40 protein-coding genes are annotated in these 40396 nt (G+C 74.8%); 23 read left to right on the top strand and 17 right to left on the bottom strand.

Going from position 1 to position 40396, the window contains the following annotated elements; genetic code table 11:
• From DMH08_RS19125 to DMH08_RS19110, 4 genes are all read right to left on the bottom strand, one after another.
• Positions 1 to 716: ABC transporter ATP-binding protein (locus tag DMH08_RS19125; protein WP_148108596.1), on the bottom strand; the 716-nt coding region annotated here is incomplete at its 3' end.
• 8 nt (positions 717 to 724) lie between these two features.
• Positions 725 to 1750, bottom strand: coding sequence for an ABC transporter permease (locus DMH08_RS19120; RefSeq protein ID WP_034516535.1), 1026 nt, complete (start codon positions 1748 to 1750; stop codon positions 725 to 727).
• Positions 1743 to 2699 (bottom strand): ABC transporter permease, encoded by a 957-nt coding sequence (locus DMH08_RS19115; RefSeq protein ID WP_026400957.1) that lies wholly within the window; start codon positions 2697 to 2699, stop codon positions 1743 to 1745. Before DMH08_RS19115 ends, DMH08_RS19120 begins: the two co-directional genes overlap by 8 nt.
• A 16-nt stretch (positions 2700 to 2715) precedes the next feature.
• Positions 2716 to 4326 (bottom strand): ABC transporter substrate-binding protein, encoded by a 1611-nt coding sequence (locus DMH08_RS19110; RefSeq protein ID WP_026400956.1) that lies wholly within the window; start codon positions 4324 to 4326, stop codon positions 2716 to 2718.
• 196 nt (positions 4327 to 4522) lie between these two features.
• Here DMH08_RS19110 and DMH08_RS19105 point away from each other — a divergent pair, with 196 nt between their 5' ends.
• Positions 4523 to 6187, top strand: coding sequence for an AMP-binding protein (locus DMH08_RS19105; protein WP_125616523.1), 1665 nt, complete (start codon positions 4523 to 4525; stop codon positions 6185 to 6187).
• A gap of 48 nt (positions 6188 to 6235) precedes the next feature.
• On the opposite strand, the gene DMH08_RS19100 is transcribed toward DMH08_RS19105, so the two are convergent.
• The 5 genes from DMH08_RS19100 to DMH08_RS19080 form a co-directional block, all read right to left on the bottom strand.
• Positions 6236 to 6718 carry an RICIN domain-containing protein gene (locus DMH08_RS19100; RefSeq protein WP_026400954.1) on the bottom strand — a complete coding sequence of 161 codons (483 nt, stop codon included), beginning with the start codon at positions 6716 to 6718 and terminating at the stop codon, positions 6236 to 6238.
• Between the two features lie 157 nt (positions 6719 to 6875).
• Positions 6876 to 7670, bottom strand: a complete 795-nt coding sequence (locus tag DMH08_RS19095) for an SDR family NAD(P)-dependent oxidoreductase (RefSeq protein ID WP_026400953.1) — start codon at positions 7668 to 7670, stop codon at positions 6876 to 6878.
• Positions 7667 to 8479 (bottom strand): SDR family NAD(P)-dependent oxidoreductase, encoded by an 813-nt coding sequence (locus DMH08_RS19090; RefSeq protein WP_125616520.1) that lies wholly within the window; start codon positions 8477 to 8479, stop codon positions 7667 to 7669. The genes DMH08_RS19095 and DMH08_RS19090 overlap by 4 nt, the downstream gene beginning before the upstream one ends.
• The gene (locus DMH08_RS19085) at positions 8472 to 8714 is read right to left on the bottom strand and encodes a hypothetical protein (RefSeq protein ID WP_026400951.1); all 243 of its coding nucleotides are present in this window, start codon (positions 8712 to 8714) and stop codon (positions 8472 to 8474) included. The genes DMH08_RS19090 and DMH08_RS19085 overlap by 8 nt, the downstream gene beginning before the upstream one ends.
• Positions 8711 to 9871, bottom strand: a complete 1161-nt coding sequence (locus DMH08_RS19080; protein WP_125616517.1) for a Rieske 2Fe-2S domain-containing protein — start codon at positions 9869 to 9871, stop codon at positions 8711 to 8713. Before DMH08_RS19080 ends, DMH08_RS19085 begins: the two co-directional genes overlap by 4 nt.
• A 158-nt stretch (positions 9872 to 10029) precedes the next feature.
• Between DMH08_RS19080 and hsaA the strand changes: the two genes are divergently transcribed.
• From hsaA to DMH08_RS19055, 5 genes are all read left to right on the top strand, one after another.
• On the top strand, positions 10030 to 11196 hold the full coding sequence (hsaA, locus tag DMH08_RS19075; protein ID WP_125616514.1) for a 3-hydroxy-9,10-secoandrosta-1,3,5(10)-triene-9,17-dione monooxygenase oxygenase subunit: 1167 nt from the start codon (positions 10030 to 10032) through the stop codon (positions 11194 to 11196).
• A gap of 49 nt (positions 11197 to 11245) precedes the next feature.
• The gene (locus tag DMH08_RS19070) at positions 11246 to 11404 is read left to right on the top strand and encodes a type II toxin-antitoxin system RelE/ParE family toxin (RefSeq protein WP_125616511.1); all 159 of its coding nucleotides are present in this window, start codon (positions 11246 to 11248) and stop codon (positions 11402 to 11404) included.
• Complete coding sequence (locus DMH08_RS19065; protein WP_026400948.1) at positions 11401 to 11733, top strand: helix-turn-helix domain-containing protein; 333 nt, start codon at positions 11401 to 11403, stop codon at positions 11731 to 11733. Before DMH08_RS19070 ends, DMH08_RS19065 begins: the two co-directional genes overlap by 4 nt.
• Before the next feature lie 135 nt (positions 11734 to 11868).
• On the top strand, positions 11869 to 12111 hold the full coding sequence (locus DMH08_RS19060; protein WP_026400947.1) for a DUF6411 family protein: 243 nt from the start codon (positions 11869 to 11871) through the stop codon (positions 12109 to 12111).
• A gap of 29 nt (positions 12112 to 12140) precedes the next feature.
• The gene (locus tag DMH08_RS19055) at positions 12141 to 13346 is read left to right on the top strand and encodes a phospholipase D-like domain-containing protein (protein ID WP_125616508.1); all 1206 of its coding nucleotides are present in this window, start codon (positions 12141 to 12143) and stop codon (positions 13344 to 13346) included.
• 39 nt (positions 13347 to 13385) lie between these two features.
• Here the strand turns inward: DMH08_RS19055 and DMH08_RS19050 are convergent, their stop codons facing one another.
• Together DMH08_RS19050 and DMH08_RS19045 are read right to left on the bottom strand one after the other, a co-directional pair.
• The gene (locus tag DMH08_RS19050; RefSeq protein ID WP_125616505.1) at positions 13386 to 14564 is read right to left on the bottom strand and encodes an alpha/beta hydrolase family protein; all 1179 of its coding nucleotides are present in this window, start codon (positions 14562 to 14564) and stop codon (positions 13386 to 13388) included.
• 2 nt (positions 14565 to 14566) lie between these two features.
• Positions 14567 to 16084, bottom strand: coding sequence for an FAD-binding protein (locus DMH08_RS19045; RefSeq protein WP_125616502.1), 1518 nt, complete (start codon positions 16082 to 16084; stop codon positions 14567 to 14569).
• Positions 16085 to 16234: 150 nt separating this feature from the next.
• Between DMH08_RS19045 and DMH08_RS19040 the strand changes: the two genes are divergently transcribed.
• The 3 genes from DMH08_RS19040 to DMH08_RS19030 all read left to right on the top strand — a co-directional run bounded on the left by DMH08_RS19040 (position 16235) and on the right by DMH08_RS19030 (position 18466).
• Positions 16235 to 16849 (top strand): TetR family transcriptional regulator, encoded by a 615-nt coding sequence (locus DMH08_RS19040; protein WP_026400943.1) that lies wholly within the window; start codon positions 16235 to 16237, stop codon positions 16847 to 16849.
• A gap of 65 nt (positions 16850 to 16914) precedes the next feature.
• The gene (locus DMH08_RS19035; protein WP_125616499.1) at positions 16915 to 17664 is read left to right on the top strand and encodes an SDR family NAD(P)-dependent oxidoreductase; all 750 of its coding nucleotides are present in this window, start codon (positions 16915 to 16917) and stop codon (positions 17662 to 17664) included.
• Between the two features lie 13 nt (positions 17665 to 17677).
• Positions 17678 to 18466: an SDR family oxidoreductase gene (locus tag DMH08_RS19030; protein ID WP_125616496.1), complete on the top strand. Its 789-nt coding sequence runs from the start codon at positions 17678 to 17680 to the stop codon at positions 18464 to 18466.
• A gap of 55 nt (positions 18467 to 18521) precedes the next feature.
• Here the strand turns inward: DMH08_RS19030 and DMH08_RS19025 are convergent, their stop codons facing one another.
• Complete coding sequence (locus DMH08_RS19025) at positions 18522 to 19445, bottom strand: 3-oxoacyl-ACP reductase (RefSeq protein WP_026400940.1); 924 nt, start codon at positions 19443 to 19445, stop codon at positions 18522 to 18524.
• Between the two features lie 170 nt (positions 19446 to 19615).
• Between DMH08_RS19025 and DMH08_RS19020 the strand changes: the two genes are divergently transcribed.
• From DMH08_RS19020 to DMH08_RS19005, 4 genes are read left to right on the top strand one after another with little or no spacing between them, the layout of a single operon-like run.
• Positions 19616 to 21235, top strand: coding sequence for an acyl-CoA synthetase (locus DMH08_RS19020; protein ID WP_125616492.1), 1620 nt, complete (start codon positions 19616 to 19618; stop codon positions 21233 to 21235).
• The gene (locus DMH08_RS19015) at positions 21228 to 22388 is read left to right on the top strand and encodes a steroid 3-ketoacyl-CoA thiolase (protein WP_125616489.1); all 1161 of its coding nucleotides are present in this window, start codon (positions 21228 to 21230) and stop codon (positions 22386 to 22388) included. The genes DMH08_RS19020 and DMH08_RS19015 overlap by 8 nt, the downstream gene beginning before the upstream one ends.
• Positions 22389 to 22390: 2 nt before the next feature.
• A complete protein-coding gene (locus tag DMH08_RS19010; RefSeq protein ID WP_026400937.1) occupies positions 22391 to 24556 on the top strand; it encodes an acyl-CoA dehydrogenase in 2166 nt (721 codons plus the stop codon).
• Positions 24553 to 25164 (top strand): PaaI family thioesterase, encoded by a 612-nt coding sequence (locus DMH08_RS19005; protein WP_051300181.1) that lies wholly within the window; start codon positions 24553 to 24555, stop codon positions 25162 to 25164. Before DMH08_RS19010 ends, DMH08_RS19005 begins: the two co-directional genes overlap by 4 nt.
• A 12-nt stretch (positions 25165 to 25176) precedes the next feature.
• Here DMH08_RS19005 and DMH08_RS19000 read toward each other — a convergent pair whose 3' ends face one another.
• Positions 25177 to 25935, bottom strand: coding sequence for a class I SAM-dependent methyltransferase (locus DMH08_RS19000; protein WP_199747889.1), 759 nt, complete (start codon positions 25933 to 25935; stop codon positions 25177 to 25179).
• 257 nt (positions 25936 to 26192) lie between these two features.
• Positions 26193 to 26996 carry an alpha/beta hydrolase gene (locus DMH08_RS40210; RefSeq protein ID WP_158642347.1) on the bottom strand — a complete coding sequence of 268 codons (804 nt, stop codon included), beginning with the start codon at positions 26994 to 26996 and terminating at the stop codon, positions 26193 to 26195.
• Positions 26997 to 27368: 372 nt separating this feature from the next.
• On the opposite strand from DMH08_RS40210, the gene DMH08_RS18990 reads away from it, so the two are divergent.
• The 3 genes from DMH08_RS18990 to DMH08_RS18980 all read left to right on the top strand — a co-directional run bounded on the left by DMH08_RS18990 (position 27369) and on the right by DMH08_RS18980 (position 31130).
• Positions 27369 to 28130: a DUF899 family protein gene (locus DMH08_RS18990; protein WP_125616483.1), complete on the top strand. Its 762-nt coding sequence runs from the start codon at positions 27369 to 27371 to the stop codon at positions 28128 to 28130.
• Between the two features lie 236 nt (positions 28131 to 28366).
• Entirely contained in the window at positions 28367 to 30643 is a 2277-nt protein-coding gene (locus tag DMH08_RS18985) for a molybdopterin cofactor-binding domain-containing protein (RefSeq protein WP_125616480.1), read from the top strand.
• A 10-nt stretch (positions 30644 to 30653) separates the two neighbouring features.
• A complete protein-coding gene (locus DMH08_RS18980; protein ID WP_026400932.1) occupies positions 30654 to 31130 on the top strand; it encodes a (2Fe-2S)-binding protein in 477 nt (158 codons plus the stop codon).
• A gap of 15 nt (positions 31131 to 31145) precedes the next feature.
• Here the strand turns inward: DMH08_RS18980 and DMH08_RS18975 are convergent, their stop codons facing one another.
• The gene (locus DMH08_RS18975; protein WP_026400931.1) at positions 31146 to 32060 is read right to left on the bottom strand and encodes a TIGR03854 family LLM class F420-dependent oxidoreductase; all 915 of its coding nucleotides are present in this window, start codon (positions 32058 to 32060) and stop codon (positions 31146 to 31148) included.
• A gap of 249 nt (positions 32061 to 32309) precedes the next feature.
• On the opposite strand from DMH08_RS18975, the gene DMH08_RS18965 reads away from it, so the two are divergent.
• The 4 genes from DMH08_RS18965 to DMH08_RS18950 are packed head-to-tail and all read left to right on the top strand — an operon-like array spanning position 32310 to position 34765.
• Positions 32310 to 32843, top strand: a complete 534-nt coding sequence (locus DMH08_RS18965; protein WP_125616530.1) for a sugar O-acetyltransferase — start codon at positions 32310 to 32312, stop codon at positions 32841 to 32843.
• Positions 32840 to 33364, top strand: a complete 525-nt coding sequence (locus DMH08_RS18960) for a nitroreductase family protein (protein ID WP_125616474.1) — start codon at positions 32840 to 32842, stop codon at positions 33362 to 33364. The genes DMH08_RS18965 and DMH08_RS18960 overlap by 4 nt, the downstream gene beginning before the upstream one ends.
• Positions 33365 to 33416: 52 nt before the next feature.
• A complete protein-coding gene (locus DMH08_RS18955; RefSeq protein ID WP_026400928.1) occupies positions 33417 to 33938 on the top strand; it encodes a MarR family winged helix-turn-helix transcriptional regulator in 522 nt (173 codons plus the stop codon).
• A complete protein-coding gene (locus DMH08_RS18950; RefSeq protein WP_125616471.1) occupies positions 33935 to 34765 on the top strand; it encodes an EamA family transporter in 831 nt (276 codons plus the stop codon). Before DMH08_RS18955 ends, DMH08_RS18950 begins: the two co-directional genes overlap by 4 nt.
• Positions 34766 to 34802: 37 nt before the next feature.
• On the opposite strand, the gene DMH08_RS18945 is transcribed toward DMH08_RS18950, so the two are convergent.
• Complete coding sequence (locus DMH08_RS18945; RefSeq protein ID WP_026400926.1) at positions 34803 to 35381, bottom strand: TetR/AcrR family transcriptional regulator; 579 nt, start codon at positions 35379 to 35381, stop codon at positions 34803 to 34805.
• Positions 35382 to 35473: 92 nt separating this feature from the next.
• On the opposite strand from DMH08_RS18945, the gene DMH08_RS18940 reads away from it, so the two are divergent.
• Together DMH08_RS18940 and DMH08_RS18935 are read left to right on the top strand one after the other, a co-directional pair.
• The gene (locus DMH08_RS18940) at positions 35474 to 36853 is read left to right on the top strand and encodes an MFS transporter (protein WP_026400925.1); all 1380 of its coding nucleotides are present in this window, start codon (positions 35474 to 35476) and stop codon (positions 36851 to 36853) included.
• A 37-nt stretch (positions 36854 to 36890) separates the two neighbouring features.
• Positions 36891 to 38426 (top strand): SMI1/KNR4 family protein, encoded by a 1536-nt coding sequence (locus tag DMH08_RS18935; RefSeq protein ID WP_125616468.1) that lies wholly within the window; start codon positions 36891 to 36893, stop codon positions 38424 to 38426.
• Between the two features lie 51 nt (positions 38427 to 38477).
• On the opposite strand, the gene DMH08_RS18930 is transcribed toward DMH08_RS18935, so the two are convergent.
• On the bottom strand, positions 38478 to 39512 hold the full coding sequence (locus DMH08_RS18930) for a YeiH family protein (protein ID WP_125616465.1): 1035 nt from the start codon (positions 39510 to 39512) through the stop codon (positions 38478 to 38480).
• A 71-nt stretch (positions 39513 to 39583) separates the two neighbouring features.
• Here DMH08_RS18930 and DMH08_RS18925 point away from each other — a divergent pair.
• The coding region (locus DMH08_RS18925) for a LysR substrate-binding domain-containing protein (RefSeq protein ID WP_125616462.1) at positions 39584 to 40396 on the top strand (813 nt) is incomplete at its 3' end.

Below are 40396 nucleotides of genomic sequence, written 5' to 3'. Positions count from 1 at the left end.
GCCACAACCTCGCCGTCGTCGCGGCCCGCGTACATGACGGCGACGCGGTCGGCGCGGCCCGCGACGACGGCGAGGTTGTGGCTGATGAGGACGATCGCGGTGCCGAGTTCGGACTGGAGGCGGCCGAGCAGGTCGAGGATCTGCTTCTGCACGGTGACGTCGAGCGCGGTGGTGGGCTCGTCGGCGATGAGCAGGTCGGGTTCCCCGGCGAGGGCCATCGCGATGACGACGCGCTGCCGCATGCCGCCGGACAGTTCGTGCGGGTACTGGTCGAGGCGGCGGCGCGGCTCGGGGATGCCGACGAGGCGCAGCAGCTCCTCGGCGCGGGCGCGGGCGTCGGCGCGGGAGCGGCCGTGGCGGCGCAGGCTCTCGGTGAGGTGCCGGCCGACCTTCTTGACCGGGTTGAGGGCGGTGCCGGGGTCCTGGAACACCATGCCGACGCGGGACCCCCACAGCGCGCGGCGCTCGGTGGGCGCGAGCGCGTGCACGTCCGTGCCGTCCAGCACGACGCGTCCGGTCACGGTCATGCCGGGGCCGGTGGTGTAGAGGCCCATCACGGTGCGGCCGAGCACCGACTTGCCCGAGCCGGACTCGCCGACGACGCCGAACATCTCGCCGGCGCGGACGGTGAAGGAGACGCCGTCGACGGCCCGGAGCGGGCCGCGCGGGGTGGCGATCTCGGTGTGCAGGTCCTCGACCGTGAGGAGGGGGGTCATCGTGGCTCCTAGAGCTTCGCCTGCCGGGGGTCCCACCGCTTGCGGGCCTTCTCGCCGACGAGGTTGAACGCGAAGACGGTCAGGAAGAGGGTGATGCCGGGGACGAGCACGATGTGCGGGTGGTCGGTGAACGCGTTGTTCTGCTCCCCTTCGGCGATCATGTTGCCCCAGGACGGGGCGGGCGGCTGCACGCCGAGCCCGAGGAAGCTCAGCGACGCCTCCGCGACGATCAGCACCGACACCATGACCATGCCGTAGGACAGCAGCGGCGGGACGACGTTCGGCAGCAGCTCGCGGGTCGCGACGCGCCACCGGGACGCGCCGAGCAGTTCGGCGGCCAGGACGAACTCGCGCTGCGCGAACGCGATGGTGTTCGCCCGCGCCATCCGGATCATGCCGGGGACGGCGAGCAGCGAGAGGGCCATCGCGATGTTCGGCAGGGTCGGTTCGAGGACGGTGCCGAGCGCGATCAGCAGGATCAGCGGCGGCACCGCCAGCAGGGAGTTCGTGAGGACGCCGACGGGCGGGTCGGCGTGCCGCAGGTAGCCCGCGGCGATCCCGACGGCGCCGCCGACGACCGTCCCGATGAGGACGGCGCCGAGCGCGACGACGAGCGACGACCGGGCCCCGTAGACGAGGCGGGCGAGCAGGTCGAGCCCGAAGTTGTTCGTGCCGAGGGGGTGCGCGGTGGACAGGTCGGGGACGGCCATGCCGGGGGAGCCGAGGGTCGCGACGATGTCCCGGTGCTCGCCGAGCGGCAGCAGCGGCGCGAGGACCGCGGCCGTCACCAGGACGGCCAGCCACGCGGTGCACAGCCAGAACAGCAGGTCGAAGCCGGGGCCGAAGAGGGCGCGGCCGGTGCGGTCGAGGCCGGCGTAGGTCGCGGCGAGGCCGGCGAGGACGGCGCCGAGCTGCGGCCATCCGGTGCCGGCGAGCACCGTCACCGACGCGCCCAGGACGGCGAGGCCGGGGACGGCGAGCGCGGCGCCGGTGAGCAGGGAACCGGTCCGGGGGGATTTCGGGGCGTCAGACATGGGCCCGCCTGATTCGTGGGTCGAGGAGTCCGTAGGACGCGTCGATCAGCGCGTTCACCAGTACGTAGAGGAGGGCGATGACCAGCACCGCGCCCTGCACCGTGGGGACGTCCCCGGCGTCGGCCGCGCCGATGATCAGCGAGCCCATCCCGGGCAGCGCGAACAGGTGCTCGACGATCACGGTGCTGCCGACGAGCCTGCCGAGGCTGACGCCGAGCAGCGTGACGAGGGAGAACGACGAGGGGCGCAGCGCGTCCCGCAGCAGCACGTGGACCGGCGGCATGCCCTTGGCGCGGGACGCGAGGATGAAGTCCTCCCGCAGGGTGGCGATGAGGTCGCCGCGCAGGACCCGGGTGAACGTGGCGACCTCGACGAGCGCGATCGTCAGCGCGGGCAGGAACGCGTGGTACAGGTTGTCGCCGATCCCGTCGGACAGCCGCGCCCATTCGAGCCGGGGGAACCAGCCGAGCCGTTCGGCGAACAGCGCGATGAGCAGCATCCCGGCGAGGAAGCTCGGCACCGACAGGATCGCGAACGTGCCCGCGCCGACGAGCCGGTCGACGCGTCCGCCGGCGCGGTACGCCGACCACATGGCGAGCGGCACGGCGACGGCCAGCGCGATGAGCAGCGCGAGGACGGCGAGTTCGAGGCTGACCGGGAGGGCGGCGCCGATGCGTCCGGCGACGTCGTCGTAGGGCGGGACGAACGAGGTGCCGAGGTCGCCGGTGACGGCGTCCCCGACCCAGCGCGCGTACCGGACGGGCAGCGGGTCGGTCAGCCCCATCTCCTCCCGCTGCGCCTGGTACTCGGCGGGCGTGTGGCCCTCGCCGAGGACGGCCACGGCGGGGTCGCCGGGCATCAGGTCGACGAGCGCGAACGCGCCCGTGCTGACGACGAGCAGGACGAGCACGAGCTCGACCAGCCGTCGCACCGCGTCGCGCACGTTCACCTCCGGCACCTCCGGTTCAGTTCCGCGCGAGCCACGCGTCGTCCAGCAGGACCATGCTGTTGACGGTTCCGGTGACGCCGCGCACGCGGTCGGGCCACGCGATCAGCTCGGGCTGCGGCCCGAACACGAGCGCGGGGACGTCCCGGTTCCACCGCTCCTGGATGCGGCCCATCACGGCGCGCTGCGCCTCCTCGCCGTCGGCGCCGCGCAGCTCCTCGATGAGCGCGGACATCTCCGGGGTGGTGGCCATGCCGACGGTGAGGTTGCCTTCGGAGTGCAGGGTGGCGTACATCCGCCCGAACGGGCCGGCCTCGCGCCAGCTGATGCCCCAGCCGGAGACGTCGTAGGTCTTCTTCACCGACACCTTGGTGATCTGGTCGGCGATGGACCGGACGAGGTCGAGTTCGACGTCGAAGCCGACGCTCTCCAGCATCGCCTTCGCGGCGAGGGCGGTGGTGCGGGACGCGGGGTCCTGCGCGTCCAGCCAGGTGACCTTGCCGTCGTAGCCGTCGGCCTTCGCCTCGGCGAGCAGCTCGCGGGCCCGGTCCGGGTCGTAGGGGAGCGGTTCGGCGCCGGTGTGCCAGCGGGAGAACCCGGGGAACAGCGCGTTGCTCGCGAGGCCCGTCCCCGGGTACGCGCGCCGGTAGATCACCTCGGGCTGGATGGCGAGGTGCATGGCCGTGCGGACGCGCGGGTCGGCGCCGGGGTGGCCGGGGGTGGCGTTGATGACGGCGACGTTGCCGAGCGCGACCATGTTGAGGAATCCGGAGTAGCCGGCTTCGAGGGCGTCCCGGACGATGACGGGGTCGCGGAGGAACGCGGCCTGGATGCGCCCGCTGTCGAGGGTGGCGAGGGCGGCGTCGGGGTCGTCGACGTAGACGAGCCGGACGCGGTCGAGGTGCGGGCGGCCGTCCCAGTAGTCGTCCCGGGCCTTGAGGAGCATCTCCTCGTCGGGGGCGTACCGCTCGAACGCGAACGGTCCGGCGCCGACCGGCCGGAACTTCTCGCCGTCGTCGGACGACTCGGCGACGATCATCCCGGGTCCGCCGGCCAGCATGAACGGGAAGGTCGGCCAGGGGTGCGCGAGCTCGAACACCACGGTGCGTTCGTCCGGTGTTCTGACGGCTCGGACGTTCGCCTTCCACAGCGCGGCCTCGTCGGCGCCCTTGCGCACGTACCGCTCGATGCTCCACTTGACGGCGGCCGCGTCGAGTTCGGTGCCGTCCCCGAACGTGACGCCGTCGCGGAGCCGCAGCGTCCAGGCGGTGTCGCCGTCGCCGGATTCGAGGCTTTCGGCGAGCTGCGGGACGACGTCCCCGCTCGCGGGGTCCCAGCGCATCAGGACGTCGTAGATCGCGGCCATCTCGACGCCGCCGGTGGACCCGGCGACGATCGTCTCGGCGGGGTCGAGGAGGCCGGTCTCGGCGTAGGCGGCGAAGGTGAGGGTGCCGCCGTCCACGGGCGTCCCGCCGCGGTCCGGTCCGATCATGCCGACCCGGTACTCGGCGGGCCGGGCCTCCTCGGGGGCCGCGCCGCCGCCGGACTGCCAGGCGCACGCGGTCGCCGCCGTCGCGACGGCGAGGGCCCCGGCGGCGCGCCGGAACCGTCTGCTCGTGGAAGTCTGCACGTTCCTCCCCGTGGCCGCCGCCCGGCCGCGCTTTTCCGCGCGACCGAAACGCCTTCGCAGGTGCGACCGAGATAAACAGCGCAGGCGGCGGAGGGTGCGCCAGGTCCCACTCAGCGGGATCGGGCGGCGCCGCCCGCGGCCGTCCTGCCGGACCCTGCGTAGACGCCCCGGCGCGGCCGGGCGGGTGAGGAGGAGCATGACCGGGGACGGGAGCGCGGGCGGGAGCACGGGCGCGGGCGAGGGCCGGGTGCTGGGCGACGACCGCCCGGCCGACGACCGGACGTTCGCCGCGCTGGTCGCGGCGCGCGGCGAGGACGACCGGACGGGCCTGTCGTTCGAGGACCGCTCGTGGACGTGGCGCGAGGTCGTCGCGGAGGCGCGGCTGCGCGCCGGGCTCGTCCGCGACCTGGCGGGGGCGGGCCCCGGCCCGTGGCATGTCGGGCTGTTCCTGGAGAACGGGCCCGAGCACCTGTTCTGGCTGCTGGGCGCGGCGCTCGCCGGGGTGCCGGTGGTGGAGCTGAACCCGACGCGGCGCGGCGCCGAGCTGGCCCGCGACATCGCGCACACCGACTGCGGCGCCGTCGTCACCGAGACGGCGCGCGCGGCGCTGCTCGACGGGCTGACCGGCGCGGACGTGCCCGTCGTGGTGGTGGACGGCGGCGGCCACGCGGACCGGCTCGCCCGCACGGCCCCGCTCGGCGGCGTCCCGGGCGACGACCCGGCGGCCGTGTTCTGCCTGATCTTCACGTCCGGGACGACGTCCGCGCCGAAGGCCGTCCTGTGCAGCCAGGGGCGGCTCGGGCGCATCGCCGTCCAGCAGGCCGCCCGCCGGAACCTCGGCCGCGACGACGTGTTCTACGTCGCGATGCCGATGTTCCACTCGAACGCGCTGATGGCGGGCGTCGCCCCGGCCGTCGCCACCGGCGGGCGGCTGGTGCTGCGGCGCCGGTTCTCCGCGTCGGGGTTCCTCCCGGACGTCCGCCGGTACGGCGTCACGTTCTTCAACTACGTCGGCAAGCCGCTCAACTACATCCTCGCGACCCCGGAGAAGCCGGACGACGCGGACAACCCGCTGCGCATCGCGTTCGGCAACGAGGCGGCGCAGCACGACATCGAGGCGTTCGCCGCCCGGTTCGGATGCACCGTCATCGACTCCTACGGGTCGAGCGAGGGCGAGATCCGCATCGGCCGCGTCCCCGGGACGCCGCCCGGATCGCTCGGCGTCGCCGAGGAGGGCGTGATCGTCGCCGACCCGGAGACGCTCCGCGAGTGCCCGCCCGCCGAGTTCGACGCGCACGGCCGCCTGGTGAACGCGGACGACGCCGTCGGCGAGATCGTCGACACGCGGGGCGCCGCGCGGTTCGAGGGCTACTACCGGAACCCGGAGGCCACCGCGAAGCGCGTCCGGAACGGCTGGGTGTGGTCGGGCGACCTCGCCTACCGCGACGCCGACGGCTACTGGTACTTCGCCGGGCGCGGCGACGACTGGCTCCGGGTGGACGGCGAGAACTTCGCCGCCGCGCCGCTGGAGCGGCTGCTCGCCCGGTTCGACGCGTTCGCCGACGTCGCGGTGTACGCCGTCCCGGACGAGCGGGTCGGCGACCAGGTGATGGCGGCGGTGACGCTCGCGCCCGGCCGCCGGTTCGACCCGGCGGCGTTCGCCGCGTTCCTGGCGGGGCAGCCCGACCTCGGCACCAAGCAGGCGCCCAGGTACGTGCGCGTCATGGCGGAGCTGCCCCGCACCCCGACGAACAAGGTCGTCAAGCGGCCGCTGCGGGACGCGGCCTGGAACACCGGCGACCCGGTCTACGTGCGCCGGTCGGGCGCGTTCGTCCGGCGGGAGGCGTCCCCGGCCGGGTAGCGGGCCGGGCGCCCGCCGGTCGGGCGCCCGCCGGTCGGTGGCCGGCGGTCAGGAGCCGGCGGGCTCGAACGTCCAGAGCTGGTGGTCGTGGTCGGGCCGCTCGGGCACCAGCTGGGCGTGCTGCTCGCTCTCGTGCCAGGTGAGGAGCTGCCCGTCGCTCGCGAGCGAGATCAGGTAGCGGCCGCCGCCCGCGTGCGTCGCGTACCAGAGCGTCGGCTCCTTCTCGCAGGACCGGACCGCGACGTTGCGCGGCCACACCTTCCGCGGCGAGACGCCCAGGCAGTCGTCCGGGGCCGCGCGGATGATCTGGATGCCGTCCGACATGAGCCGGAACCGCCAGACGGTGCCGCACGGCCCGACCGTGCCGCGGGCGTCGGCCGCCGCCGGGCCGTTCAGGCAGCGGCCGCCGTGGTCGGTCCGGATCCGGTAGTCGCCCGGCGGGTACGGCTCGGCGGACGCGGCGGGGCCCGTCAGGACGAGCGCGGCACCGCCGAGACCGACGGAAAGGGCGGCGGAAAGGGCTGCGGGCATGCGAAAACGCATGGTGACACCTCCGGAATCACATGGATGATCACCATGAATCACATCCCGCGGCGACCCCAAAGTCAACACATAACGTGGTCAACCAATTGCGCTACGTAAACGTCGTGCGCGGGGCGGTGAGCCCTCCGCCGCCCGGCGGCCCGGCCTACTCGCCGGATTCCTTCGGAAGCATCCGCTTCATCGCCTCGTGCGCGCCCGCGACCTTCGCCGAGCGCGGGAACCCGCTGCGCTTCTGCGCCGCCTCGTAGTTGCCGCCCGCGACCCAGACCGGCCCGTCGCCGAGGTGCTCGAGGCCCTCGCGGGCGACGTCGTCCGGTTCGGCGACGTTCAGGCCCGGGATGTCCATGTTGAGGCCCGCGCGCTCCATCGCGGGCGTGCGCGTGACGCCGAGCACCAGCTCCAGGACGTCCACGCCGTGCTCGCGGAGCTCCAGCCACAGGCCCTCGGCGAACACCCGCCCGAACGCCTTGACCGCCGAGTACACGCTGATCTGCGCCTGCCCCATGTACCCGGCGAGCGACCCCACGAGGAGGATGCCGCCGCGCCCGCGCTCCTTCATCGGCGCGGCGAAGTGGCGGGTCAGCGCGAGCTGCGCGGTGATGTTCAGGTCGATGACGCCCTGGAAGCGGTCGAGGTCGCCGGTGACGAACTCGTGCCCGTAGCTGTTCGCGCCCGCGTTGAAGACCAGCAGCCCGACCTCGAGGCCGTCGGTGACCTCCCGGACCGCCTTCAGCGGCTCGGGCGCGACGAGGTCGAGCTCCAGCGTGCGGACCTCCACGCCCTTGGCCCGGACGGACGCGGCCGTCTCGGCGAGCGGGCCGGGCTTGCGGGCGATGAGCACGAGGTTGACCCCCGCGTCGGCCAGCCGGTGCGCGAACGCGGCGCCGACCCCCTCCGAACCGCCCGCGATGACGGCCCACGGCCCGTACTTCTCGATCATCCTTCTCCGTCCAGATCGGGGGTCCAGGAGACCCCGTTGATGTGCGCACCGCCGTCCGCGAACAGCGTGTTGCCGGTCAGGTAGCGGGCGTCCTCGCTCGCCAGGAACAGCGCGACCGGCGCGATGTCGTCCTCCGGGTCGCCGAGCCGGCCCATCGGGTTGGCGGCGTCGGCCGCCGCCTCGATCTCCGGGTGCTCCGCGACCGTCCGGCGGAACGCGGCGCTCTTCGCGCCCGGGCAGACCGCGTTGACGACGACGCCCGTCGGCGCCCACTCGCGCGCCGCGGTCCGGGTCAGCGTCCGGAGCGCCTCCTTGGCGGAGTTGTACTCCAGCGTGCCCATGTGCGCGTTGACGCCGTTGAGCGAGCACATGTTGATAACGCGGCCCCAGCCGCGCGCCCGCATGTGCGGGAACGCGGCCTGCATCGCCCACAGCGGCCCGTAGTAGCCCATCGCGAAACCCCGCGCGAGCTGCTCGTCCGTCTTGTGCTCGACCCGCCCGACCGTGCCCGCGCCCCACGCGTTGTTCACCAGGACGTCCACGGAGCCCCACGTGTCGACGGCCGCCGCGACCATCGCCTCGACCTGCGCCCGCACCGTCACGTCGGTGGGGACGAACCGGGCCTCGGCGCCGAACTCGTCGGCCAGCTCGGCGGCGACCCGCGCACCGGCGGCCGCGTCCAGCTCGGCGACGACGACGCGCGCGCCCTCGGCGGCGAACCGGCGCGCGACGCCCCGGCCGATGCCGTCCCCGGCGCCCGTCACGACCGCGACCCGCCCGGCCAGCCGGCCCGGGGGCGGGTCAGTCATCGAGGACCTCGATGCCGCCGGTGAGCGCCGCCTCCTGGATGGCCGAGCGCAGCGCCGGGCACGTCCCGTGCTCGTCCTCGTCCAGTCCGGTGCACGCGGCCCGCGCCTCGGCCGTCCACTGGATGCTGGTCTGCTCCCAGCTGGACTTGCGGGCCAGCACCTCGCCGGCGCAGCGGCGGCAGCGGACGGGACGCATCGGCGCCCCGTCCAGCCGCTCGTCGGACCGCACCGTCACGCCGTGGCCTCCGCCGCGTCCAGGCGGGCGAGGTTCTCCTCGACCTCCTTCTTCCACGACTCGACCGGCCGGGTGGTGTCGATCTCGTACTCGAACCGGTCGGTCATCTCCGGCTCGACGTCCGCGACGTCCACGTAGAACTGCTGGTACCAGCGGCGGAGCTGGTAGACGGGGCCGTCCTCCTCGCACAGCAGCGGGTTGTCGATGCGGGTCTTGTTCTTCCAGATCTCGACGTCCTGCTGGAAGCCCGCCAGGATGAACGTGGACAGCTTCTCCGCGGTCGCCTCGGCGGCCGCGGGCGGCAGCGCCTCGCTGTGCTGGACGATGATCCCCGAGTGCAGCGAGAACGAGTTCTCGTCGATCGGGTAGTGGCAGTTGATCAGGACGGACTTCAGGTCGTAGCCCTCGTAGTGGTACGTGAGCTCGTCGATCATGAAGGACGGCCCGTGGTAGGTCGCGACCGAGGTGTTGCCGAGCATCCGCGGCCCGCCGCCCCCGCCGCTGCCCTCGCGCTGCCGCCGCGAGTCCTCCCGCGTCACGCCCTTCATGATCTGCGTGGCCGTCTGGCCCTCGAAGATGTTCTTGAAGTACGTCGGGAACGACTGGTGGATGTAGAAGAAGTGCGCCATGTCGACGACGTTGTCGATGACCTCGCGCGCGTTGGTGTGGACGATCTGCTCCGTCCAGCGCCAGTCGGTCCAGTCGTCGCGGGTGGCGCCCTCGATGACGGGGATCGTGACGTCCGCCGGGGGCTGCTTGCCCTCGGGGTCGTTCCAGACGAACAGGAGCTGGTTCTTCTCCATGGTCGGCCAGGCGGCCGTGCGCGCGCGCAGCGGCACCCGACGCGAGTACGGGATGCCCTTGCAGCGGCCGTCGCCGCCCCAGCGCCAGTCGTGGAACGGGCACGCGATCGTGTTGCCCTTGACGGTGCCCTGGGACAGGTCCCCGCCCATGTGCCGGCAGTAGCCGTCCAGCACGTTGATCTTGCCGTCCTCGCCCATGAAGACCACGAGCTTCTGGCCGAACCCGTTGATCGTGTGCGGCTTGCCGTCCTTGAACTTCTCGGCGAGGCCCAGGCAGTGCCATCCTCGGGCGAACCGGCTGGAAATCGCCTCGGCCTCGATGCGGCGGATCGCGTCCGACTCGGCAGCGGTCACGGTGGATCATCCCTTCGGCTATGGACGAGATGGTTCGCACGCTATGTCGCAGGTCACGCCGTCCGGGGCCCGGTCCCGCTGGCCGGGACGCCTCCGCGCGCCCGTCCGGCCCCCGTGGTGTCCTGCACGAACCGGACGAGGAGGACAGGAGCGGGCGGATGAGCAGTGAGGTCCTGGACGCCGTGCGCGGGCTGCTGCCGGGCATCGCCGAGCGGGCCCGGACCGTGGACGAGAAGGGCCGCATCCCCGCCGACACCATCAGGAAGCTGACCGACGCGGGCGTGTTCCGGCTGCTGCAGCCCGCCCGGTACGGCGGCGCCGAGGGCGACCCCGTCGAGTTCTACGCCGCCGTCCGGGAGATCTCCGGCGCCTGCGGCTCCACCGGCTGGGTCGCGGCCGTCCTCGGCGTCCACTCGTGGCACCTCGGCCTGTTCCCCGACGCCGCGCAGCGCGAGGTGTGGGCCGCCGGCCCGGACACCCTCATCGCCTCCTCCTACGCCCCGATCGGCCGGCTCACCCCCGTCGAGGACGGCTTCGAGATCTCGGGCCGGTGGGCGTTCTCGTCCGGCTGCGAGTTCGCGTCCTGGGTGCTGCTCGGCGGGCTCGTCGTCGGCGCCGAGGGCCGCCCCGTCGACTTCATGACCGTCCTGCTGCCCCGCGCCGACTACGAGATCCGCCGGGTCTGGGACTCGATGGGCCTGCGCGGCACCGCCAGCGACGACATCGTCGTCGAGCGCGCGTTCGTCCCGGCGCACCGCGCGATGCGCAACTACGACCAGGCGCGCCTGCGCGCCCCCGGCCGCAAGGTCAACACCGGCCCCCTCTACCGGCTCCCGTTCGGCACGGTCTTCACCACGACGGTCTCGTCCAGCGTCATCGGGATGGCCGCGGGCTGCTACCGCTCGTACGTGGCGCAGATGCGCGACCGGATCCGGCTGAGCCTCGGCGGCGGCCGCTTCGTCGAGGACGAGTTCGCGCAGGTCGCGGTGGCCCGCGCCGCCTCGGAGATCGACGCGGCCGTCCTGCAGACCGAACGCAACATGCGGGACGTGCACGCCCACGCGGTGCGCGGCGAGGAGATCCCGATGGAGCTCCGCCTGCGCGCCCGCCGCGACCAGGTGCGCGGCACCGAGCGCGCCATCGAGGCCATCGACATCCTGTTCAAGACCGCCGGCGGCAACTCGCTGCGCCGCGGCCACGTGATCGAGCGTGCCTGGCGCGACGCCCACGCGGGCAGCGTCCACGTCGCCAACGACGTCGAGCGCGCCCTGTCCATGTACGGCCGCGGCGAGTTCGGCCTCGCCATCGAAGACAACCTCGTCTGACCCGCCGGACCATCGGTAGTCGCGAAGTCACGCTGGGCAACATAACCTTATGGTTATTCTTGTGTGCTTTGACCCCGTACGCGAAGCGATCTTCCTCGTGGCGGGCGACAAGGAGGGCAACTGGGAGAACTGGTACAAAGAGTCCATCCCGCTGGCCGACGAGCGCTTTACGGAGCACCTGATCGCCTTGAAGGAGGAGGACGGATGAGTACGAACTTCAAGAAGTGGTCGGAGGTCAAGGCGGAGGCGGCGGCGCTGGATCCTCGCAGCGAGGAGGAAAGGGCGGCCGGCCGGGCCGCGGCGCGTGCTCGGCGAGAGGCGTACGTTCGCGGCTTCCAGCTTGCCGAGATCCGCAAGGCCGCCGGTGTGACCCAGGCCGAACTGGCCGAGCTGCTCGGTGTGAGCCAGGCCCGGATCTCGAAGATCGAGCACGGCGAGGTGTCGGGGGTCGACGTCGTGCGCGACTACGTCACCGCGCTCGGTGGTCATCTGGACCTGGTGGCCACCCTTGGTGACCGCACCTGGAAGGTCGCCTGACGATCGCGCCGCCGGTCGCCGCGCTCAACGGAGCGTCCCGCCCCTGACCGGTGAGGTCGATCGGGCGGAATGTCTTTGTTTGTCTGGGGTAAAGCGTCGCCAGACGTTGAGGACATCTCCGGAAGGGGCGAGAACATGGCGGTCGTCGCCATCGTGGGCGTGTGCGCGGTGCTGCTGGTGCTGGCGTTCCTGCTGCCGAGGCTGTCGCGGCATCCGCAGCGGGGGACCCAGCGGGCGCTGGGGTTCGGATCGCGGGCGGGGTCCTCGGCGCCGGGTCCGCTCGGGCGCCTGCTGAGCAAGCCGTTCCGGTCCTCGTCGCGGGCCGTCGGCCGCAGCGGGGCCGCGGGGCGCCGGGCCCGGTTCCGCTCACCGTTCTGACCACCGACACCGACGACGCGGGAGGACGCATGACGTCGATCACCCTGGACGGGGCCGCGCCGGGCGGCGCCGGGGAGCCGGACGGCGCGGCGGTGCGGCTGCGGCGGCGGCTGGAGCGGCTGCTCGGGGTCGCCGCGACCGAGGGCAACGCGGTGGAGCCGCTGCGCAACGGCGACGAGATCTTCCCCGCGATGCTGGACGCCATCGCGTCCGCCGAGCACACCGTCGACATGATGACGTACGTGTACTGGCGGGGCGACATCGCGAGCCGGTTCGCCCGCGCGCTGGCGGACCGCGCCCGCGCGGGCGTGCGGGTGCGGCTGCTGCTGGACGGCTTCGGCAGCCACCCGATCGAGAAGGAGCTGCTGGACGCGATGGACGCGGCGGGGGTGACGGTCGCCTGGTTCCGGAGGCCGCCGTACCTGTCGCCGTTCAAGCAGAACCACCGGTGCCACCGCAAGGTCCTGATCGTGGACGAGCACACGGCGTTCACCGGCGGGGTGGGCATCGCCGACGAGTGGAAGGGCGACGCCCGCGACAGCGGCGAGTGGCGCGACACCCACGTGCGGGTGCGCGGCCCCGCCGTGGACGGCATCGCCGCGGGGTTCGCGCAGAACTGGGCCGAGTGCCACGACGAGCTGTTCGACGAGCGCGACCGGTTCCGCCCGCACGAACCCGCGGGGGACGCGGTCGTCCAGGTGGTGCGGGGCTCGGCCAGCATGGGGTGGCAGGACATGCAGACCCTGATCCGGGTGGTGCTGGAGTCGGCGCAGCACCGGCTGCGGCTGGCGACGGCCTACTTCGCGCCGGACGACTACTTCACCGACCTGCTGTGCCGGACGGCGCGCCGCGGCGTGGCGGTCGAGATCCTGCTGCCCGGGCGGCACGCCGACAAGCGGGTCAGCAGGCTCGCGGGGCAGCGGCACTACGACGAGCTGCTGGACGCGGGGGTGCGGATCGCGCAGTTCCGGCCGTCCATGCTGCACACGAAGATCATCACGATGGACGGGACGGCGTCGCTGATCGGCTCGACGAACTTCAACCGGCGGTCCCTCGACCACGACGAGGAGATCATGCTCGCCGTCATCGACCGGGAGGTGACCGCGCGGCTGGACGAGCACTTCACCCGGGACCTGGCGGTCAGCGATCCCGTCGAGCCGGGGCGCTGGCGGCGGCGGGGGGTCGTGCACCGCGCGATGGAGGCGTCGGTCGTCCCGATCCGCCGCTTCCTGTGAGCCGCCGGGCCCGCGGCGCCGGCCGCGGGCCCGGGGCGGTCAGCAGTCGGAGGGCGGGGCGTCGCCGCGGCGCAGGCTCTCGACGTACCGCAGGCCGTCGGCGAACGACGCGTCGAGCAGCGCGCGGTGGTCGGCGCCCTCGTACTCGCGGTAGGCGACGGCGTCGCGGCGCTCGCAGAGGTCGCCGAGCAGCAGCTTCGTCGCCTCCGGTGAGACGAGCGTGTCGGCGGTGCCCTGCTGGACGAGCGCGGGCACGCGCAGGGTCAGGCCCGTGGGCTCCTGCGAGCGCAGGTACGCGACGAGCGGCCCCAGGTCGGCGTCGGGCCGGAAGACCTTCGTGGGGTCGAAGCCCTCGGCCATCTTCCGGAGCCCGAAGGTGCACGCGGACGTCCGGGCGGCCTGGAGCATCGGGAGGGCCTCGTCGGTCAGCAGGTCGTCCGGGACGATCGCCGGGTCGGCCGCTTCGGCGCCGGTGAGCAGGACGAACAGGAACGGCATCGCCGCCTGGGCGCCCGGGAGCCCGGACCGCACGTACTCGGGGGTCGCGCTGGTCTGCGAGCCGGGCGCGAGGACGAGCGCGCCCTGCAGGCGCACGTCGCGGGGCGTCTGCCGGGCGGCGGCCGTGAACAGGGCCGCGTGGCCGCCCTGGCTGTGCCCGGCGACGTACCAGTTCCGGCCGATGCGGCGGTCGAGGCCGCGGGCGGCGCGGACGATGTCGACGACGGCGTTCGCCTCGCTGCGGCCGTGCATGTACGGGTGCCCGCCGGGGGTGCCGAGGCCCTCGTAGTCGGTCTGCACGACCGCGTACCCCTGCGCGACCCACCTGTCGAGGTACCGCTCGGTGACCGCGAGGTAGTCGTGCGCGGGGCCGTCCGCGGTGTCGGCGGAGGGGGCGCAGACGTCGGCGGTGCCGGTCGTGCCGTGCGCCCAGCTCAGCACGGGCCAGCCGCCGCGCGGCGGCGTCCCCCGGGGGATCGCGACGGTGCCGGTCACGGTGACCGGCCGGCCGTCGGCGCCCTCGGACGTGTAGGCGACCGTGCGGTTGGCGGCGGCGCTCGGCAGCGCCGCCGTCCCCGCGACGGGCCCCGCGGACAGGAGGCGTCCGCGGTGGCCGGGCGGGACGTCCGCCTGCGCGGGCACGGCGGCGCCGAAGGCCGCGGCGGCCACGGCGGCGCCCGCGGCGGCGGCGAGCGCGGCCCGCGTCCTGATCGATGTCATGTTCACTTCTCCTCGGATGCCATGTGCCGCACGGCCCGGTACGCGAACGCCATTCCGGTGCCGATGGGGACGCCCGGCCCCGGGTAGACGGGGCCGGTGAAGGACGCGGTGGTGTTGCCCGCCGCGTAGAGGCCGGGGATCGGACGGCCGGACGCGTCGAGCACGCGGGCGTCGGGGTCGATGCGGAGCCCGCCCTTGGTGCCGAGGTCGCTGACCACCATCCGGGCCGCGTAGTAGGGGCCCTGGTCGACGGCGACGAGGCCGTGCCCGCCGCCGGTGAAGTACCGGTCGTAGCGGTCCTCGCCGCGGTGGAAGTCCGCGTCGGCGCCCGCGGCGGCGAAGCCGTTGAACCGTTCGACGGTCGCGGCGAGGGCCGGGCCGGGCACGCCGATCTCCGCGGCGAGCCCGGCCAGCGTGTCGGCCCGCGCCCAGGCGCCGGCGGCCAGGTGGGCGTCGGGGTCGGCGGCGGGGATCGTGATGGCGGGCGCCCCCTTCCCCTTCGCGTCGAAGACCAGGTGCAGGGGCCCCTGCGCGGCCGCCATCGCGCGGCCCATGCGGTCGTAGGGGAGCGACTCGTTGGCGAACCGGCGGCCCGTCCCGTCGACGATGAGGCCGCCGCGGAAGCCGAGGGTGAACGCGGCGCGGCCGTCCGGGCCGAGGAGGCCGGGGCAGAACCACGCCTCGTCCAGGTTGCCGGTCGCGGCCCCGGCGGCGACGGCCGCCGCGATCGCGTCGCCGGTGTTCGCGCCGTCCGGCGCCATCGTCCACTCCGCCGACCCGGCCACCTTCCGCTCGGCGCGCAGCTCGGCGGACGACTCGAACCCGCCCGCGGCGAGCAGCACCCCGTGCCGGGCCCGCAGCCGCACCGGCCCGTCCGGGGTGTCGGCCTCGACCCCGACGACCCGCCCGTCCGCCGTGACCAGGGAGGTCAGCGCCGTGCGGGTGCGGACGTCGCCGCGCCCGGTGCCGGTGAACGCCAGCAGCAGCCGCCCGATCAGCGCGCGGCCCTGCGCCAGCGGGACGGACGGGTCGTGCCCCAGTCCGGCGCGGTCCCGGTCGACCGGCGGGCGGACGAGCGCCGCGAGGTCGCCGAGCCGTTCGGCGGGCAGCGGCAGCGGGACGAACGACCGGCCCCGCGCGGTGCGGCCCGGGGCGTCGTAGTACTCGGGGAACGCCTGCCACTCGAACTCGACGGCGGGGTCGCTCTCCAGGAACTCGACGACCTGCGGCGCGGTCTCGAGGAACGCCTCGCGCAGCGCGGCGGGACCGTCCCCGAGCAGCGCCGTCAGGTAGGCGCGGGCCGACTCGGTGGAGTCGTCGTCGATCCCGGCGCGCCGCTGCACCCGGGTGCCGGGCAGCCAGATCGACGCGCCCGCGTAGGCGGTGGTCCCGCCCAGCAGCGCCGTCTTCTCCAGGACGGCGGTGCGCCGCCCGCCCGCCGCGGCGGCGAGCGCCCCGGCCAGCGCGCCCGCACCCGACCCGGCCACCACCACGTCGTACTCGTCCGTCCATTCGCCCACGTGACGTCCCCTTCGCGATCTCGGCGCGGCAAACGTAAGCGCGGTGCGGCCGTGCGGGCCCCCGCGTCCCACTGAGCGGTATCGGTGTGCGGCGGACCGTTCCGGGCGGCTAGATATTGTCGTGTCAGGACGGAGCCGGAGGGGGAGATCGTGGCGAGGATCGCGTCGGCGCGGCTGTCGGCCGAGCCCAGCTCGCCGGAGCAGCACGACCGGCGGCAGCGCATCCTGCGCGCCGCCATGCGCATCGGCGGCGAGAAGCCCCTCGAACGCGTCCAGATGCACGAGGTCGCCAAGGCCGCCGGGGTGGCCATCGGCACGCTCTACCGGTACTTCCCCTCGAAGGTGCACCTGTTCACCGCGGTGATGGCCGCGCAGGTGGACCGGTTCGGGGAGGGCGTCGGCCCGCCGCCGCCCGGCACCGACCCGGAGGACGCGGTCGCCGACCTGCTCGTCGCCGCGAGCCGCACGCTGATGGCGCAGCCGCTGCTGTCGGCGTCGATGCTGCACGCCGCGAACAGCGCGAACGTCGCGACCGTCGTCGACACCGCCAAGATCGACACCACGTTCCAGGAGATCGTGCTGCTGGCCATCGGCATCGAGGTGCCGACGGCGCAGGACGTCCGGCTCGTGCGGCTGCTCATGCAGTGCTGGTACGGGGTGCTGCAGATGAGCCTGAACGGGCGCGCGTCCATGGCGGACGTGGAGAGCGACATCCGGATGGCGTGCCGGCTGCTGCTCGCGCCCCGCTCCAACGCGTCCGGCTGACGCGCGGGTTCCGGTGGCCGGGATCGCACCGGCCGTCCCGTCCGGGCCGTCGCTACCGTGCGGTCATGAAGCGCTATGACGGTGTGAAAGTGCTGCTCACCGGGGCCGCGTCGGGCATCGGGCGGGCCACCGCGGACCGCCTCGCGAGCGAGGGCGCCGCCCTCTACGCGGTGGACCTGTCCGCGGACGGCCTCGCCGAGACGGCCGCCGCGATCATCGGCCCGGGGACGATCGCGACGCGCGTCGCCGACGTCACCGACGAGCCCGCGGTGGTCGACGCCGTCCGGGACGCGGCCGCGGTGCTCGGCGGCATCGACGTCCTGGTGAACGTCGCGGGGATCCACAAGACCACGCCGCTCGGCAGCCTGACCGTCGCCGACCTCACCCGCCTGTTCCAGGTGAACCTGGTCGGCACCGCGCTGTTCTGCCGCGAGGCCGCGCCGCACCTGCCGGACGGGACGGGCGCGATCGTCAACGTCGCGTCCCTGTCGGCGGTGCAGGGCAACCCGTACATGTCGGCGTACTCGGCGTCGAAGGGGGCGGTGATCTCGTTCTCGCTGAGCCTCGCCGCCGAACTGAGCCCGCGCCGCGTCCGGGTGCTGTCGGTCTCGCCGGGCGGCACCGACACCCCGCTGACCCGGGCGCCCGACATGTTCCCCGCCGGGGTCGACCCGACGTACTTCGGGCGGCTCGCCGCCCCGTTCGGGCAGGCCCGCGCCGAGCAGATCGCGGCGGTGATCGCGTACGCGGGCTCGTCCGACGCCGCCTACCAGACCGGCGTCGACCTGCGGGTCGACGGCGGCTCCCACATGTGAAGGAGACCCATCTATGGCAGGGACCACGGGACGCACGGTCGCGGTGAGCGGCAGCGCCTCCGGCATCGGCAGAACCCTCGCGGAGCTGCTGCGCGACCGCGGCGACGAGGTCATCGGCGTCGACCTGCGCGACGCGGACGTCCGCGCCGACCTCGGCACGCCGGAGGGCCGGGCCGCCGCCGTCGCCGGCGTCCTCGACCGGTCGGGCGGGACGCTCGACGGCGTCGTGGCGTGCGCGGGCGTGTCCGGCCCGACGCCGCTCACCGTCGCGGTCAACCACTTCGGCGCCGTCGCCCTGCTGGCGGGGCTGCGGCCCGCGCTCGCCCGCGCCGGGCGGCCCCGCGCCGCCGCCGTCGGGTCGATCTCCGGGACGCAGCCGGTGGACGACGACGTCCTGCGGGCCTGCCTGGACGGCGACGAGCCCGCGGCGCTCGCGGCGGCGGAGGAGGCGGCCGGGCGCGGCGCGGGCAACCGGCTGTACCCGTCGTCGAAGGCGGCCCTGGCGCGGTGGCTGCGCGCGGCGTCGGTCTCGGCGGAGTGGGCGGGCGCGGGCATCCCGCTGAACGCGGTCGCGCCGGGCGTCGTCCGGACGCCGATGAGCGAGCCGCTGTTCGCCGACCCGAAGATGCGGGAGGCGATGGACCGGGCCGTCCCGATGCCGCTGAACGGGTACGCCGGCCCGGAGGTCGTCGCGGAGGCGCTCGCCTGGCTGATCTCCCCGGCGAACTCGCACATGGCGGGCCAGGTCGTCTACGTGGACGGCGGCGCGGAGGCGTCGCTGCGCGGGCCCGGGGCGTACTGACGGGCGGCCGGCCGCCCCCGTCCGCGCGCTGCGGGGGCGGCCGCCGGCCCGGGGGTCAGCGCGGCTGGTTGGTGCCCGTCGTGTCGAGCGCGGCGACGTCCCACGCGGCGTACGTGCGGCGCGGGTCGCGGTCGTCGAAGTACGGGGTGACCTGCGCGGCGAACTCCTCGGGGGAGAACACGCCGCTCTCGGCCGTGAACTTGCGCTCCACGGTCGGCGCCGCCATGAGCGCGACCATGTCGCCGTACACGACGAACACCTGGCCGCTGATCTTCTCGGCGGCGGGGGACGCGAGGTAGCCGACGAACGTCCCGACCCGCTCGGGCGCCATGGCGTCCACGCCGCCGGGGGCGGTGCCCTCGCCGAACGACGCCTCGGTCATCGCCGTGCGGGCGCGCGGGCAGATCGCGTTCGCCCGCACCCCGTACCGGGCGAGGCCCTGCGCCGTGGACAGGGTCAGCGCGACGATCCCGGCCTTCGCCGCCGAGTAGTTCGGCTGCCCGGCGGAACCGAACAGGAACGCCTCGGACGCCGTGTTGACCACCCGCCCGTACACCGGGCCGCCCGCGGCCTTGCTCGCGGCCCGCCAGTGCACGGCGGCGGCGCGGGACACGGCCGCGTGGCCCTTCAGGTGGACGCGGACCACGTCGTCCCAGTCGGACTCGGACAGGTTGAACAGCATCTTGTCGCGCAGGACCCCCGCGTTGTTGACGACGACGTCCAGGCTCCCGAACGTCTCCACGGCCGTCTGCACCAGCTTCTCGCCGAGCGTCCAGTCGCCGACGTCCCCGGCGACGGCGACGGCCTCGCCGCCCGCGTCGCGGATCTCGGCGGCGACGTCCTCGGCGGCCGGGCCGATGTCGTTGACGACGACGGCCGCGCCCTGCCCGGCCAGCGCGAGGGCCTCGCTGCGGCCCAGCCCGGCGCCCGCGCCGGTGACGACGGCGGTGCGCCCCGCCAGGGTGAGGTCAGCGTTCATCGGTGCTCCCGTCGGTGTTCGCGATGATCCGACGGAGGCTAGTACGAATTCTATTTTTACGGCCGGTCCGATCCCGCTCAGCGGGCCGGTGACCCCCGCTCCGACCGCCGCGAACCACTCAGTGGGACTGATCTTGTCCGGTGGCGAGAATCAATTCTAACTTCGGTCGCATGACGCTTCAGCTGGCGACACTCTTCGAGACCGTGGCGGCGGCGGTCCCGGACCGCCTCGCCCTCGTGTGCGGTGACCACCGGGCCACGTTCGCGGAGCTCGACCGCCGCGCCGACGCGCAGGCCGCACGGCTGCGGGCGTCCGGCATCGGGCCCGGCGAGCACGTCGGCCTGCACCTGACCAACGGCCCCGAGTACGTCGAGGCGCTGCTGGCGTGCGTGAAGGCCCGCGCCGTCCCGGTCAACATCAACTTCCGCTACACCGACCGGGAGCTGCACCACCTGTACACCGACGCGGGCCTCGCCGCCCTGTTCGTCGGCGCGGAGTTCGCGCCCGCCGCCGCCCGCGTCGCCGCCGACTGCCCCGCGCTCCGCCTCGCGATCGTCATCGGCGACGGCGACGGCGACGGCCCGGCCGAGAAGGAGCCCTGGCCGGACCGCATCGCCGTCGCCGACTACCCGGACGTCCCGGACGGCGCCGCCGCGCCGCGCGACGGCCGCTCGCCCGACGACCGGTTCATCATCTACACCGGCGGCACCACCGGCCTGCCCAAGGGCGTCGTCTGGCGGCACGAGGACTTCTACATGGCCGCACTGCGCGGCGGGAACCACTACGGCGAGCCGCACCGCAGCGCCGAGGCGCTCGCCGCCGCCGCCGAGTCCGGCTTCCCCCTCACCTACCTGGTCACCGCGCCGCTCATGCACGGCGCCGCGACCTACAACCTGCTGAGCGCGCTGCTCACCGGCTCCCCGACCGTGCTGATGCGCCGCTTCGAGCCCTTCGAGGCGCTCCGGCTCATCGAGCGCGAGAAGCCGCTGATCGTCATGGTCGTCGGCGACGCCATCGCCCGCCCGCTCGCCGACGCGATCCGCGCGCACGGCGCCGCGTACGACCTGTCGTCGGTCAAGGTGCTCGGCTCCGGCGGCGCGATCCTGTCCCGCAGCGTGCAGGAGGAGTTCGCCGAGCTGATCCCGGACCTGCACGTCAACAACGGGTTCGGCGCCTCCGAGTCGGGCGTGGACGGCACCATCGCGGTCGGCGCCGACGGCCTCATGCGGCTGTCGCCGAACCCCCGCGTCACCGTCGTCGACGCGGCGCTGCGCCCGATCCCGCCCGGATCGGACGAACCCGGCTACATCGCGCGCAGCGGGCACGTCCCGCTCGGCTACCACAACGACCCCGAGAAGACCGCCGCCACGTTCCCCGTCATCGACGGCGTCCGCTGGTCGGTCCTCGGCGACATGGCCCGCGTCGAGGCCGACGGCACCGTCGTCGTCCTCGGCCGCGGCTCCGGCTGCATCAACACCGGCGGCGAGAAGGTCTTCCCCGAAGAGGTCGAGCAGGCCCTCAAGGCCCACCCCGCGGTGATGGACGCGCTGGTCGCGGGCGTCCCCGACGAGCGGTTCGGCGAGCGCGTCGCCGCCGTCGTGGAGGCCCGCCCCGGCACCGCCCCGACCGCCGACGAACTCCGCGCGCACTGCCGCGGCCACCTCGCCGGCTACAAGATCCCGGCACTGATCACGTTCACCGGCGCGGTGATGCGCTCGCCCAGCGGCAAGGCCGACTACCGCTGGGCCAAGCGCGTCCTGACCGGGCAGGAAGGAACCCCCCATGCCTGAAGCCGTCATCGTCGACGCCGCCCGCACCCCGGTCGGCAAGCGGCACGGCGCCCTGTCGGGCCTGCACCCGGCGCAGCTGCTCGGCGCCACCCAGAAGGGCCTCCTCGACCGGCTCGGCGTCGACCCGGCCACGGTCGGGCAGGTCGTCGGCGGCTGCGTCACCCAGGCGGGCGAGCAGGCGAACAACGTCACCCGCAACGCCTGGCTGTACGCGGGCCTCCCGTACACGACCGCCTGCACCAGCATCGACTGCGCGTGCGGCTCCTCCCAGCAGGCCGTCCACCTCGTCGCCGGGCTGATCGCCGCGGGAACGATCCACACCGGCATCGGCTGCGGCGTCGAGGCCATGAGCCGCGTCTTCCTCGGCCAGGCCCTCACCCCCGAGACCGGCAGCCCCATGCCGGACGGCTGGGACTTCGACTACCCCGACCAGTTCACCGCCGCCGAACGCATCGCGAAGAACCGGGGCATCACCCGCGCGGACGCCGACGCGCTCGGCCTCGACTCCCAGCGGAAGGCGGCCCGCGCCTGGGCCGAGGACCGCTTCGCGGGCCAGATCATCGAGATCGAAGCGCCCGTCATGTCCAAGGAGGGCCCGACCGGCGAGACCGCGGTCGTCACCCGCGACCAGGGCCTCCGCGAGACGTCCCCGGAGAAGCTCGCCGCCCTCAACCCGGTCATCCCGGACGGCGTCCACACCGCGGGCAACTCCTCGCAGATCAGCGACGGCGCCGCCGCCGTCCTGCTGATGTCTCGCGAGCGCGCCGCCGAACTCGGGCTGCGGCCCCGCGCCCGCATCGTCGCGTCCACCATGGTCGGCTCCGACCCGCACTACCACCTCGACGGCCCCATCGACTCGACCCGCGACGTCCTCGACCGCGCCGGCATGAAGCTGTCCGACATCGACCTCGTCGAGATCAACGAGGCGTTCGCGTCCGTCGTCCTGTCCTGGGCGGGCGTCCTCGGCGCCGACATGGACAAGGTCAACGTCAACGGCGGCGCCATCGCCCTCGGCCACGCCGTCGGCTCCACCGGCGCCCGGCTGATCACCCAGGCGGTCAACGAGCTGGAGCGCGCCGACCGCACCACCGCCCTCGTCACCATGTGCGCGGGCGGCGCGCACTCCACCGCCACCATCATCGAACGGATCTGAGCATGACCATCGGACTGACCGAGGAGCACCGCGACCTCCGCGACGCCGTCCGCGCCTTCACGGCCCGCCAGGTGACGCAGGCCGCCGTGCGCGCCGCCGTGGACGCCGACCGCGAGAAGCTCCCGCCGTTCTGGGACGACCTCGCCGCCCAGGGCCTCCTCGGCCTGCACCTCCCCGAGGACGCCGGCGGTGCCGGGTACGGGCTGCTCGAACTCGCCGTCGCCCTCGAGGAGCTCGGCCGCGCGATGACCCCCGGGCCGTTCCTCCCGACCGTCCTCGCGAGCGCCGTCCTGCACCGCGCGGGGCACCGCGACCACCTCGCGGGACTCGCGTCCGGCGCGGCGCTCGGCGCCGTCGGCCTCCGCCCCGGCGGCCTCGAACTGCGCGCCGACGGAACGCTCCACGGGACGTCCGAGCCGATCATGGGCGCGCACCTCGCCGACGTCCTCGTCGTCCCCGCCCGCGCCGGCGACCGGACGGCGTGGGTCGTCCTGTCCGGCGCGCCCGCCGAGGAGCTCCCGAGCCACGACCTGACCCGCCGCCTCGGCCGCCTGCACGCCGACGGCGCCGTCCCGGACGCGACGCTCGACCTCGGCACCCGCACCGTGCTCGACCTCGCGGCCGTCCTGTTCGCCGCCGAGTCCTCCGGCCTCGCCGACCGGGCGACCGCGACCGCCGCCGAGTACGCGAAGGTCCGCGAGCAGTTCGGCCGTCCGATCGGCCAGTTCCAGGGCGTCAAGCACCGCTGCGCCCGCATGCTCGCGCACGCCGAGCAGGCCCGCGCCTGCGCGTGGGACGCAGCCCGCGCCCACGACACCGCCGACCCCCGCGAGGCGTCCCTCGCCGCCGCCGTCGCCGGCGCGACCGCCCCGCACGCCGCCTTCACCACCGCGAAGGACTGCATCCAGACGCTCGGCGGCATCGGCTTCACGTGGGAGCACGACGCGAGCCTGTACCTGCGCCGCGCGCAGACCCTCCGCGTCCTCCTCGGCTCCACGGGCGACTGGCGCCGCCGCGTCGCGCGCCTCACCCTCGACGGCGTCCGCCGCGAGCTGTCCGTCGAGCTCCCGCCCGAGGCCGACGCGATCCGCACCGACGTCCGCGCCGAACTCGACCCCGCGCGGGCCCTCACCGGCAAGGAGCGCATCGACTACCTCGCCGACCGCGGCTACACGTCCCCGCACCTCCCGGCCCCCTGGGGCAAGGGCGCCGACGCCGTCACCCAGCTCGTCATCGCCGAGGAGATGCGCGCCGCCGGCCTGCGCGCCCACGACATGATCATCGGCAACTGGGTGGTGCCGACGCTCATCGCGCACGGCTCGCCCGCCCAGCACGAGCGCTTCCTGCCGCCGTCCCTGCGCGGCGACCTCCGCTGGTGCCAGCTGTTCAGCGAGCCCGGCGCGGGCTCCGACCTCGCCGCGCTGAGCACCCGCGCCGAGAAGGTCGACGGCGGCTGGAAGATCAGCGGGCAGAAGGTGTGGACGTCCATGGCCCGCGAGGCCGACTGGGGCATCCTGCTCGCCCGCACCGACGCGTCCGTCCCCAAGCACAAGGGCCTGTCGTACTTCCTCCTCGACATGAAGGCGCCCGGCATCGACATCCGCCCCCTCCGGGAGCTGACCGGCGACACCCTGTTCAACGAGGTGTTCCTCGACGGCGTGTTCATCCCGGACGACCTGCTCGTCGGGCGCCCCGGCGACGGCTGGAAGCTCGCCCGCACCACCCTCGCGAACGAGCGGGTGTCGCTGTCCAACGACTCGTCCCTCGGCAGCGGCGGCGAGGCCCTCCTCAAGCTCGTCCGGACGGACGACGACGAGCGCCTCGCCACCCTCGGCGGCATCCTCTGCGACGCCCAGTCGAGCAGCCTGTTCGGCCTCCGCACCACCCTGCGCTCGCTCGCCGGCGGGCAGCCGGGCGCCGAGTCGTCCATCGGCAAGCTCATCGGCGTCGAGCACATCCAGCAGGTGTGGGAGACGGCCGTCGACTGGATCGGCCCCGGCGCCCTCACCGGCGAGGGCCCCGGCGGCATGCAGGACCCCACATGGATGTTCCTGAACTCCCGCAACATGTCGATCGCCGGAGGCACCACGGACGTCCAGCTGAACATCATCGGCGAACGCATCCTCGGCCTGCCCCGCGACCCGCAGCCGACCGGGAGGCCCGCGTGACGATCGACCTCCAGGCGTCCCCCCGCCGCAGCGGCGTCGACGCCGCCTCCGCCGCCGCCCGCCGCGTCATCGCCGCGCTCGTCCGCGCCGGGGACATCTCCACCGCCGACATGGCCGACGTCGCCGACCGCCTCAACGCCGTCGCCGACGACCTCGAAGCCGCCGCGCCCGCCCTGCACGACCGCCTCGTCGACATGTGGCGCGGCGACGGCAACACCCGCCACGACCCGGCCACCGGCCCCGAGAACCCCATCGCCCCGCCGCTGGAGTACACGGGCACCCCGGACGGCGGCATCGAGGCCGAGACCACCCTCGACCTCCCGTACCAGGGGCCGCCGTCGAGCGTCCACGGCGGCGTCTCGTCCCTCCTGCTCGACCACACCCTCGGCGTCGCGAACGGCTGGGCGGGGGCGTCCGGCATGACCGCCGAACTCACCCTCCGCTACCACCGCCTGACGCCCCTCTTCGAACCCCTGACCGTCTCCGCCCGCCAGGTGTCCGTGGACGGCCGCAAGATCCGCACGGTCGGCGCCATCCGCCACAACGGCCGCGACTGCGTCACCGCCGAGGGCCTGTTCATCGCCACATACCCGCCCCGCCCCCGCTGACCGGAGGGGGCGTCACCCGCCGGGCTTGCGGGCCTCGACCAGGACGCGCGTGGAATGGGCGACGAACGGCCCGCCCGCGCGGATCCCCGCGTCGAGGTCCCGCAGCCGGTCCCGGTACTTCTCGACCGTGAACCCCGGAACCGTCCACACGACCTTCCGCAGGAAGTGGACGACCGCCCCCACGTCGAAGAACTCCATCCGGAGCCGCTCCATCCGCAGCTCGACCACCTCGAGCCCCGCCGCCTCGGCGTCGGCCCGCTCCACCTCCGGGTGCCGCCTGTGCTTCGCGTCCGGCTGCGGGCCGAGGAAGAACTCGACGAGCTCCCACACCGTCCCGGGCCCGACGTGCTGCGCGAAGTACGTCCCGCCGGGCCGGAGCACCCGTGCGATCTCGTCCCACCACACCGTCGCCGGATGCCTGCTGGTGACCAGGTCGAACGCCCCGTCGGCGAACGGCAGCGGCGGCTCGTCCGGGTCCGCCACCACGACGACCCCGCGCGGATGCAGCAGCCGCGTCGCCTTCGCGACGTTCGGCGGCCACCCCTCCGTGGCCACCATCGTCCGCGGGAACGCCTCGGCCCCCGCGAGCACCTCGCCCCCGCCCGTCTGGACGTCCAGGGCGGCCCCGGCCTCCCGCAACCGCCGGCTCATCGACCGCTGGTAACCCCACGACGGCCGCTCCTCGGTGGCCCGCCCCTCGAACCACGAGAAGTCCCACCCCTCGACAGGCGCCGCCTCGGCCTCCGCGACCAGATCATCGAACTCGCGCACCCGCCCATCATCCCCACGGGCGCAACCGATTTACGGGCACCCGGCGGCGACCCTCGCCCAGACCCACTTGCCGGACGCCCCGGTCCTACGGACCCCGCACTCCGCCGCCACCGCCCGCACCAGATGCAACCCGCGCCCCCCTTCCTCATGCCCGCTCCCCAGCGCCGGGAGGCCGGGCATCTGGCGCTTGATCGGGCGGCGTTCGCCGACCTGCTCTCCCGAGTGAAGCGGGGCGAACTCGGGGGGTGACGGGCGGGTCAGTCGGCGGAGCCGGTCAGGTGGGGGCCCAGGAACGGGAGTTGGCGGGGGAGCATTTTGCGGCGGAACGCCGCGTCGTGGCAGCCCGCGTAGATCCCGCCTTCCGGGTCCTCGCCCGCATCGCGCAGGGACGCGAGGAGTCGCTCGGTCGGGTCGGCGAAGGAGTCGTGGCTGCCGCACGCGGCCCACACCGGGATGCCGGTCAGTCGCCGGGCGTAGGCTCGGGCCTTCGCGTCGTCGATGGCGGGTGATGTCGCCACGACCGCGGCCACTCGCGCGCGTTGCTCCGCCGCCAGGCGCAGGGCGCCGTCTCCGCCCATCGACCAGCCGAGCAGGCCGAAGCGTCCGGTCTCCAACCCCTGGTCGGCCAGGAACGGGAGCAGGTGGTCGGTGACGAGGCCGTCGCGGTACCAGTGGTCCACGGACGCCACGGCGAACGGCGGCGTGTCCTGGGCCACCGCGTCGGCCAGGTAGTTCTGGATCGCGTAGGCGTCGAACGGCGTGCGCGCGTTTCCGCCGCCGCCGTGCAGCAGGACGGCAACGGGCAGCCGGGAGTCGGGCCGGGCGTCGGGCGGACGGCCGATCACTGCGCGCACGGACTCGCCGCCCAAGCGCAGGGTGTGCTCCTGCACCGGTCCGGTCGGCACCGCCGGGGGAGCGGGCATCTCGCCGCAGCGGCCCAGGGCCCGTGCCGCGCGTTCCTTGCCGGGCAGGACGCCCGCTTCCACCAGCGCGGCGGCACCGCCTCCGGCCGCCAGCACGCCCGCCGCGGCCAGGAAACCCCGCCGCGATATGCCGCTCATGCCCTCGCCCCCATGCCCCGAAAGTAGCCAATTTCGTGATCTAGCACCGGAGAACCCTGTTTCTGGACGCGCAGGGCGGTCGACTCGAACGCTCGCGGGTCGGGCCTGCGCGAGGTCTTTGCGCATCACCGTGCAGACCGTCTCGTACCGGCGGTTCGACCCGTCGGGTGCCGGTTCGTCCCAGGACTCGGGGCGGCGGTCGAACGCGGCCCCGCTCGCTCGTACAGCGCTCGCGCGCGGGGGTCGCTCTCCTCCACGCTGAGCTCGGCCCGCAGGAGCCAGGGGGCCGATTCTCTCCACGGGCGCGATGAGTTCGGAACGGGGTACGGGTCTGTTCGGACGAGCGATGCGACAGAGACAACGGAGGACACGATGACCGACGACCTGCCCGGGCGTCCGCCCGTCGTCGACATGGACACCTGGCGCGCGGCCCGGGACGAGCTGCTGGTCCGCGAGAAGGCCCACACGCGCGAGGGCGACGCGATCGCCGCGGCGCGGCGGCGGCTGCCGATGGTGGAGTTCGACGGGACGGTCGAGATCGTCGGGCCCGACGGTCCGGTGCCGTTCGTCGACCTGTTCCAGGGCCGCGAGGAACTCGTCGTCTACAAGCACATGTGGTACGACGACGCGCCGCCGCAGGGCCAGTGCGAGGGCTGCACCACCACGGTGTGGCACATGAAGGACGCCGTCTACCTCAATGCCCGCGGCGTCTCGTACGCCGTGCTGACGACGGGCGAGTGGGACGAGGTGGACGCCTACGTCGACTTCATGGGCTACACCGAGCCCTGGTACTCGGTGCGCGGTGTGGACGAGCCGGTCGGCGGCGCGATGGGGTACGCGACCAGTTACCTGCGCGACGGCGAGCGCACGTTCCTCACCTACTCCACGACGGGCCGAGGCACGGAGCCGGTCAACGGCTCCATGGCCCTGCTCGACATGACGCCCTACGGCCGCGGCGAAGCGTGGCAGGACAATCCGGAGGGCTGGCCCGAGGGCGACGTGCCGTGCTGGTACTGGCGCTCGGACGCGGACGGCAATGCCACCTGGGGCCCGACGAGCCGCCCGGTACCGCAGTGGACGCGCCCCGGCGCGGCGCCCGTCGACACCCTCGGCCGCCACGGCCCGTACCACTGATCTCGCGGCCCGCTCTGGTCGGGTGGCGGCGTGTCCGGGTCGCGACGCCGTCACCCACAATGCGGGCTTCGCGCGGGGGACGGGCGTGCCCGGCGGGGTGGACGCTGACGGTGTTCGGGCTGACCGGAGTGTGACGGGAGTGTTATTGGCGATCCGCCAATAAGGTCTTCCCCGGGGTGGGGGCGGTGTGCGATGCTGCGCCCGTAAGTGGTCAGTTACCACAGCGGGAGGCCGCCATGGAGGACGGACCGGGCGTGCGGCGCCGGAGGTTCCTCGGCTATCTGGTCACGGCGCCGACGCTGGCGGTGGCCGTGCAGTGGACGGGGGGTCCGGCGGCCGCGAGCCCGACGCCGCCGCAGCCGGAGGAGATCTTCGACGTCGGCGACCTGGTGAAGCTCGCGTCGGCGCCGACGTCCGGGCTGGTCGCCGTCCAGGTGGGCGAGGACGGGACGGCCGCGTTCGCGCTGCCGCGCGCGGAGGTGGGGCAGGGGATCACCACGGCCGTCGCGATGCTGATCGCCGAGGAGATGGACCTGCCGCTGGACAAGGTGCGGGTGTCGCTGTCGGACGCGCGGCCCGAGCTGCTGTTCAACCAGTTCACCGGCGGTTCCACGTCGATGCGGTCGCTGTACGGGCCGGTGCGGACGGCGGCGGCCATCGCGCGGGAGCGGCTGGTGGCGACCGCCGCGCGGGCCTGGAACGTGGACGCCGGCAAGCTGACGACCGAGGACGGCGCGGTGGTCGGGGGCGGGCGGCGCGCGACCTACGGGTCGCTCGCGAAGGCCGCGGCGGTGACCCGCACGACCCGGGTGTCGGCGACGCCGAAGAAGGCGGCGGAGTTCGCGGTCGTGGGGAAGCCGACGACGCGGGTGGACGCCCTCGACGCCGTCACGGGCCGCAAGCGGTTCGCCATGGACCTGGACGTTCCGGACGCGCTGCCCACGATGGTGCGGCGCCCGCCGACGATCGACGGGACGGTCGCGTCGGTGGGCAACGCCGCCGAGGTGGCGGCGATGCCGGGGATCACCGACGTCGCGGTGCTGAAGCACGGCGTGGCGGTGCGGGGACGGACGTTCGGCCAGTGCATCGACGCGCTCCGGGCGCTGGAGGTGTCGTGGCGTCCGGGTCCGGTGGCGGGGGAGTCGGACGACACGGTCCTGGCGAAGCTGAAGAGAGCGGTGCCGCGGGTGGGCGGGGCGCCGCTGTTCAGCCGGACGGTCGACGCCGAGTTCGCGTTCATGTTCGCGAGCAACTCGCCGCTGGAGCCGGACGCCGCGGTCGCGGACGTCCGGTCGGGGAGCGCGGAGGTCTGGGCGAGCCTGAAGGTCCCGGGCGACGCGCAGGTGGAGATCGCGAAGCGGCTGGGCCTGCGGGTGTCCCAGGTGAAGGTGCACGTGGTGGAGGGCGGCGGGTCGTTCGGGCGGCACCTGCATCCGGACGCGGCGGTCGAGGCCGCGGAGATCTCGAAGAAGATGGGCAAGCCGGTCAAGCTGTCGTGGTCGCGGACGGACAGCGTCCGGCAGGGGCGCGTGCATCCGATGTCGGTCTCCCGGGTGCGCGCCGCCTACCGGGGCGGGGACGTCGTGTCCTACGAGCAGCGGCACGTCAGCACCGAGACCAGCTTCAGCCACGGCTTCGGCGACATGATCAGCGCGAACGCGGCCGACATCCCGGTCCTGGTGAACGACGCCGTCGCCCAGGTCTTCTTCCACCTGAGCCAGTCGTCGCCGTACCGGTTCGGGCCGACCAAGCAGACGCTGACCGAGATCCCGCTGAAGTTCAAGACCGGCAGCATGCGCAACGTGTACTCGCCGAACGTCGTGTGCGCGCGGGAACTCGTCGTCGACCGGCTCGCCGCCGAGATGGGCAAGGACCCGGTCGCGTTCCGCCGCGCCTTCCTGGACGACGGGAAGCTGCGGGCCGTCCTGGACCGGGCGGCGTCCGAAGGCGATTGGGGGCGGTCGCTGCCCGCGGGGGTCGCGCAGGGCGTCGCGCTCGCCGGCGAGTACCGGTCGGCGTGCGCGGTGCTCGTCGAGATCGACTGCCGCCCCGAGACCGTGAACCGCCCGATCCGCAACGGCGTCACCGGCCCGCGCGTGACGCGCGCGCTGGTCGTGGTGGACGTGGGCCTGCCGATCAACCCGCGCGGCCTGGACGCGCAGATGATCGGCGGCCTCAACGACGGCATCGCGATGGCGCTGACGTCCAGCCTCCACATGAGGGACGGCGTCCCGCTGGAAGGCAGCTGGGACAACTACTTCTACACGCGGCAGTGGAACACCCCGCCGGAGACGCGCGTGATCGTCATGCCGCCGAGCGAGGACGAGCCGGGCGGTGCGGGCGAGCTGGCGGTGGCGCCCGCCCTCGCGGCCGTGGCGTGCGCCTACGCCCGCGCGACCGGGACGATGCCGACCCGGTTCCCCATCAACCACGACACGCTCGCCTTCGAGCCCCTCCCGTTGCAGCCGTCCACACCGCAGTCCCCGGTCGACGGCCTGGACCGCGCGTTCTAAGGAGCCCGACGTGCCCACCCATACCTTCCGGCTCAACGGCGAGCAGATCACCGTGGAGGCCGAGGACGACGTGCGCCTGTTGTGGGTGCTGCGCGACCTGCTGGGGGTCACCGGCCCCAAGTACGGCTGCGGCATCGGCGTCTGCCAGGCGTGCACCTCCCACGTGAACGGCAAGGCGGTCAACGTCTGCTCGGTGCCGGTGTCCCGGATCGGCCCGGACGACGAGGTCGTCACCATCGAGGGCCTGCCGGGCACGGTGGACCGCGACCTGCACCCGATGCAGGAGGCGTGGCTGGAGCACGACGTCGCCCAGTGCGGCTACTGCCAGCCGGGGCAGATCATGTCCGCGGTGGCGAAGGTGCGGCAGGTCCGCGCCGAGGGCCGCGAGATCACCGACGCCGACCTGGACGAGCTGCGCAACATCTGCCGCTGCGGCACCTACGCCCGCATCCGCGACGCCGTCAGGTCCGGGGCCGAGCGGATGTGACGCCGCCGCGCGCCGCTACCGGTTCTCGAGGGGGAGCAGTTCGGCGGCGAAGGCGTCGAGGAAGTCGCGGCGGGACGCGACCCGGCCCGCCGGGCGGACGACGAACTTCGACAGGCCGGCGTCGACGAACCGGCGGAGCCGGTCGCGGGCGCCGTCCCAGCCCCAGCACAGGAGGTCGCGCGGGTCGGCGACGTCGGGGCGGTCCTTGCGGAGCCGCGCCAGGAGGGCGTCCACCGCGCGGTCGTCCGCGTCGTCCGGGACGACCGTGAGGTAGGTGCCGTAGTGGTCCTCCTCGATCGCCCGTCCGGCCCGGTCGGCGGCGCGCAGGATGAGGGCGCGGCATTCCTCGGCGTCGGCGGGGGTGACGGTCGCGCCGAGCCAGCCGTCGCCGAGCCGTCCGATCCGGTCCATGGCGGCGGGGACGCGGCCGCCCAGCCACAGGTCCAGCGGCTTGGCGGGCCGCGGCGCGACCGACGCGCCGTCGAGGCGGAAGTACCGGCCGCGGTGGGTGACGGACGGTTCGGTGAGCAGCGCCCGCACCACGCGCAGGGCCTCCTCGAACACGTCCGCGCGGGGCCCGTCCGGCACCGGGTAGACGGGACGGTCGGCGGGCCGCGCGGGGCGGACGCCGAAGACCGGCAGGACGCGCCGGGGCGCGAGCGCGGCGAGCCCGGCGAGCTGCGCCGCGACGACGGCCGGGTTGCGGCCGGGCAGCACCAGCACGCCCGTCCCCAGCTTGAGCCGCTCGGTGCGGCCCGCCGCGTACGCCATGCCGACCAGCGGGTCGACGGTGTCCGGCGCGGCCGCCAGGTCCGACAGCCACAGCGAGTCGATGCCGCGCGCCTCCAGGTCGGCCGCGAGGCCGGCGAGCCCCGGGCCGTCCGGTGCGCCGCGTTCGGGCACGTCCCCCACGCCGATGCGGATCTTCATCCGGCCATCAGAACCCCGCGCGCGGCGCCCGGTCAAGGGCGCGTCACGGGGCCGTCCCGGTGGTCAGGCCGCGCAGGGCCGGTTCGACGCGCTCGCCCGGGACGTGCGGGGCGTCGCGGGCGCCTCGGACGTCCGAGCTGATCGAGCGGCTGCGGGCCCGCCGAGCCCCAGCACCTGCCGTGACCGCGCCCGTAGGGTGGCCGCGTGACCGACTTCTTCGCCGGGGACACCCGTACCAACCGTGAACGCATGCTGGCCGGCGACCCGTACATCGCCGACGACCCCGAGCTGGAGGCCGCGTCCAGGCGCGCGGTGGCGCTGGCCCACCGGTACGGCGAGATGTACGCCGCCGACCCGGACGCCGCCCGGCCCGTCCTGGAGGAGCTGCTCGGCTCGATCGCCCCCGACGCGCACATCCGGCCGCCGCTGCACGTCGACTACGGCACGTACATCACCGTCGGCTCCGGCTCGTTCGCGAACTACGGGCTGACCGCGCTGGACGTCGCGCCGATCACGATCGGCGACGACGTCCAGATCGGCCCGAACGTCCAGTTGCTCACGCCCACGCACCCGCTCGACCCGGCGCGGCGGCGCGCGAAGATCGAGGGCGCGGCGCCGATCGTGATCGGGGACAACGTGTGGATCGGCGGCGGCGCGATCGTCCTCGCCGGGGTGACCGTCGGTGCCAACAGCGTGATCGGCGCCGGGGCGGTCGTCACGAAGGACGTCCCGCCGGACGTCGTCGCGGTGGGCACCCCGGCGCGGGTGGTCCGGTCGCTGTGACCGGCCGGCCCCCGTCCGGCCCGCTCGCCGCGCTCCGGGCGGTGCGGGCGACCCGCTGGTTCACCGGCGAGGACGTCGACGACGCGACGCTGCGGGAGATCCTCGACACGGCGCGGTGGACGGGGTCGGCGCGCAACCGGCAGCCGTGGCGGTTCCACACGGTCCGCTCCGCGGAGACCCGCCGCGCGCTGAGCGAGTGCGGCGCGTACGCGCTGCACCTGCGCGCCGCCCCGGTCGTCGTCCTGCTCGCGCTCGACCGGAGCCACGCGGACGCCGAGTTCGACGGCGGCCGCGTCGCCCAGACGATCGTCCTCGCGGCCCACCTCCTGGGGCTCGGGACCTGCCCGGTGACGTTCTTCCCGGAGGCGAACAGCGCGCGCGCCACCGCGATCGCCGGGCTCGGCGAGCCGTGGCGGGTGCGGACCGGCATCGCCCTCGGCCGCCCCGCGCCGCGCCCGTCCGGCACCTCGGCGATCCCGACCGGACGCCACGGCCTCGACACCCTCTGGACGTCCGACTAGCCCCGGGACGCGGCCCTTGTCGCGATCGTCCGGACCTTGATATGCATGAGTCATGCATGATCGAGTGGCGAACCTGCTGGGGGCGGCCTCGCTGGCCGTGACCGACGTGATCCTCGCCGGCACCGCCGGCGCGGGCGGGGTCGGCCCGAGCGGGGCCGCGGCGCTGATCGTCCTGGCGCACGACCCGGAGCTCGGCGTCACCGAGCTGGGCCGCCGTGTCGGGCTGAGCCAGTCCGCGGCGGCCCGCATGGTGGACGGCCTGCAGGCCGCCGGGCTCGTCGAGCGGCTGCCCGCCGCGGGCCGCGTCGTCCGCGTCCGGCCGACCCCCGCCGGACGGGCGGCCGCGCGCACGATGCTCGCCGCGCGCGGCGCTCCGCTGGCCGGCGCCCTCGCCGTCCTGGACGACGACGAGCGCGCGACGCTCGGGGCGCTGCTCGGCAAGCTCCTCGGCCGCCTCTACGACGAGATCGGCGACCCGGACGTCATGTGCCGCCTCTGCGACCGGGCGTGCTGCACCGACGGGGCGGTCTGCCCGGTGGGGGAGGCGGACCGCCGGGCCCGGCCGGCGTCATGACCGGCGCGGCGCTCGCGCTCGGCTCGGCCGCCTGCTACGGCGTCGCCGACGTGGCCGGCGGGCTGCTGGCCCGCCGCGCCGACTTCCGGGCCGTCGCCTTCCTGGGCCAGGCCGGGGGCCTCGGCTGCGCGCTGCTCGCCGCGCTGCTGCTCCCGGCCCCGGACGTCCGGCCCGGGGACCTGGCGTGGGGCGCGCTGTCGGGCGCCGGGACGGGCGCGGCCATGGTCTTCCTGTACCGGGGCATCGCGCGGGGCGCCATGAGCGTGGTGGTGCCGGTGAGCGCGGTCGGCGGGGTCGCGCTCCCCGTCGCCGCCGGGGTCGTCCTGCTCGGCGACCGGCCCTCGGCCCCGGCCTGGGCGGGCATCGCGGTGGTGCTGCCCGCGCTGTGGCTGGTGTCGCGGTCCCGCCCGGACGAGCGGGGCCCCGCGCGCGCCGCGCTGCGGGACGGCCTCGTCGCGAGCCTCGGCATCGGGGTGCAGTACCTCGCGCTCGCGCAGGCGGGCGACGAGTCCGGCGCGTGGCCGGTCGCGGCCGGACGGGTCGCGGCCGTGCTCGTGATCGCGGCGCCGGCGCGGCGCGCGGGGGCGCCGGACGCGCGGACGGCGCTGTGGGCGGCGGCGAACGGGACGGTCGCCGCGGCGGCGCTCGTCCTGTACCTGGAGGCCGCCCGCGAGCAGCTCACCGTCGTCGCGGTCGTCCTGGCGTCGCTGTACCCCGTGGTGCCCGTGCTGGCGGGCGTCGCCTGGCTGCGCGAGCGGCTGTCGGCCGCGCAGGGGGCGGGGCTGGCGGGAGCCGCGGCCGCCGTCGTCCTGCTGACGCTTCCCTGACGAAGCCGGGGCGCCGGACGTCCCGGGGGCGTCGAGGCTAGCCCGTCAGGACGGACAGGACCGACTTCGTCACCGCGTCCGGGGCGTCCTCGGCGGCGAGGCGTCCCGCGCGGACCTCGGTGGCCGCGCCGTGCACGAGGTAGTGGACGGCGCCGACGAGCCACGCCTCGGGCAGGTCGGTGCGCATCACGCCTTCGTCGCGGCCCCGGCGGACGAGGTCGGCCATGCGCCGGGCGGGCGGGTCGTGCAGTTCGCGGACGCGGCCCGCCGGGAGCACGTCCTCGGCGGCGGCCAGCAGCGCCCCCGACTCGGCCACCAGCTCCCAGCTCGACGCGAGCAGCCTGCCGATCGCCGCGCGGGGGTCCCCCGACAGGTCCACGGCCGCCAGCACCGCTTCGCCGTCCCGCAGGGCGTCGGTGAGCGCGGCCTCGACCAGGTCGGCGCGGGTGCGGAAGTGCCCGTACAGGGTCATCCGCCCGACGCCCGCCGCGCGGGCGATGTCGTCCGTGCTCGCGTTCGGGTCGGAGCTCAGCAGGGTGCGGGCGGCGGACACGATGCGGGCGATGCTGCGCTCGGCGTCGGCCCGGCGCCGGGGACGGGCGGAGGGTGCGGTCATGGACATCACTCTAACTCGTACGGCCATGTATGAGTTATGGTGGCCGCAGAACTCGTATCCAGATGTACGAGTTATTGCACCGGGAGGACCCGATGACCCAGTCGCCCGCGGCGACGCCGCACCCGGCACGGTGGCGCGTGCTCGGTTTCCTCGGGGTGGCGCAGCTCATGCTGATCCTCGACGTCACGGTCGTGGCCATCGCGCTGCCCCACATCGAGGCCGACCTCGGCGTCGGCCGCGAGGCCCTGACCTGGACGGTCAGCGCGTACACCCTCACGTTCGGCGGGCTGATGCTGCTCGGCGGGCGCATCGCGGACCTGGCCGGCGCCAAGCGCGTCGTGCTCGCCGGGCTCCTGCTGTTCACCGCGGCGTCCCTCGCGACCGGCCTCGCCGGGTCCGCCGCCGTGCTGCTGGCCGGGCGCGTCGCGCAGGGCGCGGGCGCGGCGCTGCTGTCGCCCGCCGCGCTGTCGCTGGTCGTGGCGCTGTTCGACGGGGACGAGCGCAACAAGGCCCTCGGCGTGTGGTCCGCGCTCGGCGGCGGCGGGGCGGCCCTCGGCGTCCTGCTCGGCGGCCTGCTCACCGCGGGCCCCGGCTGGTCGTGGGTCTTCCTCGTCAACGTGCCGATCGGCGCGGCGATCGCCGCCGCCCTCGCCGTCCTGCTGCCCGCGCGGCCGCCCGCCGCCGCGCGGGGCCGCGTCGACGTGCCCGGCGCCGTCCTGGTGACCGGCTCCTCGGCCGCGCTGATCTACGCGCTCATCGGGGCGGGCGAGGACGGCTGGCTCACCGCGCGCACCGGCCTGCTCGTCCTCGCCGCCGCCGTCGGCTACGCGCTGTTCGCGCTCTGGCAGCGGCGGGCCGCGTCCCCGCTGATGGACGTCCGGCTCCTGGCGCGGCGCCCGGTCGCGACGGGCGCGTTCCTCATCTTCATGGCGACGGCCCTGATGATCGCGGTGTTCTTCCTCGGCACGTTCTACTTCCAGCACGCCCGCGGCTACGGCGCCCTCCGGACGGGCCTGCTGTTCCTGCCGGTCGCGGTCGCGACGATGCTCGGCGCGAACGCGACCGGGCGGGTCATCGGCCGGTGGGGCGGCCGGGCGCCGGCCGTCGCGGGCCTGCTGGTCGCGGCGGCCGGCATGGCGGCCCCGGCGGTGTCGCTGAACCCGGTCGCCGTCGTCGCCGGGGTGTCGGTCGCGGCGGCGGGCACCGGCGCCCTGTTCGTCGTCGCCTCGGCGACCGCGCTCGGCCGCGTCGCGCCCCACGAGGCCGGGATCGCCTCCGGCATCGTCAGCTCGTTCCACGAGTTCGGCGCGTCGTTCGGCGCCGCCGTCGTCTCGAGCGTCGCCGCCGCGAGCCTGGCCGGAACCACCCTCGACGGCTTCACCGGGGCGTTCACCCTCGCCGCGGTCGCCGCCGCCGCCGGCGCGGCCGCCGCGCTGCCGCTGACCCCCGGCCGCGCCCCCGCACCCGCGTGACCGGCGGTGTCGGGGGGAAACGGTAGAACTGCCCGCTATGGATGATCACCAGAGGGAGGCCGCGCACGGTGTGCTGCTGCACGCGGCCGAAGAGATCATGAAAGGCGCGCCGGACGGATGGCGCCGGGCGCTGGTGCGCGAGTACGCCACGCCGCACGGCAGGGGCGGCACCGGGAGCTGGTACGAGACGGAGGGCGACGGCGACTCCCTGTCGCCCTCCCTCGACGTGCGGAAGCTGTACGAGCTGGTCGGCGGGGGAGAGGAGGTGGCGGTCGAACTGCTCGTCGAGCCCTCGGGGCGGTTCGAGGCGGTGGTCGGACGGTCGCTCACGCGCTCCCGGTACGAGCGTGACCGGGTCCTGTACGTGCTGCGGCCGGACGTCCTCCCGGAGCAGCCCGGCGCCCTCGAACCGCCCTGCGCGAACCCGACGTTCGCCGGGGACCCGGACGAGGCCGTCCGGCTGTTCCGCGAGTACCTGCGCAAACGCCGGGAGATCCTCGAAGAGGAGGAATGGCTGGCCGAGCCGCTGACCGAGGACGAGCGGGCGGCGCTGCTGGACCGGTTCGACGGCGAGCTCCCGCCCGACCTGCTGGCCCTGTACGGCGAGGCGGACGGGGACGAGGACACCGGGCTCTTCCACAACCATCCGTGGTTCGCGCTGGAGAGCACGACGCTCGTCGAGCACGAGGAGCCGTGGTCGTGGGGGATGAACCCGCTGTGGTCGACGCCCGGCGGGACTCCGCCCGGGGTCGTCCGGCGGTGGGTCGGCACTCCGAAATGGGTGCCGTTCGCGACGAGCACCGGCGGCGACTTCCTCGCGGTCGACATGGACCCCGGACCGGCCGGACGCCCGGGGCAGGTCATCCGCATGGGGCGGAACTACGGGGGCGCGCCGATGCTCGTCGCCCCGTCCGTCACGCACATGCTGCGCGCCCTGGTGGCGGCCCTCGACCGCGGCGCGTACCGGAACGACGAGGGATACCTCCACGTGGACGCGGAGTTCCCGAGCTACCTGGACCCGAGCAAGTCGTTCTGGCGCGGGAACGCCCCCATCCCGGCGAAGCCGAAGCGGATCCGGCACCTCGTCGTCGACAAGGTCCGCGACGTCGATCTGAGCCCCGTCCGCAACGCGCCGCACCTGCACGCGGTGACGCTGTTCGGGGACGGCCCCGCCGACCTCGCCCCGCTGCGCGACGCGCCGGTGGAGATGCTGCAAGCCGAACTCGGCGCGGTGGACCTCGCGCCCCTCGCCGGGCACCCGGCCCTGCGCGCGGTGCGGCTCAAGACGAGCGAGCCCGTCGACCTCGGCGTCCTGCGGACGTTGCCGCGCCTGCAGGCGCTCGACCTGTCCGGGTCGGCCGTCCGGGACCTCGGCGTGCTCCGCGAACTGGACGGGCTGCTGTCGCTGACGCTGTCGCCCGAGCAGTGGCGGGAGGTCGGCGCGGTGCCCGGCCTGTCCGCCGCGGAGCTCGCGGGCGACCCCGCGCCCGGCCAGATCCGCGAGTGGGCCGAAGGGTTCCGGCCCGACGAGCCGCTCGACGCCCCGGAGTACTTCGAGGGAAGCGTGCGGTGACGCCCCGGGCGGGGCCCGGCCCCGCCCGGACCGGCCCGTCCGGGCGGCCCGTCACGCGCCGAGGACGGTCAGTGCCCCGAGCGACACGCCGCCCACCAGGGCCGTCGAGAGCGCGCCGAGCACGAGGCCGCGCCGTCCCGTCCGCAGCAGCGTCCCGACGCGCACGGACGTCCCGAGCCCGAACATCGCGGCGGCCAGCAGCACCGTCGAGACGTCCGCCGCGCCCGCCAGGACGGCCCCGGGCAGGACGTCCGCGCCGCGCAGCGCCACCGCCGCCAGGAACCCGACCACGAAGAGCGGCACGATCGGCGGCCGCGCCCCCGCGCCGCCCGGCCGCCGCCGCTCCAGGACGCCCACCGCCGCGACCATCGGCGCGAGCAGCACCACGCGGGTGAGCTTCACGACCACGGCCGTCCCCACCGCCGCCGCGCCCGCCGGCGACGCGGCCGCCACCACCTGCCCGACCTCGTGCACGCTCAGCCCCGCCCACATCCCGAGCGCCTCGCCGTCCAGCCCGAACACCCGGGCGCCGAGGAACGGGACGAGCACCATCGCCGCGCTCCCGTAAACCGTCACGAGCGCGACACCGCCCGCGACGTCCTCCCGCTCGGTCCTGGCGGCCCCGTCCATCGCCGCGATCGCCGACGCCCCGCAGACCGAGAACCCCGTCGCGACCATCAGGCCGAGTCCCCGCGGCACCCCGACGAGCCGGCCGAGCGCGATCGTTCCGGCGAACCCCGCCGCGACCGTCACGACCACCGCGGCGAGCGTCCCGGGGCCGAGCCGCAGCACCTCCGCGAGGCCGAGCTGCAACCCGAGGAGCACCACCCCCGCCCTCAGGAACCTCCGCGTCGCCCACGCCAGGCCGTCCGCCGTCGCCGCCGGCAGCGCGCCGCCCACGAGCACGCCCAGCAGCACCGCGACCGTCAGCGGGCTCAGCGCCGGCGCGAACCCGGCGAGCACCATCGCCGCGCCCGCCCCGGTCGCCGCCACCGACACCCCCGGCCCGGCGGCGGCCCACCGGGCCCGCGCGCCGCGGGCGCGCGCCGTCCGGCGGTTCTCGGCCCGTTCGCGTTCGACGTCCATGCCACCGAGCCTCCGCCCGTCCGGGCCATCCCGGTACCGGGCGGTTCGACCTCACGTCATAGCCTCGGGGCATGACCGCGCCGCCGGACGTCGAATCGCTGCGGCTGCTCGTCCTGGTCGCCGAGCACGGCAGCCTCACCGCCGCGGCCGCCGAACTGCGCGTCAGCCAGCCGTCCGCCAGCAAGCGGCTGTCGCGCCTCGAACGGCGGCTCGGCCTCCGCCTCGTCGACCGGACCCGCCGCGGCTCCGCCCTCACCCCCGCCGGGCTGCTGGTGACCGGGTGGGCCCGCCGCGTCCTGGACGACCTCACCGCGCTCACCGACGGCGCCGAGGCCCTCCGCCGCGAGCGCACCGGACGCCTCACGGTCGCGGCCAGCCTCACCGTCGCCGAGCACCTCCTGCCCGCCTGGATCGGCGACCTCCGCCGCGACGACCCCGGCCTCCACGTCGGCATGCAGGTGACGAACTCGGCCCGCGTCTGCGAGCTCGCGCGGAACGGCGACGTCGACATCGGCTTCATCGAGTCGCCCGGGCGCCCGACCGGGCTGCGCAGCCGGGCCGTCGCGGGCGACCGGCTCGTCCTCGTCGCGCCGCCCGGCCACCGCTGGGCCCGCCGCGCCCGCCCGGTCCCGCCCGCCGAGGTCGCCGCGACCCCGCTGATCAGCCGGGAGGCGGGCTCCGGCACCCGGGAGGCCGCCGTCCGCGCGATGGCCGCCCGCGACCTCGAACTGGCCCCGCCGCTGCTCGAACTCGGCTCCGGCACGGCCGTCCGCAACGCCGTCGCCGCCGGCGCCGGGCCCGCCCTGATCAGCGAACTCGTCGTCGGCCCCGACCTCGCCGCCGGGACCCTCGCCGAGATCCCCATCGAGGGCATGGCGCTGCGG

This window comes from Actinomadura sp. WAC 06369 (genome assembly GCF_003947565.1).
GTDB lineage: Bacteria > Actinomycetota > Actinomycetes > Streptosporangiales > Streptosporangiaceae > Spirillospora > Spirillospora rifamycini.
This window is presented reverse-complemented; position numbering and strand designations above follow the sequence as displayed.

Coding starts and splice junctions, on each gene's coding strand:
- DMH08_RS18950 (WP_125616471.1), top strand. CDS start 33,935: ATGACCGGCGCGGCGCTCGCGCTCGGCTCGGCCGCCTGCTACGGCGTC.
- DMH08_RS18965 (WP_125616530.1), top strand. CDS start 32,310: ATGCTGGCCGGCGACCCGTACATCGCCGACGACCCCGAGCTGGAGGCC.
- DMH08_RS19010 (WP_026400937.1), top strand. CDS start 22,391: ATGACCATCGGACTGACCGAGGAGCACCGCGACCTCCGCGACGCCGTC.
- DMH08_RS19090 (WP_125616520.1), bottom strand. CDS start 8,479: ATGACTGACCCGCCCCCGGGCCGGCTGGCCGGGCGGGTCGCGGTCGTG.
- DMH08_RS19025 (WP_026400940.1), bottom strand. CDS start 19,445: ATGAACGCTGACCTCACCCTGGCGGGGCGCACCGCCGTCGTCACCGGC.
- DMH08_RS18930 (WP_125616465.1), bottom strand. CDS start 39,512: ATGGACGTCGAACGCGAACGGGCCGAGAACCGCCGGACGGCGCGCGCC.
- DMH08_RS19060 (WP_026400947.1), top strand. CDS start 11,869: ATGGCGGTCGTCGCCATCGTGGGCGTGTGCGCGGTGCTGCTGGTGCTG.
- DMH08_RS18945 (WP_026400926.1), bottom strand. CDS start 35,381: ATGACCGCACCCTCCGCCCGTCCCCGGCGCCGGGCCGACGCCGAGCGC.
- DMH08_RS19050 (WP_125616505.1), bottom strand. CDS start 14,564: ATGACATCGATCAGGACGCGGGCCGCGCTCGCCGCCGCCGCGGGCGCC.
- DMH08_RS19105 (WP_125616523.1), top strand. CDS start 4,523: ATGACCGGGGACGGGAGCGCGGGCGGGAGCACGGGCGCGGGCGAGGGC.
- DMH08_RS18935 (WP_125616468.1), top strand. CDS start 36,891: ATGGATGATCACCAGAGGGAGGCCGCGCACGGTGTGCTGCTGCACGCG.
- DMH08_RS19120 (WP_034516535.1), bottom strand. CDS start 1,750: ATGTCTGACGCCCCGAAATCCCCCCGGACCGGTTCCCTGCTCACCGGC.
- DMH08_RS19065 (WP_026400948.1), top strand. CDS start 11,401: ATGAGTACGAACTTCAAGAAGTGGTCGGAGGTCAAGGCGGAGGCGGCG.
- hsaA (WP_125616514.1), top strand. CDS start 10,030: ATGAGCAGTGAGGTCCTGGACGCCGTGCGCGGGCTGCTGCCGGGCATC.
- DMH08_RS18975 (WP_026400931.1), bottom strand. CDS start 32,060: ATGAAGATCCGCATCGGCGTGGGGGACGTGCCCGAACGCGGCGCACCG.
- DMH08_RS19035 (WP_125616499.1), top strand. CDS start 16,915: ATGAAGCGCTATGACGGTGTGAAAGTGCTGCTCACCGGGGCCGCGTCG.
- DMH08_RS19100 (WP_026400954.1), bottom strand. CDS start 6,718: ATGCCCGCAGCCCTTTCCGCCGCCCTTTCCGTCGGTCTCGGCGGTGCC.
- DMH08_RS19020 (WP_125616492.1), top strand. CDS start 19,616: ATGACGCTTCAGCTGGCGACACTCTTCGAGACCGTGGCGGCGGCGGTC.
- DMH08_RS18955 (WP_026400928.1), top strand. CDS start 33,417: ATGCATGATCGAGTGGCGAACCTGCTGGGGGCGGCCTCGCTGGCCGTG.
- DMH08_RS18940 (WP_026400925.1), top strand. CDS start 35,474: ATGACCCAGTCGCCCGCGGCGACGCCGCACCCGGCACGGTGGCGCGTG.
- DMH08_RS19095 (WP_026400953.1), bottom strand. CDS start 7,670: ATGATCGAGAAGTACGGGCCGTGGGCCGTCATCGCGGGCGGTTCGGAG.
- DMH08_RS19030 (WP_125616496.1), top strand. CDS start 17,678: ATGGCAGGGACCACGGGACGCACGGTCGCGGTGAGCGGCAGCGCCTCC.
- DMH08_RS19055 (WP_125616508.1), top strand. CDS start 12,141: ATGACGTCGATCACCCTGGACGGGGCCGCGCCGGGCGGCGCCGGGGAG.
- DMH08_RS19015 (WP_125616489.1), top strand. CDS start 21,228: ATGCCTGAAGCCGTCATCGTCGACGCCGCCCGCACCCCGGTCGGCAAG.
- DMH08_RS40210 (WP_158642347.1), bottom strand. CDS start 26,996: ATGAGCGGCATATCGCGGCGGGGTTTCCTGGCCGCGGCGGGCGTGCTG.
- DMH08_RS19070 (WP_125616511.1), top strand. CDS start 11,246: ATGGTTATTCTTGTGTGCTTTGACCCCGTACGCGAAGCGATCTTCCTC.
- DMH08_RS18985 (WP_125616480.1), top strand. CDS start 28,367: ATGGAGGACGGACCGGGCGTGCGGCGCCGGAGGTTCCTCGGCTATCTG.
- DMH08_RS18990 (WP_125616483.1), top strand. CDS start 27,369: ATGACCGACGACCTGCCCGGGCGTCCGCCCGTCGTCGACATGGACACC.